53 protein-coding genes and 3 tRNA genes (1 of these 56 running past the window's edge) are annotated in these 56,345 nt (G+C 69.6%); 32 read left to right on the top strand and 24 right to left on the bottom strand.

Annotation, left to right across the window (positions count from 1 at the left end; genetic code table 11):
- Window positions 1-292, top strand: partial view of an acetyl-CoA C-acyltransferase gene (locus tag KBX08_RS10015; protein WP_210782674.1) — the 3' end only. 881 nt of this gene lie to the left of the window's left edge; 292 of the gene's 1,173 nt are visible here — the last part of the coding sequence; the start codon falls outside the window, past its left edge; the stop codon is at window positions 290-292.
- 19 nt (window positions 293-311) lie between these two features.
- On the opposite strand, the gene KBX08_RS10010 is transcribed toward KBX08_RS10015, so the two are convergent.
- Together KBX08_RS10010 and KBX08_RS10005 are read right to left on the bottom strand one after the other, a co-directional pair.
- Window positions 312-1,202 carry a maleylpyruvate isomerase family mycothiol-dependent enzyme gene (locus KBX08_RS10010; RefSeq protein WP_210782672.1) on the bottom strand — a complete coding sequence of 297 codons (891 nt, stop codon included), beginning with the start codon at window positions 1,200-1,202 and terminating at the stop codon, window positions 312-314.
- A gap of 86 nt (window positions 1,203-1,288) precedes the next feature.
- On the bottom strand, window positions 1,289-2,227 hold the full coding sequence (locus KBX08_RS10005; RefSeq protein ID WP_238687966.1) for a hypothetical protein: 939 nt from the start codon (window positions 2,225-2,227) through the stop codon (window positions 1,289-1,291).
- Between the two features lie 190 nt (window positions 2,228-2,417).
- On the opposite strand from KBX08_RS10005, the gene KBX08_RS10000 reads away from it, so the two are divergent.
- The 5 genes from KBX08_RS10000 to KBX08_RS09980 all read left to right on the top strand — a co-directional run bounded on the left by KBX08_RS10000 (window position 2,418) and on the right by KBX08_RS09980 (window position 6,940).
- Window positions 2,418-3,425, top strand: a complete 1,008-nt coding sequence (locus KBX08_RS10000) for a phosphotransferase (RefSeq protein ID WP_210782670.1) — start codon at window positions 2,418-2,420, stop codon at window positions 3,423-3,425.
- 111 nt (window positions 3,426-3,536) lie between these two features.
- Window positions 3,537-4,043, top strand: a complete 507-nt coding sequence (locus KBX08_RS09995) for a hypothetical protein (protein ID WP_210782667.1) — start codon at window positions 3,537-3,539, stop codon at window positions 4,041-4,043.
- An 89-nt stretch (window positions 4,044-4,132) separates the two neighbouring features.
- Window positions 4,133-4,825: a response regulator transcription factor gene (locus KBX08_RS09990; RefSeq protein WP_210782665.1), complete on the top strand. Its 693-nt coding sequence runs from the start codon at window positions 4,133-4,135 to the stop codon at window positions 4,823-4,825.
- Window positions 4,818-6,284 (top strand): HAMP domain-containing sensor histidine kinase, encoded by a 1,467-nt coding sequence (locus KBX08_RS09985; RefSeq protein WP_210782664.1) that lies wholly within the window; start codon window positions 4,818-4,820, stop codon window positions 6,282-6,284. The genes KBX08_RS09990 and KBX08_RS09985 overlap by 8 nt, the downstream gene beginning before the upstream one ends.
- 56 nt (window positions 6,285-6,340) lie before the next feature.
- A complete protein-coding gene (locus KBX08_RS09980) occupies window positions 6,341-6,940 on the top strand; it encodes a hypothetical protein (protein ID WP_210782663.1) in 600 nt (199 codons plus the stop codon).
- 39 nt (window positions 6,941-6,979) lie between these two features.
- Here KBX08_RS09980 and KBX08_RS09975 read toward each other — a convergent pair whose 3' ends face one another.
- Together KBX08_RS09975 and KBX08_RS09970 are read right to left on the bottom strand one after the other, a co-directional pair.
- Window positions 6,980-8,581 carry a ricin-type beta-trefoil lectin domain protein gene (locus KBX08_RS09975; RefSeq protein WP_210782662.1) on the bottom strand — a complete coding sequence of 534 codons (1,602 nt, stop codon included), beginning with the start codon at window positions 8,579-8,581 and terminating at the stop codon, window positions 6,980-6,982.
- Window positions 8,582-8,791: 210 nt separating this feature from the next.
- On the bottom strand, window positions 8,792-11,011 hold the full coding sequence (locus KBX08_RS09970) for a glycosyltransferase family 39 protein (RefSeq protein WP_247669171.1): 2,220 nt from the start codon (window positions 11,009-11,011) through the stop codon (window positions 8,792-8,794).
- Window positions 11,012-11,134: 123 nt separating this feature from the next.
- On the opposite strand from KBX08_RS09970, the gene KBX08_RS09965 reads away from it, so the two are divergent.
- Complete coding sequence (locus tag KBX08_RS09965) at window positions 11,135-11,842, top strand: glycosyltransferase family 2 protein (RefSeq protein WP_210782660.1); 708 nt, start codon at window positions 11,135-11,137, stop codon at window positions 11,840-11,842.
- On the opposite strand, the gene KBX08_RS09960 is transcribed toward KBX08_RS09965, so the two are convergent.
- Both KBX08_RS09960 and KBX08_RS09955 read right to left on the bottom strand, forming a co-directional pair.
- The gene (locus KBX08_RS09960) at window positions 11,828-12,721 is read right to left on the bottom strand and encodes a transketolase family protein (RefSeq protein ID WP_210782658.1); all 894 of its coding nucleotides are present in this window, start codon (window positions 12,719-12,721) and stop codon (window positions 11,828-11,830) included. The two genes, KBX08_RS09965 and KBX08_RS09960, sit on opposite strands and share 15 nt — an antisense overlap.
- A 5-nt stretch (window positions 12,722-12,726) precedes the next feature.
- Window positions 12,727-13,422, bottom strand: a complete 696-nt coding sequence (locus KBX08_RS09955) for a transketolase (RefSeq protein ID WP_210782656.1) — start codon at window positions 13,420-13,422, stop codon at window positions 12,727-12,729.
- Between the two features lie 47 nt (window positions 13,423-13,469).
- On the opposite strand from KBX08_RS09955, the gene soxR reads away from it, so the two are divergent.
- Window positions 13,470-13,943 carry a redox-sensitive transcriptional activator SoxR gene (soxR, locus tag KBX08_RS09950; protein ID WP_112637862.1) on the top strand — a complete coding sequence of 158 codons (474 nt, stop codon included), beginning with the start codon at window positions 13,470-13,472 and terminating at the stop codon, window positions 13,941-13,943.
- On the opposite strand, the gene KBX08_RS09945 is transcribed toward soxR, so the two are convergent.
- A complete protein-coding gene (locus KBX08_RS09945) occupies window positions 13,936-14,934 on the bottom strand; it encodes an NAD(P)H-quinone oxidoreductase (protein WP_210782653.1) in 999 nt (332 codons plus the stop codon). The genes soxR and KBX08_RS09945 overlap by 8 nt on opposite strands.
- 161 nt (window positions 14,935-15,095) lie before the next feature.
- On the opposite strand from KBX08_RS09945, the gene KBX08_RS09940 reads away from it, so the two are divergent.
- The 4 genes from KBX08_RS09940 (at window position 15,096) to KBX08_RS09925 (ending at window position 19,233) form a co-directional block, all read left to right on the top strand.
- Window positions 15,096-15,182, top strand: a tRNA-Ser gene (locus KBX08_RS09940).
- A gap of 243 nt (window positions 15,183-15,425) precedes the next feature.
- Window positions 15,426-16,397: a hypothetical protein gene (locus tag KBX08_RS09935; protein WP_210782651.1), complete on the top strand. Its 972-nt coding sequence runs from the start codon at window positions 15,426-15,428 to the stop codon at window positions 16,395-16,397.
- Window positions 16,398-16,813: 416 nt separating this feature from the next.
- Complete coding sequence (locus KBX08_RS09930; RefSeq protein ID WP_210782649.1) at window positions 16,814-17,455, top strand: hypothetical protein; 642 nt, start codon at window positions 16,814-16,816, stop codon at window positions 17,453-17,455.
- Between the two features lie 566 nt (window positions 17,456-18,021).
- Window positions 18,022-19,233 carry a helix-turn-helix domain-containing protein gene (locus tag KBX08_RS09925; protein ID WP_210782647.1) on the top strand — a complete coding sequence of 404 codons (1,212 nt, stop codon included), beginning with the start codon at window positions 18,022-18,024 and terminating at the stop codon, window positions 19,231-19,233.
- A 644-nt stretch (window positions 19,234-19,877) separates the two neighbouring features.
- Here KBX08_RS09925 and KBX08_RS09920 read toward each other — a convergent pair.
- Complete coding sequence (locus KBX08_RS09920; protein ID WP_210782645.1) at window positions 19,878-21,053, bottom strand: low temperature requirement protein A; 1,176 nt, start codon at window positions 21,051-21,053, stop codon at window positions 19,878-19,880.
- Window positions 21,054-21,131: 78 nt separating this feature from the next.
- Window positions 21,132-21,287 (bottom strand): hypothetical protein, encoded by a 156-nt coding sequence (locus KBX08_RS09915; protein WP_210782640.1) that lies wholly within the window; start codon window positions 21,285-21,287, stop codon window positions 21,132-21,134.
- A gap of 143 nt (window positions 21,288-21,430) precedes the next feature.
- Here KBX08_RS09915 and KBX08_RS09910 point away from each other — a divergent pair, with 143 nt between their 5' ends.
- Entirely contained in the window at window positions 21,431-21,973 is a 543-nt protein-coding gene (locus KBX08_RS09910; RefSeq protein WP_210782638.1) for a YbhB/YbcL family Raf kinase inhibitor-like protein, read from the top strand.
- A 147-nt stretch (window positions 21,974-22,120) separates the two neighbouring features.
- On the opposite strand, the gene KBX08_RS09905 is transcribed toward KBX08_RS09910, so the two are convergent.
- Entirely contained in the window at window positions 22,121-22,831 is a 711-nt protein-coding gene (locus tag KBX08_RS09905; protein WP_210782636.1) for a class I SAM-dependent methyltransferase, read from the bottom strand.
- A 314-nt stretch (window positions 22,832-23,145) separates the two neighbouring features.
- Between KBX08_RS09905 and KBX08_RS09900 the strand changes: the two genes are divergently transcribed.
- Complete coding sequence (locus tag KBX08_RS09900) at window positions 23,146-24,879, top strand: hypothetical protein (protein WP_247669180.1); 1,734 nt, start codon at window positions 23,146-23,148, stop codon at window positions 24,877-24,879.
- Window positions 24,880-24,915: 36 nt separating this feature from the next.
- On the opposite strand, the gene KBX08_RS09895 is transcribed toward KBX08_RS09900, so the two are convergent.
- Complete coding sequence (locus tag KBX08_RS09895; protein ID WP_210782632.1) at window positions 24,916-25,692, bottom strand: IucA/IucC family C-terminal-domain containing protein; 777 nt, start codon at window positions 25,690-25,692, stop codon at window positions 24,916-24,918.
- A 326-nt stretch (window positions 25,693-26,018) separates the two neighbouring features.
- On the opposite strand from KBX08_RS09895, the gene KBX08_RS09890 reads away from it, so the two are divergent.
- Complete coding sequence (locus KBX08_RS09890) at window positions 26,019-27,548, top strand: peptide deformylase (protein ID WP_210782630.1); 1,530 nt, start codon at window positions 26,019-26,021, stop codon at window positions 27,546-27,548.
- Between the two features lie 69 nt (window positions 27,549-27,617).
- On the opposite strand, the gene KBX08_RS09885 is transcribed toward KBX08_RS09890, so the two are convergent.
- Window positions 27,618-28,733 (bottom strand): globin domain-containing protein, encoded by a 1,116-nt coding sequence (locus tag KBX08_RS09885; RefSeq protein ID WP_210782628.1) that lies wholly within the window; start codon window positions 28,731-28,733, stop codon window positions 27,618-27,620.
- A gap of 144 nt (window positions 28,734-28,877) precedes the next feature.
- Between KBX08_RS09885 and KBX08_RS09880 the strand changes: the two genes are divergently transcribed.
- A complete protein-coding gene (locus KBX08_RS09880; protein WP_210782626.1) occupies window positions 28,878-29,648 on the top strand; it encodes a CPBP family intramembrane glutamic endopeptidase in 771 nt (256 codons plus the stop codon).
- A 4-nt stretch (window positions 29,649-29,652) separates the two neighbouring features.
- On the opposite strand, the gene KBX08_RS33720 is transcribed toward KBX08_RS09880, so the two are convergent.
- On the bottom strand, window positions 29,653-30,951 hold the full coding sequence (locus KBX08_RS33720) for a hypothetical protein (protein WP_247669169.1): 1,299 nt from the start codon (window positions 30,949-30,951) through the stop codon (window positions 29,653-29,655).
- 239 nt (window positions 30,952-31,190) lie between these two features.
- Between KBX08_RS33720 and KBX08_RS09870 the strand changes: the two genes are divergently transcribed.
- From KBX08_RS09870 to KBX08_RS09860, 3 genes are all read left to right on the top strand, one after another.
- Window positions 31,191-31,281, top strand: a tRNA-Ser gene (locus tag KBX08_RS09870).
- A gap of 35 nt (window positions 31,282-31,316) precedes the next feature.
- A tRNA-Arg gene (locus tag KBX08_RS09865) sits at window positions 31,317-31,392 on the top strand.
- A 187-nt stretch (window positions 31,393-31,579) separates the two neighbouring features.
- A complete protein-coding gene (locus KBX08_RS09860) occupies window positions 31,580-31,861 on the top strand; it encodes an SCO0607 family lipoprotein (RefSeq protein WP_247669168.1) in 282 nt (93 codons plus the stop codon).
- 179 nt (window positions 31,862-32,040) lie between these two features.
- On the opposite strand, the gene KBX08_RS09855 is transcribed toward KBX08_RS09860, so the two are convergent.
- Window positions 32,041-32,193 carry a hypothetical protein gene (locus KBX08_RS09855; protein ID WP_210782622.1) on the bottom strand — a complete coding sequence of 51 codons (153 nt, stop codon included), beginning with the start codon at window positions 32,191-32,193 and terminating at the stop codon, window positions 32,041-32,043.
- Here KBX08_RS09855 and KBX08_RS09850 point away from each other — a divergent pair, their 5' ends adjacent.
- From KBX08_RS09850 to KBX08_RS09835, 4 genes are all read left to right on the top strand, one after another.
- On the top strand, window positions 32,194-32,409 hold the full coding sequence (locus tag KBX08_RS09850; RefSeq protein ID WP_210782620.1) for a hypothetical protein: 216 nt from the start codon (window positions 32,194-32,196) through the stop codon (window positions 32,407-32,409).
- Window positions 32,410-32,679: 270 nt separating this feature from the next.
- Window positions 32,680-33,792, top strand: coding sequence for a ricin-type beta-trefoil lectin domain protein (locus KBX08_RS09845; RefSeq protein WP_210782618.1), 1,113 nt, complete (start codon window positions 32,680-32,682; stop codon window positions 33,790-33,792).
- Between the two features lie 276 nt (window positions 33,793-34,068).
- A complete protein-coding gene (locus KBX08_RS09840) occupies window positions 34,069-35,685 on the top strand; it encodes a serine/threonine-protein kinase (RefSeq protein WP_210782616.1) in 1,617 nt (538 codons plus the stop codon).
- Between the two features lie 418 nt (window positions 35,686-36,103).
- Complete coding sequence (locus tag KBX08_RS09835) at window positions 36,104-37,636, top strand: non-reducing end alpha-L-arabinofuranosidase family hydrolase (RefSeq protein ID WP_210782614.1); 1,533 nt, start codon at window positions 36,104-36,106, stop codon at window positions 37,634-37,636.
- Between the two features lie 94 nt (window positions 37,637-37,730).
- Here KBX08_RS09835 and KBX08_RS09830 read toward each other — a convergent pair whose 3' ends face one another.
- Together KBX08_RS09830 and KBX08_RS09825 are read right to left on the bottom strand one after the other, a co-directional pair.
- The gene (locus tag KBX08_RS09830) at window positions 37,731-38,213 is read right to left on the bottom strand and encodes a trans-aconitate 2-methyltransferase (protein ID WP_210782612.1); all 483 of its coding nucleotides are present in this window, start codon (window positions 38,211-38,213) and stop codon (window positions 37,731-37,733) included.
- A 227-nt stretch (window positions 38,214-38,440) separates the two neighbouring features.
- Window positions 38,441-39,928, bottom strand: a complete 1,488-nt coding sequence (locus tag KBX08_RS09825) for an MFS transporter (RefSeq protein WP_210782610.1) — start codon at window positions 39,926-39,928, stop codon at window positions 38,441-38,443.
- A 332-nt stretch (window positions 39,929-40,260) separates the two neighbouring features.
- Here KBX08_RS09825 and KBX08_RS09820 point away from each other — a divergent pair, with 332 nt between their 5' ends.
- Window positions 40,261-40,983, top strand: coding sequence for an SDR family NAD(P)-dependent oxidoreductase (locus KBX08_RS09820; RefSeq protein ID WP_307850498.1), 723 nt, complete (start codon window positions 40,261-40,263; stop codon window positions 40,981-40,983).
- A gap of 376 nt (window positions 40,984-41,359) precedes the next feature.
- Window positions 41,360-43,036, top strand: coding sequence for a cellulose binding domain-containing protein (locus KBX08_RS09815; RefSeq protein ID WP_307850497.1), 1,677 nt, complete (start codon window positions 41,360-41,362; stop codon window positions 43,034-43,036).
- A gap of 69 nt (window positions 43,037-43,105) precedes the next feature.
- Here the strand turns inward: KBX08_RS09815 and KBX08_RS09810 are convergent, their stop codons facing one another.
- Window positions 43,106-43,768, bottom strand: coding sequence for a hypothetical protein (locus KBX08_RS09810; protein ID WP_210782604.1), 663 nt, complete (start codon window positions 43,766-43,768; stop codon window positions 43,106-43,108).
- A 181-nt stretch (window positions 43,769-43,949) separates the two neighbouring features.
- Between KBX08_RS09810 and KBX08_RS09805 the strand changes: the two genes are divergently transcribed.
- From KBX08_RS09805 to KBX08_RS09790, 4 genes are all read left to right on the top strand, one after another.
- Window positions 43,950-45,167, top strand: coding sequence for a HupE/UreJ family protein (locus tag KBX08_RS09805; RefSeq protein ID WP_210782602.1), 1,218 nt, complete (start codon window positions 43,950-43,952; stop codon window positions 45,165-45,167).
- A gap of 143 nt (window positions 45,168-45,310) precedes the next feature.
- The gene (locus tag KBX08_RS09800) at window positions 45,311-47,284 is read left to right on the top strand and encodes a metallophosphoesterase family protein (protein WP_210782599.1); all 1,974 of its coding nucleotides are present in this window, start codon (window positions 45,311-45,313) and stop codon (window positions 47,282-47,284) included.
- A gap of 89 nt (window positions 47,285-47,373) precedes the next feature.
- Window positions 47,374-48,453, top strand: coding sequence for a WxL protein peptidoglycan domain-containing protein (locus KBX08_RS09795; protein WP_210782597.1), 1,080 nt, complete (start codon window positions 47,374-47,376; stop codon window positions 48,451-48,453).
- 133 nt (window positions 48,454-48,586) lie between these two features.
- Window positions 48,587-49,558 (top strand): NADP-dependent oxidoreductase, encoded by a 972-nt coding sequence (locus KBX08_RS09790; protein WP_210782595.1) that lies wholly within the window; start codon window positions 48,587-48,589, stop codon window positions 49,556-49,558.
- Between the two features lie 4 nt (window positions 49,559-49,562).
- Here KBX08_RS09790 and KBX08_RS09785 read toward each other — a convergent pair whose 3' ends face one another.
- From KBX08_RS09785 to KBX08_RS09775, 3 genes are read right to left on the bottom strand one after another with little or no spacing between them, the layout of a single operon-like run.
- Entirely contained in the window at window positions 49,563-50,153 is a 591-nt protein-coding gene (locus tag KBX08_RS09785; protein ID WP_210782593.1) for an HAD family phosphatase, read from the bottom strand.
- A gap of 16 nt (window positions 50,154-50,169) precedes the next feature.
- A complete protein-coding gene (locus KBX08_RS09780) occupies window positions 50,170-51,426 on the bottom strand; it encodes a sigma-70 family RNA polymerase sigma factor (RefSeq protein ID WP_307850503.1) in 1,257 nt (418 codons plus the stop codon).
- Window positions 51,427-51,428: 2 nt separating this feature from the next.
- A complete protein-coding gene (locus tag KBX08_RS09775) occupies window positions 51,429-51,764 on the bottom strand; it encodes a YciI family protein (protein ID WP_238687996.1) in 336 nt (111 codons plus the stop codon).
- Between KBX08_RS09775 and KBX08_RS09770 the strand changes: the two genes are divergently transcribed.
- Window positions 51,763-51,912 (top strand): hypothetical protein, encoded by a 150-nt coding sequence (locus KBX08_RS09770; protein ID WP_210782591.1) that lies wholly within the window; start codon window positions 51,763-51,765, stop codon window positions 51,910-51,912. The two genes, KBX08_RS09775 and KBX08_RS09770, sit on opposite strands and share 2 nt — an antisense overlap.
- Window positions 51,913-51,924: 12 nt before the next feature.
- Here the strand turns inward: KBX08_RS09770 and KBX08_RS09765 are convergent, their stop codons facing one another.
- Window positions 51,925-52,575 carry a winged helix-turn-helix transcriptional regulator gene (locus KBX08_RS09765; protein ID WP_210782589.1) on the bottom strand — a complete coding sequence of 217 codons (651 nt, stop codon included), beginning with the start codon at window positions 52,573-52,575 and terminating at the stop codon, window positions 51,925-51,927.
- A gap of 72 nt (window positions 52,576-52,647) precedes the next feature.
- Here KBX08_RS09765 and KBX08_RS09760 point away from each other — a divergent pair, with 72 nt between their 5' ends.
- The gene (locus KBX08_RS09760) at window positions 52,648-53,370 is read left to right on the top strand and encodes a hypothetical protein (protein WP_210782587.1); all 723 of its coding nucleotides are present in this window, start codon (window positions 52,648-52,650) and stop codon (window positions 53,368-53,370) included.
- A gap of 57 nt (window positions 53,371-53,427) precedes the next feature.
- Here KBX08_RS09760 and trpS read toward each other — a convergent pair whose 3' ends face one another.
- The 3 genes from trpS to KBX08_RS09745 form a co-directional block, all read right to left on the bottom strand.
- Window positions 53,428-54,486, bottom strand: a complete 1,059-nt coding sequence (gene trpS / locus KBX08_RS09755) for a tryptophan--tRNA ligase (protein WP_210782585.1) — start codon at window positions 54,484-54,486, stop codon at window positions 53,428-53,430.
- An 89-nt stretch (window positions 54,487-54,575) separates the two neighbouring features.
- Complete coding sequence (locus tag KBX08_RS09750) at window positions 54,576-54,752, bottom strand: hypothetical protein (protein WP_210782583.1); 177 nt, start codon at window positions 54,750-54,752, stop codon at window positions 54,576-54,578.
- 4 nt (window positions 54,753-54,756) lie between these two features.
- On the bottom strand, window positions 54,757-55,227 hold the full coding sequence (locus KBX08_RS09745) for a PRC-barrel domain-containing protein (protein WP_210782581.1): 471 nt from the start codon (window positions 55,225-55,227) through the stop codon (window positions 54,757-54,759).
- Between the two features lie 192 nt (window positions 55,228-55,419).
- Between KBX08_RS09745 and KBX08_RS09740 the strand changes: the two genes are divergently transcribed.
- The gene (locus KBX08_RS09740; RefSeq protein WP_210782579.1) at window positions 55,420-55,674 is read left to right on the top strand and encodes an SCO4848 family membrane protein; all 255 of its coding nucleotides are present in this window, start codon (window positions 55,420-55,422) and stop codon (window positions 55,672-55,674) included.
- The last annotated feature ends 671 nt before the right edge of the window (window positions 55,675-56,345 follow it).

The raw sequence follows: 56,345 nt of genomic DNA, 5'->3' as shown, positions 1-56,345 counted from the left end.
CGCGAAGGCGCTGCGCCGCGCGGGGCTGGGCATCGAGGAGATCGGGGTGTACGAGGTGAACGAGGCGTTCGCCCCGGTGCCGCTGGCCTGGTTGGCGGAGACCGAGGCGGACCCGGAGCGGCTCAACCCGCGCGGCGGGGCGATCGCCCTCGGCCACCCGCTCGGCGGCTCCGGTGCCCGGATCATGACCACCATGCTTCAGCACATGCGGGACAACGGCATCCGCTACGGCCTGCAGACCATGTGCGAGGGCGGCGGGATGGCCAACGCCACCATCGTCGAGCTGATCTGAGGACACCGTCGCCCGCCGGTCACCTCCGTTGGGGCCCGGATGCTGGTGGGGGCGCGAGCCGGGCGTTGGGCATGTGCACGACCCTGAGGAACGCGGGCAGCCGCCACGGCCTCGGCCCGCCGATGACGACGTCGCGCCGCAGCACCGCCTGCGCGATGCTGATCCGGCCGAACATCATCAGGTTGAACCGGGCGGGGCGGAACGTCACGCTCGCGTCGAACGGGGCGTCGGGTGGCGCGATCCACACCCGGCGGTCGCCCAGGGTCAGCGTCGTCGTCGGCGCGTACCGCGAGCGGAACTGCACCGACACGTGGTGCCGGGGCATCGGCAGCTCGGTGTTGAGCAGCACCCCGTACGTGTCGCGCAGCATGTCGAACATGAACAGGTCCCAGTAGAGCGCGGCGTGCTCGTCCGGCATCGGCCACGGCCGGCGGAGCGCCCGCGCGATGTCCCAGCCGTGCACGAGCAGCTCGTTGGTCAGGTGGGCGAACAGTCCGCCGACCGTCACCCTCGCGTTGCCCAGCCAACTCACCGTCGAGCGCGGATCGGCCGACGTCGTCAGGAGGCGGCCGACCAGGTTGTTCAGCTGCGTCAGCAGCACCTCCGGGTCGCGCTCGGTGAAGTGGGCGAGCACCTGTGTGTTGACGTCGGCCACCGTGTCCACATTCGTGCTGGCCAGCATGTCCTCCAGCCCCGGCACCCGGATGGGGACCTCGGTGCCGTCCAGCCTCGACACGTACAGCATCGCGATCGACACCACGTGCGCGAGGGTGTCGGCCACTGTCCAGTCGGCAGTCGCCATGACGTCGGGTGAGGGCGCGGCGGCCACCAAATCGGTGAACCGGTCGGTGGCCGTTCGCAGTGCCGTGTTGGCCACACTCCACCGGTCCTGATCCGCCCCGCCAGTCACACGAACAGCATCGAGCATCCAGCGCGCCGAAACATCTTCGAATGTGCCATTCTTCGGCAGCGGCAGCGGCAGCGGCAGGACCGGCGTCAGTGGTTGTAGAACATGGTGGGGAACCAGCCGAAGCCGAAGATCGAGGGCACCCGGACGTCCCAGTACACGACCGTGAAGACGCCCAGGGCGATGAGCAGCGCGCCGCTGATCACCATGCTGCGTCGTACGTCGGCGGCGAGCCAGCTGATGAACCGGCCGCGGGTGAGCATGATCAGCAACGCGAACAGCGCGGTGACCACGACGATGTTGCCGAGGGACTGCAGCACGAACGCGGCCGAACCGTACAGTGGGTTGCCGCTGTCGACCGCCCAGTGGAACAGCTTGTTGAACAACGGGTACGGCCGGCCGATGAGGAAGCCGCCGATGAGCGCGCCGAGGGTGATCACCCGTGCGACCGGCCGGTCGGCGAACACGTCCGGCACCGCCCGGATCGCGGCCAGCCCGAGATAGATGAGGGCCAGCCCGATGACGCCGAACACCACCGACGACTGGATGATGCGTACCGGCACCCCACCGGCGGTGTCGGTGGACAGCTGGGGGAGCCGGTCACCCAGCAGGACCCCGACGAACCCGTACACCGCGGCGACGGCGACCATGCCCAGGGTGAGGTAGCCGACCGGCCGCAGCAGCAGCCGGAGCCGGTCACCGTTGGCGGAGCTTGCCGCGCCGAGCGGCCCGATGGACGCGAGCATCGCGATGTTGCACGCGGTGAACGTGCCGGCGAGGCCGGACACGAATGCGAACACCAGGCCGGCGGCGGTACCGGAGATCGCCGTCGCCTTCGCATCGTGACCGAGGATCCCGCTGGCGACGCTGTCACCGATGACCGAGTCGACGAACTCGTAAGACCAGAGCACCGCCAGTAGGACCCCGGCCGCCACGCTGACCGCGATGATGACGCCGTTGCGTGGTGGACGATCGGCGACGGAGGGGCGCGCGACGTTTCGAGGGGCTGTGGTTGGCGTTCCCGTCATAGCTCTACTCCCCGAGCCGATTCGAGCACTAATTACTGTGCGCAGCGATGATTTCGCTCGGAGCTTCCTCGGCGCATCTCCCAGGGTGCGCAGTCGGCAGATGTCACGGCCTCCGGTGGGACGTCGTGCCGTGCCGGCGGCGGTGGAATAAGCGGTCCCCAACTTCGGGAAGACGGCCTAGGGTGCCAGCGTGACGACGATCGAGCGTGCTCCGGACTGGTCCGACGAGCAGTGGCAGACGCAGGCCCGGTCCTGGGTCGACGAGCAGTTGACTCGCGCGGGTCGGCGAGTGACCGGGCCGGTGGAGCCGCGGATCCGCCCGTGGTCGTTGGTGTGGCGGGTGCCGACCGACGATGGTCCGGTCTGGTTCAAGGCCAACAATCCGGGCACGATGCACGAGGCCGCCCTGATCGCGACGCTGGCCCGGCTCGCGCCCGAGCGGGTGCTGACCCCGATCGCGGTGGACCCTGAACGGGGCTGGTCGTTGCTGCCCGACGGCGGCGAGTCACTGCGCGACCTGCTGGCCCGCGACCCGGACCTGACGCACTGGGAGCGGGCGCTGCCCGGGTACGCCGCCCTCCAGTTGGCCACCGCGGCGCAGGCCGACGAACTGGTCACCTCCGGCGTACCGGACCATCGGCCCGAGGTGCTCGCCGACCTGTTCGTCGAGCTGCTCGACGACCGCGCGTCGCTGTTGATCGGCGCGGAGGAGGGGCTCAACCCCGAGGTGTACGACCGGCTGCGGGCGGAGGTGCCGTCGTACGCCGAGCGGTGCCGTCGGCTCGCCGACCTCGGCATTCCGGCGACCGTGCAACACGACGACCTGCACGACGGCAACGTCTTCGCCGGCGCGGACGGGTACCGGTACTTCGACTGGGGCGACGCCTCGGTGGCGCACCCGTTCGGCACGCTGCTGGTGACCCTGCGCTCCATCGGGCACGCCGGGAAGCTCGCCGCCGCCGACGCCCGACTGGTGCGGTTGCGTGACGCGTACCTGGAGGCGTGGACCGACCGGTACGACCGGCGGACGCTCGTGGAGGCCGCCGACCTCGCGATCGCCCTGGGGCCGGTGAGCCGGTCACTCTCCTGGCGTCGGGCACTGGACACTCCCGAGGAGTCCCGCGCCGAGTACGCCGACGCGGTCCCGGGCTGGCTGGAGGAGCTGTTCGCCGCCAGTCCACTTCAGCCGAACTCCTGACCATGATCCGTCCGAGTCGGAAGTCGGACAGGCAGTGCGACAGGCAGCGTGGAACTTCCAAAAATCCCGCGTGACCCACATCACCCTGCTGGGGACGTCGTTGGGCAGGTCATGGACGTCTTCTCCCGAACGTTCCTCCCGGCCGCCGCCGAGGCTGGCCTGGCCGTGCAGACGGTGAGCCGGCACATGCCGGTCTTCCGGCGCTGCGTCGGCTCCGGTGACGCCACCATCCTGATCACCCGTTGCAGCCGCCCCGACCGCCCGGTCACCGGCGACTACCTGTTGCTACTCACCCACCGTCGGCTGGTGGTGACCCAGCAGACCCGCCTCCTGCACCGACTGCGCCTGCATCTCAACACCGAGTTGCGCGAGCTGAGCAACGTCACCTGGAGCCCGGACCCGCGGCTGCAGTCGGTGGAGATGGCGGCCACCGCGATCGACGGGATCCGTGAGCGGTTCCTGATCCGGACCAGTCACCCGAAGCAGGTCTGGCAGCTCGACGCGTTGCTCAACCAGGCGTTCCGGACCCGCCTGCGGCCGCCCGGCGCCCGGGTCGTCGCCAGCATCGGTGACGCACCGGCCGCCGCCCGGCCCGGGATGTTCGCTCCGTCCTGGTGAGCTGACCCCGACCGGGCGTCGCCCGGCCTTTACCGAACTCGAACACACACAGATCGCGCCGAGCCTTCGCAGTCGGCAATCATGGGCCGGTGACAGTCGAACCACCGCATCGCGGGCTCGTCCTCGTCGTGGAGGACGAGCCGGCCATCGCCGACCTGGTCCGGCTCTACCTGACCCGGGACGGGTTCGGCGTCCACCTGGAGCGTGACGGCGCGGCTGGTCTGAGCGCGGCCCGCCGGTTGCGTCCGGTGGCCTGCGTCCTGGACATCGCGCTGCCGGGTCTGCCCGGCACCGAGATCTGCCGCCGGCTGCGCGAGGCCGGCGACTGGACCCCGGTCATCTTCCTCACCGCCCGCGACGACGAGGTGGACCGGATCGTCGGCCTGGAGTTGGGCGCCGACGACTACGTCACCAAGCCGTTCAGCCCCCGGGAGCTGGTTGCCCGGGTCCGCGCGGTGCTGCGCCGATCCGCGGGCGGCCCGGAGGGCGCGGACCGGCCACGTGTCGTCGGCCCGGTGATGCTCGACCCGGCCCGCCGCACGGTCACCGCCGCCGGTGCCCCGGTGCAGCTCACCTCCACCGAGTTCGACCTGCTGGCTCACCTGATGGCCCGGCCCGGCCGGGTCTTCACCCGGGAGGAGTTGCTGGCCGGAGTCTGGGGCTACGCGGCGCACGCCGGCACCCGGACGGTGGACGTGCACGTCGCCCAGGTGCGGGCGAAGCTCGGCCGGGCGAGTGTGATCCGGACCCATCGTGGCGTCGGGTACGCGGTCGATGCCTGACCACCCCGGGCACGTCGAGTCGCCGACCATGGCCCTGCCGGTGGTCGGCGCCACCCCACCCACCGCACCCCGACGAGGCCGACTCGGCCGTACGCTGACCGCCCGCGCGGTGCTCGTCACCTGCGCGGTGGCGCTGGTGTCGGTGCTGGTCACCGCCATCGTCGCGGTGCCGTTGGCGATCCGTGGCGCGGAGCGGAGCGAGCAGGAGGCGCTCGCCGCCCAGGCCCGACTCGCCGCCGAGGTGCTGCGGACCCGCCTCGACCGGGGTCGCGGAGCCGACGAGGAACGGCTCATCCAGCAACTGCGCGCCCAGGGCATCGACGCGTACCTCATCCGCCGCGGGGCGGTGGACCGGGCGGGCCTGCCACCGCGGGTGGTGCAGCGGATCGGGCAGGGCCGCAACGTGTCGGCCCGCCGCTCGGTCAACGGTGAGCGGGCCCTGGTCGAGGGTCGGGCCCTGCCCGGCGGCAACGGGGTGGTGCTCTCCCGTCCGCTGGCCAACGGGCTGTGGGCACGGGTGCTGCTCAGTCTGTGGTTGCCGCTGCTGGCCGGGTTGACCGCCGGCGTGGTGGCCGGGCTGCTGCTGGCCCGTCGGTTGGCCCGGCCGATCCGTGTCGCGGCCACCGCCGCCGCCCGGCTGCGCGCCGGTGACCGTGCCGTCCGGGTGCCGGTCGAGTCGCCGGACGAGGTCGCCGACCTGGCCGAGGCGTTGAACGGTCTGGCTGCCGCGCTGGCCACCAGCGAGGGCCGACAGCGGGAGTTCCTGCTCTCCGTCTCGCACGAGCTGCGTACCCCGCTGACAGCGATCCGGGGGTACGCCGAGGCGCTCGCCGACGGGGTGCTCGGTGCCGACGACACCGTGGACACCGGTCGGACGATGCTGGCCGAGGCCCAACACCTGGACCGGCTGATCGGCGACCTGTTGGCACTGGCCCGGCTGGAGGCCGCCGACTTTCCCCTCGAACCGGTGCCGGTGGACCTGACCCAACTGGCAGTGGACGCGGAGCCGACCTGGTCCGGTCGGTGCGCGGCGGTGGGCGTGTCGTTCCGGGTGGAGACGCCCGGTCAGCCGGTGCCCGCGTACACCGATCCGGGGCGGATCCGGCAGGTGCTGGACGGGCTGCTGGAGAACGCGCTGCGGGTCGTACCCCCGGGGGCGCCGGTGGTGCTCGCGGTCCGGCCGGCCGGCGCGGACCCGGCGCACGGCGGCGTGTTGGAGGTTCGCGACGGCGGGCCCGGCTTCACCGACGACGACCTGGCGGTGGCCTTCGAACGCGGTGCGCTGCACGAGCGTTACCGGGGGGTGCGCAAGGTGGGCAGCGGCCTGGGGTTGGCGCTGGCCGCCGGGCTGGTCCGCCGGTTGGGCGGGGAGATCGCCGCGGGGCACGCGCCGGAGGGCGGCGCCGCCTTCGCCGTCCGGTTGCCCGGTGATCCTTACCTGACCCGAACATCGGCCTGACGCTCCGCTCGTCGTTCCCGGGAAGGCTGAGGGCTCCACGGACGAGAGGGAGAGTCATGCCACGTTGGGGTATCGCCACCGGCACCACGGCACTGCTCGCGGCGGTCGCGCTCGGCGTCAGCGGCTGCGGCGCGGCCGAGGTGGCCAGCCAACCCGCCCGGGATGTCGCCGTCGACGTCGCCGCCGCCATGGGGGTCGAGGGTCAGGCGCTGGCCGCGATGGGCTTCGACGCCGACGACCTGGATGTGCTGACCGTCGCCGCACCGGCCACGGCGACGCCGGGTGCGTCCCCCAGCGCGCAGGAGAAGGCCCGGGAGAAGCGCGGTGAGGAGTGGCGCAAGCGCCGCCAGGCCCGCGTGCTGCTGCGCAAGAACACCCTGCACGGTGAGGCGGTGGTGAAGACGAAGGACGGCGGTACGCAGACCGTCGCCGTGCAGCGCGGCGAGGTGACAGCGATCGACGGGGACTCGATGACCGTCAAGTCCACCGACGGCTTCACCATGACCTGGACCTTCGGCGACGACCTGCGGGTGGTCGAGCGGCGGGCCACAGTGCAGCCGAGCGAGATAACTGTCGGCGCGACGCTCGGCGTCGCCGGCGCGAAGAACGGCGAGAAGGGCGTGGCCCGGCTCGTCCTCGTTCCCCGCGCCAAGTGAGCGAAGGGGCCCTGGCCGAGGCCAGGGCCCCTTCCCTCGTCAGTAGACGCGGGAGCCGATGAAGTCGTCGTGACCGTAGCCGACCGGGTTGGCGGCGGTACGGGCCTCGAACGACCACTGCTGCCGGGTGCTGCTGGAGCAGTTCGCCAACCGCAGGCGAGAGCTGCCCAGCAGCGGGTTGTCGAACGCCACGCAGAGGTTGTTGGCGCTCGCCGGCCTGATCTGGTTACCCACGAAGACGAACTTCTGCGCGCCGGTGCCGTTGCAGTCGTAGATGTTGACAGCGGTGCCGGCGGTCATCGAGCTGTTGGCGACGTCCAGGCAACGGTCGTGGGACAGCTCCGAGTGCAGCGACCGCCGGGCCGAGTCGTACCAGAAGCCCTGGTTGCGCCCACCGTGGCAGGAGTACGGCTGCTGCGCGGTGCCGTTGCGGGAGTCGTACCCCTTGCCGTCGACACAGGTGCCGGTGGCCAGGTTGCGCAGTTGCTTGAAGTCCAGCAGACCCGGGTAGAGCACGCCACCGCCGGTGCTGGCCGGGTCGACGCAGCTGGCCCGCGTCTGCCCGGAGTTCCAGAACTGGGTGATGCACTGGGCGAACATGCCGTGCCCACGGGCGTTGGGGTGGAACGACTGTCGGGCGGCGTTCTCGTTCCAGATGCCGACCTCGATGTAGAGGCCACGGACCGAGGTGTTGTCGGTGCACACCTCGTGCCCGTGGAAGAGCCGGCTGGCGTCCAGGTAGCGGGTGCCGGTGTTCGCCGCGGCCGAGCGCAGCGCCGACTCGAACATCGGCACCGCCTTGTTGCGGGCGAACGCCGCGTCGGCCAGGTAGAGCAGGCAACCGCCGGAGTACCAGCCGGGGAAGTTGGGGTTGTCCTCCACGTCCGGGCTGCCGGGGCTCGGGTACGACATCAGCACCAGTTCGTAGTCCGACCGCAGGTAGCCGGCGTTGGTCATGGTCTGCCGGATGTCGGTCAGCGCCGACTCCACTGCCTGCCGGCTGCCGTCGGTGCGGATCGTCCACTGGTCGGTGTAGGTGGGGTAGCAGGCGCCCTGGAAGAAGACCCGGCGGACGGCGCAGTCGGTGGCGACCGGACCGAACTGGATGGTGCCGTCACCGTTCGCGCCGACCACCACCCAGATCAGCTTCACGTGCGTGTTGCGCGCCTTGATGCCCAGGTAGTCGCCCTGGTTCAGCTCGTTGTGCTGGGTCGGGCCGCCGGCGATCAGGTTCCAGGGGGTGGCACCGGAGCAGGCGATGTTGTACTGCGCGTCCGACGTGATGCCGGTGCGGAAGACCGCCTGGTCGTACGAGCGGTCGCACCAGTTGCCGTCCTGGTGGGTGCCGGGGACGTAGTTGCCGACCCCCTCACCGGAGATCTCGCTGTCACCCATGGTGATCAACGCGGTACGCCGTTGCTCGATCGGGCGGATCGCCGGGCTGCCGTAGAGGGCGGTCGCCTCGGCGGCCCGGATGGCTTCGAGGTTGGCGGGCAGTGGTTGGACGGTTGGTCGGTCGGCGGCGGTGGCGGGGGTGGCCGGTCCGGCGAGCATCGGTAGGACGAGAGCGGCGACGGCGACGGCGACGGTGATGGCCCGTCGTCGGGTCGCGCGTTCGGGCCTGGCGGGGATTGCAGGCATCGACGCACTCCTTTCGGCTCAATCGCGGGACGTCGATTGAGTTACCAGACGGTAACGTGCGGATCAACAGATGTGAATGCGCCTCAGATCCTTGCGCGCGGGATGCAGAACCGCCCGGATCGGACTATCCGGGCCCGCGCGCCAGCGCCACGGCGGCGCCGAGCCGACTTCTGGTGCAGCGGCCGGGCGGCGGTGCGGCCGACTTCTGGTTCAGCGGCCCGGCGGCAGGGCGTAGCCGACGTAGCCGCGGAACTCCAGCCGCCAGCCGGCCGGGACGAGTTTGGCGCAGGCCGCCTCGGTGCCGGTGCAGACGATCGCGTCGACCGAGGAGGGGTCGGCCGGCGGTCGTTCCGGCAACACGGACTGCAACGCCACCAGGTCCGGTGAGCCGCCGTCGGGCTGCCGCAGCAGCAGCCACCACGGGTACTCCCAGTTGTCGTTCTGCTGCACCAGACCGATCCGTCGCGCACCGCTGTCCTGGACCGCGGCCGCCGCCCAGCGGAACTCGTCGGCCCACTGGGGGCGGCGCAGGAACCGGGTGTCCCAGTCCGAGGTGGTGAAGACCGAGCCGGCGCCGACCAGCCGGCGCGGGAAGCCGTACGACAGCGCGAGCACTCCGGCCAGCGCCGAGGTGGCCAGCACGGTGAGGGCCGCCACTGTGGCAACCGAACGACGCCCACCCGCGCGGTTGCGCAGGAGAGCGTCCAGCCAGAGGCCGGCGAGGGGCACGGCGAGCACCACGGCGTAGAGCAGCAGCCGGTTGCCCCACGGCTGCCACTTGATCATCGCGGTGTGCAGCAGCACGGCGGTCAGCACCACCACGGCGTACGCCCGCAGCGACCCGGCCCGCTCGGGGGCGATCCGCCGTGGTCGGGCGAGCGCGATCACCGCACCGATCACCGCCAACGCCCCGGCCAGCGGAAACGCCACCCGGTCCTCGTCCGGATACCAGGCCGGCTCCGGGAACAGCTCCCGCCCGAAGGTGATCGCGCGGTCCTGCGGGTCGACCCCGACCGCCTCGGCGCCGCTGATGATCACCTCGGCCCCGGCCCGACGCAGTGGCGCCAGCGGCGTGTCGAACGCGGTGTGCCCGATCCGCAGCGCGTTGACCACTATCGACGCCGGGTCGTGCCGCTCCATCGGGATGGACTCGCGCAGCCGGGGCGGCCCCAGCGGGTGCCCGAACTCGGCGGTCACCCGGGCCAGGAACGGGCCGACCACCACGGCAGCGACCACCAGGATCAGCACCGAACCGCCGACGGTGCGGGCCAGCCCGCCGACCGGCCAGGAACGCCGACCCCCACCGGGTGTCGCCGGGCCAGCCGGTGCCGATCGATCGGTCCGGGCCAGCCTCAACTGGGCCAGTCCCCAGAGCACCAGCAGCGGGCCGACCGCGATCAGGCCGCTGGTCTTGGTCACCGCGGTCAGCCCGGTCGCCGCCCCCAGCCCGAGCAACGTGCCCCAGCCGGTCCGTCGACTCAGCCCGTCCAGCGCCAGGGTCGCCGCGCAGGCCACCCACGCCGCGCAGATCAGGTCGGTCTGCGTGCTGGTCGCCTGGAGCACCACCATCGGCGTGGTCGCCAGCACGAACGCGGTGAGCAACTGGGCCCGCCGGCCGCCGCCGAGCTGTGCGGTGATCCGTGCGGCCACCAGGAGGCAGACCACCCCGGCCGCCCACTGCACCAGGTTGTGCAGGTGGTCCCCGCCGGTGAGCAGGCGCAGGTGCAGCAGCAGGTACTCGGCTCCGGGCGGGATGGTCACCTGCCGGTGGATGGCGGTCGGCCAGAAGTCCAGGTCGCCCTGGGCCACCCAGTGCTCCACCTTCGGCAGGTGGTACGTCTGCGAGTCGAAGTTGTTCGGCTCGGCCAGCAGCGCGACCAGCAGCTCCACCAGGACCAGCCCGCCGACAGTGCCGGCGAGGAGCCGCTCACCCGGTCGGGCCGCCCGCCACGCGTCGACCGCTACGGCACGAAGGTCAGCGAACCCCCGACCAGCCTGTGTCGGCGCGGGGCCGGGCTCACCGCGCTCGGCGGCCGGGGCGGACACGTCAGGTCCGCCACCGGACACCACCGCGCCGACCGGCACCGGCTGCGGTGCGGTGCTGACTGCCGGCGCAGCGCTGACCGGCACCGGTGCGGCGGCGGCCGGCCGCCCGAGGCGGGTCGCCCGTCGCCAGCGCAGACCGGCCGCCGCCGCGGCCGCGACCAGGAAGAGCAGCCAGGCGACTGTGAACGCGCCTCGGGTCAGCGCGTGCGACGCGCCGAGCACCTCGACGACGAGCACCGCGTACGCCCCGCTGAGCAGGACGGCGCGGACCACGGCGAGCCGCAGCGGTGCCACCGCGCCAGCCTCGCGTGGCATCGCCGCGACGATGAGCAGGAGCACCGCAGCGACAGGAATCACCGCGAGCAGGGAGCCGGCAGCCGACATGGCGGAAGTAAACACCATTGATCTGAGGCCGCCGCGCGGACTGCCCAGCGGTAGCGGTACGCGGTAAACAAACCAACCAGGCTAGGCTATGGCCGACGTGTTGCCGCCACCGTGGAGATCCCCGTGAAGCTCTCGATCCTCATGCCGGTCTACAACGAGGAAGAACGCATCGCGGATGCCCTCAAGCAGGCATTGGCGGTGGACTATCCCTGTGAGATCGAATTGGTAGTCGTCGACGACGGCAGCCGCGACGGCACCGGCGAGGTCCTCGGTCGCGCCGACGACGCGCGCCTGCGGGTCATCACCCACCAGCGCAACGCCGGCAAGGGTGCCGCCATCAAGACGGCGGTCGACAGCGCCGAGGGTGACTACATGGTCATCCTCGACGCCGACCTGGAGTACGACCCGCAGGACATCCCCAAGCTGCTCGACCCGGTGCTCGACGGTCGGGCCAAGGTGGTCTACGGCAATCGCACCTTCGGCAGCCACAGCGCCTACAGCTTCTGGTACGTGATGGGCAACAAGGGCGTCACGATGGCGGCCAACGTGCTGTTCAACTCGTACATCGGCGACCTGGAGACCTGCTTCAAGCTGATGCCGGTGGCGCTCTACCGGTCGCTCGAGGTGCGCTCGCGCGGCTTCGGCATGGAGGCCGAGGTGACCGGCAAGCTGCTGCGTCGCCGGATCCGGCCGTACGAGGTGCCGATCAGCTACCGGGCACGCGGCCGGGAAGAGGGCAAGAAGATCACCTGGAAGGACGGCGTCGAGGCGATCTGGATCCTCGGGCGCGAGCGCGCTCGCCGCCGCCCCGCCGTCTCAGCCGCCAACTGACCCCAGGAACGCGCTGATCGACCGCCGCAGGCCGTCGGCGTCCAGACCATGCCACCGGGCGTGGTCGGCCGGATCGCCGTACCGTCGCAGGTCGGTCTGACCCACCCCGAGGGCGAGCAGCCGGTGCGGTACGTCCGCCAGGGCCCGGCTGACGAGCGCGCTCGACGTCCCCGCCAGGTACGGCTCGACCAGCACCACGTCGGTGTTGGCGAGCGCCCGCAGCCCGGGCGTGTCGAGCGGCCGGGGCGTGTGGGTGTACGCCACTGTCACGTCCATTCCCTCGGTCGCCGCCAGAGTGGGGTCGAGCATCGGTCCGACCGCCACCACGAGCGGCGCGTTCGTCAGGCCCCGCCGAAGCACCCGTAGCCGTGTGGCGTCCGGGTACGCCTCGGCGTTGCGCTGCTCGGAGAGCCGCAGGTAGACCGGATCGTCGCTGGTCGCGGCGTTGCGCAGCAGCGGCGCCACCTCGTCCGGGTGGCCGGGCACCCGAACCGTCCAGCCGTCACCGAGCGAGTCGAAGAGCGCCACGTCCCCGGGTGACTGGTGGGTGCGGCCCTCAGCCGACCCGTCGTACGACGCGCCGATGCTGACCAGGACGGCGCCCACGCCCTGGTGGTCCAGATCCAACTTGATCTGCTCGTACGCCCGGTCCACCAGGAACGTCGCGTACGAGTGCGCGATCGGACGCAGCCCGGTCAGGGCGAGCCCGCCGGCCACACCGATCATCAGTTGCTCCCGGATCCCGACGTTGAGCACCCGGTCCGGGTGGCGGTGGCCGGCTGCGGCGAACTGGCTCGCCGAGATGTCGGCCAGCACCAGTGCGGTGCGCGGATCCTCGTCGAGAAGCGCTGTGGTGGTGTCGATGAAGGCGGTACGCATGTCCGTCATCCCTTGCTCTCGATGCGGGCGACCACCAGGTGCGGGTGTCGTGGTCGGTGCCCGGTCAGCGCCGCGTACAGGGCTTCGTGGTTGCGGCCGTCGACGGTGTCGGCGGTCCAACCGTTGACGGTGAACCGGCTGGCGATGCCACCGGCCCATCCGTGGCTGGCCGACGAGTTGTCGACCACGACCGCGGTGAGGCTGTCCAGGCCGGTCGCTCCCGCGTACGCGATCGCCTCGTGGTTGGATCCCTCGTCCAGTTCGGCGTCGCCGAGCAGCACGTACACCCGGGGGTTGAGCAGCCCCTGGGCGCGCAGGCCGAGCGCGGTCCCGACGGCCAGCCCGAGCCCGTGCCCGAGGGAGCCGGAGCCGATCTCGACCCCCGGCACCAGGAGTCGGTCCGGGTGGTGGCCGAGCCGGCTCTCCGAGCCGGCCAGGTCGTCGAGCCAGGCGTCCGGAATGAAGCCGTAGGCGGCGAGCACCGCGTAGTAGGCGGCCGGCCCGTGGCCCTTGGAGAGCAGGAACCGGTCCCGCTCCGGGTCGTCGGCGGTGTCGGGGGTGACCCGCAGCACCCGGTCGTAGAGCACCTGGAGCACGTCGACGGTGGAGTGCGCGCTCGGCGCGTGCTTCTCGTCGCCGGTCAGTCGTCGGATCAGCCCGGGCAGGCGGGCACTGCTGGTGGTGGGCAGTGTGGTGGTCATGCCACTACTGTGTGAGTTGAAGTGCACTTCAACTCAAGGACCTGGTGATGCCGGATCTATTGACGATCGGTGAGCTGTCCGCCCGCTCCGGGGTGGCACCGTCGGCGTTGCGCTACTACGAGCGACTCGGGCTGATTCGCGCCGACCGCACCGGCGGCAACCAGCGCCGCTACGCCCGTGCCGAGCTGCGGCGGGTCGCCTTCATCCGGATCTCCCAGCAGGTCGGCGTCTCGCTCGACGAGATCCGGGAGGCGCTCGACTCGCTCCCCGAGGCCCGCACCCCGAGCCCGCAGGACTGGGCGCGGCTGTCGGCGAGCTGGCGCAGCCGCCTGGACGAGCGGATCCGGCTGCTCACCAAGCTCCGCGACGACCTGGACGGCTGCATCGGCTGCGGCTGCCTGTCCCTGCAGCGCTGCACGCTCAACAACCCCGAGGACACCCTGGCCGGCGAGGGCCCGGGCGCCCGGCTGGTGCTGCCCCGACCGACCGACGACCCGACCCTGGCAGGCTCGCTCAGCTGACGGCCGACCCTCCGCCCGGCGGGCGGGTGAGCAGCACCTTGCCGAAGTGGTCATTGGACTCGACGAGCCGGTGCGCCTGCGCCGCCTCGGTCATCGGCAGCCGCCGGTCCACGATCGGCCGGATCCGGCCCGCCTCGACCAACGGCCACACCTCGTCCCGTACGCCCTGGACGATCTCCGCCTTCTCGGCGAGCGGACGGGACCGTAGCGACGTCGCGGTGACGCTGGCCCGCTTGGCCAGCAGCGCGCCGAGATCCAACTCGGCCTTGCGCCCACCCTGCATCCCGATCACCACGAGCCGACCGCCGGTGGCCAGCGCGGACACGTTCCGCCCCAGGTAGGACCCACCCATGATGTCGAGGATGACGTCCACGCCGCGCCCGTCGGTGACCCGCCGGACCTCCTCGACGAAGTCCTGCTCCCGGTAGTCGATGATGTGTGCCGCGCCCAGCTCACGCAGCCGGTCGTGCTTGGCCTCCCGCGCGGTGGTGAGCACTGTCACGCCGAGGGCCGCCCCGAGCTGAATGGCGAAGGTGCCGATCCCGCTGCCGCCGCCGTGCACCAGCAGCGTGTCGCCCGCGCCGAGCCGCGCCACCTGGACCAGGTTCGACCACACCGTGCAGGCCACCTCGGGCAGCGCCGCGGCGTCGACCGGGTCGCAGGCGGGCACCGGCAGCAACTGCCCGGCGGGAACGGCGACCCGCTCCGCGTACCCGCCGCCGGCCAGCAGCGCGCAGACCTGCTGCCCGACCGCCCACCCGGCGACCTGCGCGCCAACCTCCGTGATCACCCCAGAGCATTCCAACCCGGGGTACGCGGGCGCACCCGGCGGCGGCGGGTAGTGCCCCTGCCGTTGCAGCAGGTCAGCGCGGTTGACCCCACTGGCCCGCACATCCACGATGACCTCGTCCGGGCCCGGCTCCGGGTCGGGCACCTCGGCCCAGACCAGCGCGTCAGGTCCACCGGGCTGGGGAATCGTGATGGCTCGCATGGGCCCAGTCTTCCCGATCTTCCCGGGTGTCGCAGGCGCACCGTCCAGCCCACAGTGGACGCAGCAGACCGGCTGGCCGGCGCACCGGGGAGGGACGCCGGGCCGCCCGGAGCGAGCCGTGGCAGACTATGCGTGGCCGTACGCCCACGGGTGGCGGCCCAGGAGGGTTCGCCTAGTGGCCGATGGCGCTGGTCTTGAAAACCGGTAAGGCAGCGATGTCTTCGTGGGTTCGAATCCCACACCCTCCGCCCCTCTACACAGCAAAGCGTCCCATGACCAGCGCGAACACCGATCATGGGACGTGCCAATCGATAGTGAATCATTATCACTTCGTCTCGTCCGGGGCGGTCGCGTTTCACTGGTCGCGGCAAATCAGCGGCAAAGTTGCCGGGAGCGACGTCCAACCGGCCCATTAGAACTAGACGTGGCGGAAGCAGCCCTAGCTCGCGTCCGGCGATATGGTCGGCGGAGCGGCGAGAGGGGGTTTCAGCGTGGAGGCACGGCTCCAACCGGTCAACGCGCTCCTGGGGCTGGTCACCGCGGGCGACGTCAACCCTTCGCTCTTGGCAGGAGCCGGTTTCAGGGTGGTCGGTCTAGAGGTGCCGGCGGTTGGTCCTGCCGGAAAAGCCGTGATTGACGTGTTGCTCTTCCACGAGGCGACGAACCATCTGGTGCAGTGCGAGTCGAAGTCCGGTGCAAACGTTGAGGAAGACCAGGCGCGGGCCTACGCTGCGATGCCAGCTGCCAATGCCGTGCAGGCCGCCTACGTGGACCTTCGTCACAGGACTACGCCGACGATTGAGACCCTGTACCTGTGCCTTGATGAGAACGCCGAGCGGATCCGTCTTGGCCTGAAGACCATCGGCTTTCTGTTCCCGGTGCTCGGGGTCGGTGATCGTCGTATCGAGCTCCACGACGCTGACTACGCGTCGGAGCGCCTTCGAGCCGCGCTTCAGGAGGGCGTAACACTGAAAGCCCCGCCGCCGAGGATCATCGCCTTCGACCCAGAGTCCCCTTCTGACGCCGTGGAACGGCACGTGCGGCCTGCGATGGTGGCCGCCTTGGCGAACCGGACTCCCTTTCTCACCCTGACGGGGCTGACGGAGCGAGTCGCGCCTCATTACGGACTTTATGGTCATGCTGCTCAGAACAGGCTAAAATCGGCAGTCAAAGCTGCGATCGTGAAGATCGTCGAAGCTGCTCCCGATAGGTTCGCGTTCGATCCCCCGGCGAACGTTCGCCCCGAGGGCTTGATCCGGTTCTTGAGGACTCCTGAAGATCACGATCCCCGTGGCCGAACCCAGGCATATCAGGCGCTAGCTAGGACGGGCCAGGGCGCATCAAGGCGGCGGAGGGTCGTTCCAAATCCTGACCAAATGGACCTGCTCAGCGAGTTGGTCACTATGGATAATGACGCTGAGGACATCGACACGGTGTCTGACGAGGAGGGGGGTCGGTCGTGAGCGTACGGGCTGACATGGCTAACGCATTGACTCTCAACCCTGGCTCGCCGACCAAGACGTTCGTGCTTGAAGCTCACACGGATGAGCCGAGCGCTTACCTGGAAGATCTTGCTGGTTCACGCGACGTCGAAGCTACCGATGATGCTTACATCTTTCGCGTAAGTACCGAACACGGGACCTTTTGGGTAGACCAGTTGAATCCTCGTTTCTGGAGCTTTCACACAGATATGAGGACGGATCGGGCTTCTTCCACATTGAATTCTTGGGTCGGAAGCCGACGCGATTTGGACTGGATGTGGCTACCCTCCGAACATCTTCGGCATATCTGGCCGGGAGCTCGGGCGCGGCGGGTTCGGACCGACTTCCGAGGCAGGGCGCTACTCGGGGGCGTCGGTGCCGATACCGAAGACCTTAGAGTGCAGCTTTCCGGGCGCAATGCCGAAGCTCTTCTTGATTTCATATCAAGTAGCAGTGAATTTAGGTCCGCCGTGTCGTTTGATGGCGTCGAGACGAGCGTGGCTGATGCAGACTTCGGAGTGGTGCGAGAGGCTGTTAACCGGATGGGTAAGTTCGCTGTATCCGGCGACTCCTTCGAACTGCATTCATTGTTTGTAAGTACAGTAGTTGACCGGTACAGCCGACTGGTCGAAATGTGCGAGCAAAAGGCGCTATCTTGGCAGTCATCGGGCGCTGAAGAGGGTGGCGGGAACGTGGCCGGTGGCCCGGTGGTAATTCACTTCAGTAAACCGATCCCGGATCTTCCAAGCTTTCTTGAAACCCTTTTCTCGTCACGCGCACCCTTTCGGCTATGGGGTATGCCTGAGATCACCTCTCAAGGCGTGGCCGAGGTGGAGGCGGTAGATCTTCACGTAGGGCATCGGCTGCGGTTCGATATTGGTGATGTCTGGATGCGCATCTACTTGGAGCAGGGCGGTTGTGGCAACACAATCGCTCGGCTCGTGAGCAACCTTCAGCATCGATTCGACGGGGCATTGCGTCTGGCCGACCCTGAACTCAATGAGGCGGTGGGTCGCCATCTCGCACCGATAGCCGCCTGAATGCTGACTTGCTAAGAAAGACGCAGAGTATTGAGGCGACGCGAAGGGTCGACCTTGGGTCGGCCGTTCGCATCACCCGTTCGCAGTCACCCGCCTTCTCTGCGACCGTCAGGCACCTCTATGCGTTTCCGCGCTGGTCGTCCTGGCCGTCGATGCGGGACGCGTCGACCTTGAGCAGCAATCCGGATCATCGGCTGCGGTAAGTGCTGGGCAATGGGCTGCCTGCGGGTCCGCGTTTAAGCAGGTCGCGGGGTTGCGACGGTCGGCCTTAAGAACCGGTAAGGCAGCGATGCCTCCGTGGGTTCGAATCTCATACCCTCCGCTTGCTAGACCCATTCGACCTCCTGAAAGTCAGGGTGTCTCAGGCTTGGTATGCCTCGACATTACTGAACCCACATGATCATCTAAGTCGAGGCTCGGTCGCTGTGAGGCGCCGGGTTCGCCGGCAGAGGAGTTGCATCGGAAGCCGAGGCGCTCGGCAAGCGGCGCGTCGATCAGCATCGACGGGCGCCTCATCGGGGCGTACGGTCGGGATACGCGATGTACCCAATACGGCGAGGTGCCTCATGGCGGATCAGCAACCCACCCCTGGCCAGCGCGTCGAGCGGCTTCGTCGAGCCGCCGGCCTGTCTCGCGAACAACTCGCCGGCCTTGCCGGACTGTCACCGACCACCATCAAGTTCGTGGAGAACGGGCGCCGGAGCCTGACATTGCGAGCCGCCCAGCAGGTCGCGCCGCACCTCGGCGTACGCGATCTCGGTGATCTGTTCGGGCCGCAGGTGACCCTGTCCCTGGACGGCCGACCCAGTCACCCTGCCATTGGCGACGTCCGCCGCGCGCTGACCGCTTGGCACATCACCGTCTCCGGTGAGCCGGAATCCCCCGACTACCTGCGCGGCGCTGTCGACTCCGCGTGGCAGACCTGGCACACCTCCCGGCACCAACGCACTGAGGTGAGCGTCATTCTCCCCGGGCTGCTCTCAGCCACTCAGCGAGCTACCCGGCTGCACACCGGCGACGAACGGCGTGCCTGCCTCGCCCTGCTCGCCCAGGCCCATCACCTCGCGCAGGCTTACCTTGCCTGGCACGGTGACCGCGAGCTGTGTTGGCTGACCGTCGACCGCGGTATGGCTGCGGCCCTCGATGCCGACGACCCCCTAGCCATCGCCCAGTCCACCTGGTACGCGGCGCACCTGCTGCGGGCGGTCGGGCGTGGCGATGAGGCGTTGGAACGGTTACAGGAGGCTCGCGGTCTGATCGAGCCCCAAGTCGCCGATGGTGGCAATGAGTGGGCCGAGATGCTGGCCGACCTGCATCTGTGTACTGCGTTGACGCGGGCTCGTACCGGTGATCAGGGCGCCTGGTCCGACTGGGATGCGGCTCGCCGGGTGGTCGAGCAGGCCCTGCCGGGCGGCTTCGTCGGCCTTCGCACCCGAGTGTCGCGGCCCCTGGTCGACGTGTACGCGGTGATGTGCGCAGTCGACCTGGGCGATCCTGACGAGGCGCAACGGCGAGCACATTCGCTGGACCCGGCGTCGATCCCGTCGACCGAACGGCGGGGCCGGCACTACGTCGAGCTTGCCCGCTCTGCCGACCTGGAAGGGGCGCGGGAGGCGACGCTTCACCTGTTGGGCCTGGCGGAGTCCACCTCTCCCGAGACGGTCCGATACTCACCAGCGGCTCAGGAATTGGCAGGCCGGTTGGCCCGGGAGGCACCGGCGGTCATCCGCGCCGAGGCGATCCAGTTGGAGAGCCGGATCGCGGTGCCAGACCTGTAGGGAGGTACCTCCTGTCGCTGGGTACGCTGCGTACCCTTTGCGCCTGTCGTTGCTGCCTAGCGTGTTCTCACGATTGCAGTGGGTGTGCGGCGTCGCCCGGTTAGAGGCGATGGCCGCCGCCCCCTGAGACGGGAGGGCAGCGCAATGATGTGGCCGTTCAACCTGCTTCGCCAGCGAGCCAGGCGACTGGCGATTCCTGCACCGCAGGGTGCTACCGGTCCTGCGATTCAACAGGCAGAGCAGGAAGCCGCCCGAGCCCGGTTGCTGGCTCAAGCCCGCCGCCGATCCACCGACTATCGCAACGGCGGCGTTGGCCGGTGATGCGTGAGGTGCCCACCACCGCCAGGGCGGCCGTGCAAGCCCGAGCGGCGCAGGGTCAACGGGCAGCCGCTGTCTTGCCGAGCCGCCTCGCCGACCAGCACATCCCGCGACGGCCCGAGTGGACCTGCCGTACCTGCGAGCAGGACACCCCATGGCCCTGCCCTCCGGCCCGAGTACGCCTGTCCGAGGCGTATGGCCGGGACCGGATCGGGCTGTCCATGTATCTGGGCAGCCTGCACGCGGTCGTGCTCACGGAGCTGCCTGCCGTCCCCGCTGGCGAGTTGTTCGAGCGGTTCGTTGGATGGGCGCGTTGATCAGCCCGGTCACTCCGGTGAACTCTGTGGCCGGTCGTTCGTCGCCGATCGCCTGGTCCACGCCTCGTAGCTGAGCAGCACGGCGAGGAACGCGGTGAGCAGGCCGAGCGCGGCCAGGCCGGGCAGGTGACGGCCGACGGGGAGTAACAGCAGCGCCACGACGGGAGCGACGAGCTGCCCCGGTCGCACGCACCGGACGCTGAGACTCAGGAACGTCGCCCGGCCCGCGAGGAACAGGGCGGTCCCGCCGAACAACGCGACGGTCGGCATCCAGTCCGAGATGCCGTGGGACTCCTCATGTGCCAGGCCGGCCAGCACCTGCTCGACTCCCAGTGCCACGTAGATGGTCCCGGCGAGTACCGGGAAGTGGGCAACGCTGTAGGCATTCGCACCGACGTGGGCGCGCCGTAGCCCGGACTCCGTCGTCAGCGCGTGCCTGGACGTTGCCGCGCTCGCGGAGTAGAGCCAGTACAGGCACACGGTGACGGAGAGGGTGAGGAGCGCGGCCAGCAGGATGGGTCCACGGATCCGCTGAGTCCCGATGCCGGCGGCGACCGAGATCAGGGACTCCCCGAGCGCAATGATCACCACGAGGCTGTGCCGCTCGGCGAAGTGGCCGGGGCTGCGTACGGGCCAACCGCTCAGCATCGAGGAGACCACCCCGCCGCCCATGTCGATGGTGAGGGCCAGCGCCCAGAGCAGGATCTGTGCGGTGCCGCCGAACACGGCGCCGAGGACGAGCGGAATCCAGGACAGCGCGGTGGAGAGGGTGTAGAGGCGAATGGTCCTGCGCACCTGCCGGTTGCCCGCTGCCACCCAGCGGAAGAGAACCAGATCGACAACTCGAAGCACGATGTACGCCAGCACCAGGATCAGCCGGGACCCCGTCGTACCTGGTCCGGTCCCCCAGGCGTCGGGGATGACGAGAGCGACGAGGAAGACGGCCGCCATCGCGACGGTGACACCGGCACGGATCAGCCCGACGTCGATCCGGACGTGGTTGCCCAGCCAGGAGTAGACCAGCCAGGAGATCCAGAGCAGCAGGAGTACGAGGAATCCCTGCATCAAGGTCACCGGCGCGGGCCGCTGGCTCATGAACGTGGTGACCCGGATCAGGCCGAAGACGAAGACCAGGTCAAAGAAGACCTCGAACAGAATGGGTCGATGAGTCTCCGGGGTCGCCATCGGTCGTGCCCCAAAAGTCCGCCCCATCAGGTCATCTTCACCGGTTGCACCGAGGCGGTCCGGCACCCCGCTTCGCGGTCACTCCGGCGGGTCGGTGGCCCGCCGCTCCCGGCGGATCGTCTCCTCGGCCAGTCGCTCGACACCGCGTCGGCGTTCGTCGGCGATGGCTCGCTCGTCCCGGCGGCGGAACGCGGTGAAGACGGCCACCACGAAGTCCCGCCAGATGCCGGCCACGATGTCCCCCTGCGGAACGCTGCCCGAACTCAAACGTAGCTCTGCGAAACCACACTGGGTCAGCGCGTGCTTCCGGTCGTCGGGAGGGCCGCGGCGGGGTAAGAAGGGGCTGGTATCTCCGCACATCGGAAGGACGCGTCCCCATGACCCTGGAACGACCGATCGCCCCGGACCCGTACGAGCTGCTGCCGACGGTGCCCTCGTTCACGCTGATGAGCGACGACGTGCAGAACGGCGAGCCGATGGACGCCCGGCACGCGCATGGCAGCACCGGGGGTGACAACGTCTCGCCGCAGCTGACCTGGTCGGATTTCCCCGCCGAGACGAAGAGCTTCACGGTGACCTGCTACGACCCGGACGCGCCGACGGGCAGCGGCTTCTGGCACTGGGTGCTGGTGAACGTGCCGGTCAACGTCACCCAGTTGCCCACCGGGGCTGGTGGTGCGGCGGGCACCGACCTCGGCGGGGCGTTCTCGGTCCGCAACGACTACGGCGAGCAGGGCTACGGCGGGGCGGCTCCGCCGCCCGGCGACCGCCCGCACCGGTACGTCTTCGCGGTGCACGCCTTGGACGTCGACCGCCTGGACCTGACTCCGGACGCCAGCCCCGCCTACGTCGGCTTCAACCTGACGTTCCACACCCTCGCGAGAGCGGTAATCCGCCCCACGTACCAGATCAAGGACTAACCCCGCCCCCAGCTCCCGCGATCTTGCATTTTCTGTCCCGACATCCCTGACATAAAGGGCGTAAGGACGACAGAAAGTGCAAGATCGCCGGGGCCGGGGCCGGGGCCGGGGCCGGGGCCGGGGCCGGGGCCGGGGCCGGGGCCGGGGTCAGGCTGGGACGCGGGCTACGGCGAAGACGGACTGGCCGAACGGCGGCAGGACGAGCTGCTCGGCGGCCTTGGTGGCGGGCAGGACGAGGGTGTCGTACACCTTGACCATCGGGCCTTCCTTCGGCATCAGCCGGAAGACCTTGGTGGCCATGAAGTAGCCGATCAGCCCGAGCGCGTTGGCGTAGTGCATCTTCTCGATGGTCAGACCTGCGTCCGTCATCGCCGCCCCGAGCGTCTTCTTCGTGTAGCGGCGGACGTGCCCGGTGGCGATGTCGGCCGGGCCCATCGCGAACTGGAACGCGGGCACGATGATGATCACGGCGCCGCCGGGGCGGACCAGGTCGCGCATGCTCTCCAGCGCGCCCACGTGGTCCTCGATGTGCTCCAGGACGTTGTACGAGACGGCCGCGCTGTAGTCGCCCCGGTCGTTGTGCGGCAGCAGCATCTGCCGGACGTCGACGTTCGGACGGTCGGCGAGGCGCTCCTTGAGCTGCACCAGCCGGGCCGGGTCGGCCTCGGTGGCGGTGAACCGCGGCAGCCGCTCGGACCATTCCAGCGCGTAGTCACCGAGACCGCTGCCGATCTCGATCGGGTCGTCGCCGAGGTACGGCACGGCCAGTTCGATGAACCAGCGACGGTGGTTGACAGCGGTTGCCAGGCCTTCCAGCACCTCGGACTGCACGCGCTGATCCCCAGTGATTTCTGCCATGCGTCGATTCCTCACGATATGAACTCGACCCGTGCCTGGACCGACAGAGTGAATCATCCGCTGGGACGGCGAAAGAATCGGGGCATCGGGGTGGCCGAATTGTGGTCGGGGGGTGGGTTCGTGATCGGCGGTCGGCGAACCCGGCACATAGTACGGCAGTACCCCGAAACATGTCACGGCGGCGCCATGCGCTGACTACCCTATGAATTGTCATGACTACTCCTGAACCGGACGTGCCCAGCGACGGCGGCGGCCCGGCCGCCGTGCCGTCGGCGGAGGGGGCCTCCGCCGCCGTTCGGCCTTCCCGCAGGGGGATGTGGGCCGATCTGGCCGCCGTGCTGAGCTTCGTGGTGCTCGGCTTCTGGGTCACCTGTCGACTCTGGCTGGACCCGCGCAGCGATGTGCGGGACAACCAGTCCGATCAGTCGCAGTTCGAATGGATGATGGCCCACGGTGCGCGAGTAGTCACGCACTTTGCGTATCCGTTCCATTCCAATCAGATGAACGTCCCCGACGGCGTCAATCTGATGGCCAATACGTCCGTATTATCCATTTCATTGCCAATGACGCCGTTCACCCTGCTGTTCGGGCCGCGGGCGTCATTTCTGATCTTTCTCACCGCCGGCATGATTGCCACCGCCACCGCCTGGTATTTCCTGCTCTCCCGGGTCCTGATCGGCAGCCGAGGGCCGGCGTGGCTGGGCGCCGGCTTCTGCGCGTTCGCGCCGGCCATGGTGTCGCACGCCAATGGGCACCCGAACATCGTGTCGCAGTTCGTCGTCCCGTTGATCATCTGGCGCACGCTACGACTCGGTGAACCCGGCCGCTGGCTGCGCAACGGGGTCCTCCTCGCGCTGGTCATCGTCTGGCAGGCGTTCCTCAACCTGGAGATCCTGCTGATGACCGCGATCGGGCTCGGCGTGATCGTCGGCGTGCTCGCCCTCGGCCGCGCGGAGCTACGGTCGCGGGCCCGATCCTTCCTCGCCGGGCTGGCCGTCGCCGCCGGGGTCGCCCTGCTCCTGCTCGCGTACCCCCTGTACGTCCAGTTCTTCGGACCGGACGCGTACTCCGGGCTGTCCCGCCTGATCCGCGGCTACTCCAGCGACGTGGCCTCGTTCGTCGCGTACTCCCGGGAATCACTGGCCGGCAGCGCGCGTACCGCCGCGGGCCTGGCCAAGAACCCGACCGAGGAGAACAGCTTCTTCGGTTGGGCGCTGGTGGTGTTGGTGATCGCCCTGGTCTGGTGGCTGCGCCGCTCGATCGTGGTGCTCGCGCTGGCCGCGCTCGGGTTGCTCTTCGCGGTGCTGTCGCTGGGTCGGGAGGTCCGCTTCGACAACCGGGGTACGGGTGTGCCGGGCCCCTGGGCGGCGCTGGAGAACCTGCCCATCCTGCACTCGGTGGTGCCGACACGCTGGGCGTTGGCGATCACCCCGATCATCGGGCTGCTGCTCGCCTACGGCGCCGAACGTGCCCGCGAGTTGGCCGACGCGCACCCGGCCGCTCGCGGGCAGGTCCGCTTCGTCACCGCCACCGTGCTCACGATGGCCCTGTTGCCGATCGTCCCCACCCCGCTGCCCGTGGCCCGCCTCGACCCGGTCCCCAGCTTCGTGACGAGTGGGGCCTGGCGGCCGTACGTGACCGGTGGGCGCAGTGTGGTGACCCTGCCGTTGCCGGACACCACCTACGCCGAGCCGCTGCGCTGGTCCGCCGCGACCCGGCTGGACATGCCGCTGGCCCGTGGCTACTTCCTCGGCCCGGACACCCGCCCGAACGCCGATCCGCCGAAGGTTGCGTTGTTCGGTGCGACTCCCCGCCCCACCGGCAGCTTCTTCGGCACCATCCGGCGCACCGGGGCGGTGCCGCCGATCACCCCGCAGACCCGGGTCCGAGCGGTCGACGACCTGCGCTACTGGCGGGCCGGGGTGGTCATCCTCGGGCCACACGAGCACGAGGCCGCGCTGCGCCGGGGCATGACCGAGCTGACCGGGATCCAACCGGTCTTCACCGGCGGCGTGTGGGTGTGGGATGTCCGGTCGTTGACCGACTGAGCAGTGCGGCCCAGCCTGACCTAGGCGAAACAGGCCCTACCGGACGCAGCAGCCCTGGCAGACCTTCGGGCGGGGCAGGGTGAAGGCGAGACAGCAGGTGCGGCGCTGCACTGTCGGCTCACCGGTCGGCCCCGGCACCAGTTCGATCAGGTCGGCCAGGTCGAGTGCGCCGAGCAGTGTGTCGATGCTCTGCACCGTGGAGCCGGGCAGGGCGTCCGCGGCCCGCAGGATGCCGTGCGCGATGCCGGAGGCAACCGAGCCGAGCAGCGTCCGGGTGCCCACCCGGACCTCGGACTGGATCGCCGTGATGAGCGGTGCCAGGTGCGCGTCGAGCAGGGACGCGCGCAGCGCGGCCAGCAGCTCCGCCTCGTCGGCGACGACCCGCACCTCCGGCAGGCCGGCGAGCGCCAGCGGGTCGTTCGGCAGCACCGCCACTGTGGTACCCCGGCGCATGCCCATGGTGAGCAGTTGCCGATGGTCCTCGAAGTGGATCAGCAGGTCGGCCGGATCGAGCAGTGGCACCCGTCGGGCGGAGGCCCAGCCGAGCACGACCGGCAGCGCTGCCCAGTAGCTGTAGGACTTCCAGGCCAACGCCGCGCAGGCGTGCGGGGTGCCGCCCCAGCGGACGGCGGCGCCGTTCAACAGCTCCGGCAGCCGGCTGCCGTCGATCAGGGTGGTGGCGGGCGCCCAGCCGAGCTCGTCGTCGACCAGCAGGCCCCGGGCGAGGCCGGGGAGGTCGTCGGTGCCGAACATGGCCCGGAGCGCCGCGGTGACGGGGGCGAGCGGCGTGGTGGCGGTATCCCGCCGTGGCATCACCGCTGTCACCTGAGTCGTCCCCTGTCTGTGTGACCGAGGAGTGCGCCCCGGCGGACGAACCAGTGCCGTCCTGAGCTAAGGCTAGCCTAACCAACCCCCTGACCGTAAGGGAAGCCTCACCTTGGTCACATCCCGGACGCCCAGGTCACCCCGTATCCGACGGGAGTAGTGCTTCGCGTACTACCCGGAGTCAGTGCTGGGAAACGCCGCCGCACAATCGACGGCCATCGGTTAATTGTCAAGCGGTGTGTCGAAAACATGCCACTTGCGTGTGTGGTCGCGTACGGAACGTGAAACTTATAGCCCCGGCCACGAGGAAGCTCATGACGACCTCACCCCTCGAACGGGCTGCCGACTCCTTCGCGGCCGAACTCGCCCGGCAACGGACCGGGCGCGGGCTGTCCAAGAAGCAACTGGCCGTCCTGATGGGGTTCGACCCGTCCTACGTGAGCCACGTCGAGGGGCGGCGGCACCGGCCGACCGAGGACTTCGCCCGCCGCGCGGAGGCCGTCCTGGAGGCAAGCGGCGCGATCTGGCAGCGCTTCCGGGAGTACGACGACCTACGGCACGCCCGGGCCGGTCAGCCGAACCGCGAGCCGTACCTGCCAGGCCAGTGGCTGCCACCCGGCACCGGCCTGGTCGTGGAACGGGAGCTGGCCACCCTCACCCACGTCGACGAGGGCTACCGGTGCGTCATCCACCGTGAGCTGTACAACGCCGGCACCGAACCGGTCACCCGCTACCTGGTCCGGGTCGCCGTCGACCGCTACCCGAACGACCCCGGCCGCTCCAACCGGCACCACCGGGAGCACCCCCTCACCTTCGCCGAACTGCAGATACAGGCCCGCCGAGACGACGGCGGCGGAGACCCGGAGCCGATGCACTGGCGCGCCAAGCACGATCGCGACGCGTTCAAGGAGATCTGGCTGCTCTTCGAGAACGGGGAGCGACGCTTCCCCCTCTACCCGGGCGACCGGGCCACCATCGAGTACGCGTACAGCGTCGGGCACGAGAAGTGGGGCCCCTGGTTCCAGCGAGCCGTCCGACTGCCCACCCGGCAGCTCGCCGTACGCCTGGACCTGCCCGCGGCCCTCGACCCGCAGGTCTGGGGCGTGGAGACCTCGCTCAGCGCGGAGGAGGGCCCGCTGCGGACGGCGCCGCAGCGTCACGACGAGGGCGATCGGGTGATCTACGACTGGCAGACCGACGACCCCCCGTTGAATGCCCGCTACCGGATGCAGTGGCGGTTCCGTGCCCGTCCGGACACCGAACCGGACGTCGGCCCCGGCGGCGCCCGGGTCCGACCCAGCGACCGGATGCGCGGCCTCGGGATCGTGCAACGCGGGGACGACCTGCTCCGCCAGCGGGCCCGCCCCTTCGACCTGCCCGGCGAGGAACACGTCGCCCGGGACCTGGTCGACCGGCTCACCATGGCCCTGGCCCGGCTCGACGAGCTGCACCCGTTCAGCAAGGGAGTGGGCGTCGCGGCACCGCAGTTCGGCATCGGCCGCGCCGCGGCCGTGGTGCGGCCCCCCGACCGGTCGGCGGAGCCGGTCGTGCTGCTCAACCCCCGGGTGGTCGACGCCGACCCGGAGACCGACGAGCAGTACGAGGGCTGCCTCTCCTTCTTCGACCACCGAGGTCTGGTGCCCCGGCCGCTGCGACTGGACGTGGAACACGCCCAGTGGGACGGCAGCCGGATCATCACGTCGTTCGAATTCGGCATGGCCCGGCTGGTCGCACATGAGATCGACCACCTGGAGGGCCGGCTCTACGTCGACCGGATGGCACCCGGTGTGCCGTTGGTGCCGGTGGAGGAGTACCGCGAGAGCGGGCACCCCTGGCGCTACTGACCAAGAAAGGGACCGGGGCGCGTGCCCCAGGGGGCAGGGGCACGCGCCCCGGTGTGGGGGGAGGAACGTCTAGAGGTCACCGAAGGTGTCGTAGCGGATGTGCGGCGGCGGCACGTTGTCCGCGGCGAGCACCCGCAGGGTGGACCGGACCATCCGGGCGGCACCGGAGACGAAGCAGTCGTGCGTGGTCCACGGGCCGTACCGGGCCACGACCTCCGGGATCTCGCCCTGCTCACCGTCGAAGTCCGGGTCCTCACTGCACGCCGCGGTGACCGACAACCACGGGTGTACGGCCACCAACTCCTGCAACCCGTCCAGGCCGTACAGGTCGCCCGCCTGCCGTGCGCCGTAGAAGACGTGCACCCACCGGGTCCGGTTGAAGGTGGCCAACTCCTCCACCAGCGCCTTGATCGGCGCCAGCCCGACGCCGCCGGCCACGCAGAGGATGTCCCGTTCCGAGGCGCGGTCCAGGGTCATCGACCCCATCGGCGCCGCCAGGCGGAGCAGGTCACCCGGCCGCACCCGCCGCACCAGGGCGCCGGACACCCAGCCGGCCCCCGGAGACCGCACGTGGAACTCCAGCACGTTGTCGTCGTTCGGGGCGTTCGCCACCGAGTAGTTACGCCACACCCGGGGGTGGTAGCGGGGCACCTCCAGGCTCACGTACTGCCCCGCCTGCCAGCGCAGCGGATGCTGCAACGCCCGGCAGGTCAGCACGGCGGTGTCCGGGCCGTACCGCTCGTGGGTCAGCACCTCGGCGTGCCAGAACGGCGGGTCGTCGTCGGAGGCGGCGCCGGCCACCATCAGGGCGGCGATCGCCGCGTACGCCTCCCGCCACGCCTGGTCGTACTCCAGGTTCCAGCCGTCGCCGGCGGTGCTGCGCAGCGCGTCCAGAAGTGCGACGCCCATCGTGGCGTAGTGCCGCTCGTCGACGTGGTACTTGCGGTGGTCGCGGCCCAGCGCCCGGAGGAACTCGTCGAAGCTCTCCGGGTCGTCCACAGTGTGGATCGCCGTGATGATCGCTTCGAGTAGACGGTCGCCCTGGCCGGTCATCTGCACCGGGAACAGTTGCCGCAGGGCGGGGTCGAGCAGGAACAGCCGAGCGTAGAAGTGACCGCTCAACCGGACCCGGTCGTCCTCGACCAGGGTCCAGCTCTCCTTCAGCAACCGCGCGAGGTTGTCCACGGACGCTCCTTCTCCAGACGGCAACGGATCGGGCGCCCATAGAATCTCCACGGAGCGTGTCGACTGGTCGCACAGAATGTGCGATCGGCTCATGGTGGCCGGTCGGCCATGTCACGGGTGCCGCACGTCGGGCAGAGTGGTGCGGTGACCGTTGAGCTGACCCGCCCGGTGTCCCGCCGACTGCTGGGCACCGAGACGCTGCTGGTCCTCGGCCTCTCCCTCGGCCAGTCCGCGATCTACGCGGTGGTCTCGATCATCGCGAAGTTGACCGCCGACGGTCCGCTCTCCAAGCAGACCGCCTCGCTGAACACCTCGGCGTCGGCCCGCCCCTGGCTGGATCTCACGTACCAGCTGCTCGGCATCGTGTTCGCGCTGCTGCCGGTGCTGCTCGCCGTACACCTGCTCAGTCGTGACTCCGGCGACCCGGCGCGGACCCTCGGCCTGGACGCCCAGCGGCCCGGTCAGGACGTGGCGCGCGGCGCCGGCCTGGCAGCGCTCATCGGCCTACCCGGGCTGGCGCTGTTCTGGGTGGCGGCCCATCTGGGCCTCAACGCCACGCTGGTGCCGGCCGCGCTGCCGGACGTCTGGTGGACGGTTCCGGTGCTGATTCTCGCCGCCGTGCAGAACGCCGTGCTGGAAGAGGTGATCGTGGTCGGTTACCTGGTCACCCGGCTGCGTCAGCTCCAGTGGCGGCTGGCCGCGATCATCGCGGCCAGCGCGCTGCTGCGCGGCTCGTACCACCTCTACCAAGGCTTCGGCGCGTTCGTCGGCAACGCGATCATGGGCGTCGTGTTCAGCCTCTTCTACCTGCGCACCCGGCGGGTGATGCCGCTGATCATCGCGCACACCCTGCTCGACGTGTTCGCCTTCGTCGGCTACGCGCTGCTGCCCCGGGAATGGTTCGACTGGCTCTGACCCGTCAGCGCCGGTCGGGTCGGTAGGCGGCCACCGTTCGGGCCGCGAGCCGGTCGGCCGCCGCCGCGTCGCCCAACGCCGCCGCGAGCACCGCCGCGCCCGGCAGCAACCGGGCCACCAGCCGCAACGCGACCCAACCACCGGCCTGCGCCGTGAGCGGCGCGGCCAACCGCCAAGCCGCCTCCGCCGCCCGCGGCCACGCCCCCTCGACCGGGTCACCCGGCGACTCGGCGGCGGCCAGGGCCGCCGCCGCGCTCGCCCGATCCGGGTGCACCTGGGTCAGCACCAACAGGTCGACGGCCCGGTCAGGATGCGTCGGATCCTTGCCGTACGCCGCGGCCAGGTGCAGCACCAGCTCCGAGTGCGTCCACAGCACCGCCGCCAACTCGGCCAGCGGCGCGAAGAAGCCGGCCAGCGCGGCGGTCGCCCCACCCGCACCCGCCGAGCGGACGAACCGCCGGGCCGCCAACCGGGCCAGGCCGTCCGCCGAGGCGTCCGGATACCGGTCGCGCAACCCAGCGGCCCACCCCGCCGCGCCGGGCCCGAACGTCCGCACCGCAGCCAGAGCCAACAGCTCCGGTGCGAAGCCAGGGTGGTCGAGCACGCGCACGGCGACCGCGCGCAGCTCCGATTCCGGGGTACGCCCCAGAGCCGGCTCAACCTGCCGCGCGGCGGGGGCTGCCGAGGCCAACTGCTCGGTGCGCGCCGTCTGCGGCCCGACCACGGGTTCGGGGGCGGGCTTTGTCGGCGGGGTGCTCTTTGTCGGCGTGGTGCTCTTTCGTGGGGTGGCCGCGCGCTTGGTGGTCTTTGCGGCTTTGGCCGGGGCCGTTGGCGTGATGGTGCTCGCCTCGCCGGTGTTGCTCGCGGCTGTGGTGGTCTGCGGTTCGGTAGTGCTTGCGGCTTCGGTGCTGCTCGCGGCCTTGGTGGGTTGTGCGGCGCGCTTGCGGGGTGCCGGCGTGGCGGGGGTCACCTCGGCCGGCGTGTCGGCTGCCTGCCGAGGGGCAGCCCTGCGAACAGGGGCGGTCCGAGCCTTCGGCGGTGTCGATGCGAGGCCGGTTGCTGGGCTCGGTTGGTCGCCGGTCGGCTGCTCCGCGTGCTCCGGCTGCTCCGCGATCGCCTCGGCGGTCAGCTCGGTCGGTGCGCGTCGAGGCTGTCGAGGCAGGGGGCGGTCCGGCTCCGGTGGCTGGAAGAGCACCGCCGGGGCAGCCTTGGCCCGTCGAGGGGGACGCTGGCTCGCCGAGTCGGCTGCCGGCGGTGCCGGTGTCTCAGCCGGCTCCACCGTCTCGGTGGGCTCCTCGGCCACGATCGGCGGCCTGAAGGTGGCCCGTGGGGAGCGCCGACGCGCTCGTTCAGCAGGCTCTCGACGGGTCGACTCGCTGGGCGGCTGCTCCTGCATATCGATGGAGCGTAGTCCCGATCACGCCGACGCACAGCGTGGAAACACGGACGGCGGCGGGTCGCGGTGGGCGTACCCCGGAAGTCGTTTTGCTCCCGGTGGGTGGTGACCTGTATCCTCGGGCGCGGTGGTCTGAGGATCACCGGGGAGACTTCGCCTAGTCTGGTCTATGGCGCCGCACTGCTAATGCGGTTGGGGTCTTAAAGCCCCTCCCGGGTTCGAATCCCGGAGTCTCCGCGCGAAAGCCGGGTGTGTACACTGGCTGAGCACAAGCGCCCGTAGCTCAATGGATAGAGCATCTGACTACGGATCAGAAGGTTAGGGGTTCGAGTCCCTTCGGGCGCACCACCTGAACAGGGAACATAGCCAATCGGCTATGTTCCCTGTTTTGTATGGGGTCACGTGTCGGACGCTGTTGTGCTGTTCTGCTCGCCCCATCGGCCTGGTCGACCCTGGGCGAGGAATCGTGACGCCCGGCTCGAGATGAGTACGCGTACGGATGGCAGGCGCGGTCGCGGCGACCAGAATTCCCTCCATGCGAACGCGAATCATGATCGCCCTGGCCGCGGTCGGCCTGGGTGGGCTGATGGTCACCACCGGTTGTTCGTTCCGGGAGGACATCTGCGCTGGCGGTGAGTATCCGGCGATCGCGGTGGGCGGGCAGGGCGGCAGCGCCTGCTTCCCGGATGGGCAGGAGCCGACCCCGCCGTACGTCCGCTACCCGGAGGGCAAGGTCCCGCAGCACGTCGACGACGAGTGGGACGTCTACTGGCGCAGCCACGGCATCGACGCGAACAACAACATCATCGATACCTGAGCCGCCCACCCGGAGGATCGTCGCCCGGCAGAAAAGTGACGGTTCGAGTCCCTGCGGTCGTTCCGCGGACGGCATCCGGTCCCGCCGCAGGTTCGGTCTTCGTGACCGAACCTGTGCGGGACCGGATGTTGCTCCGATACCTCCGTGCCAGCTACCCGAGTGTCGTACCGATCGGATGATCAGCCGAAGCAGTTGGGCACCGGCGGTGAGCTGGGTGTGCAGTTCGTGGGCCGGTTGCCGCTGATCACCGTCTTCTGGTCCACGGTGACCTGGCCGCCGTCGTTGAAGATCCCGCCGGGTGCCAGGATGGAGATGTTGTGGTTGTAGACCACGTGGGTGTTCTCGATGACAGCCCTGCCGCCGACGTCGATCCGGATGCCGCCGCCGCCGGCGCCGACCCCACCCTCGGCTTGGCCGCCCTTGATGGTGGCGTCTCGCAGCGTCAGGTCGCCGCCGGCTCCGACCTCCAGGATCCGGAACGGGATGGCGTTGGCCGCGCGGACGATTGTGGATCCGTTCGCGTCGATCGCTTCGGCGGACTGGTCTGACCTACCGCGACTTCGCTCATGTCGGCGTACGTGTCACGGGCACCCCAGCAGCACCACCATGCCCTTCCGCCTTTCCGGCGGCCGTCGCGCCGGCAGGACGCCCGGGTTGCTGGCGCTTGACGTGGGCCAGATCAGCGACAAGAATTTACAGAAATCGCTGTTAGCGTTAACAATCCGTCCCAGTGCTGCGACGGCATCGTCATGCCGATGTCGCGGCGGTCGCGACGGCCTGACTCCTCGGTCAGCACTACCACTGCAGGGGAGAAACCTATGCGAACGAGGGCAAGATGGCTCGCGGCGACTGCCGCACTCGGTGTTGTCCTCGCCGGGGTGCTGATCTCGACCGGCCCGGCAAACGCGGAATCCAACGGCGGGGTGCGGGTGATGCCTCTCGGTGACTCCATCACCGAGGGCACCCAGGTGCCGGGCGGGTACCGTATCGGGCTCTGGCAGCGGCTCGTCAACGGTCGATACACGGTGGACTTCGTCGGGTCGCAGTTCAACGGGCCTGCCAGCCTGGGTGACCACGACCACCAGGGACATCCCGGGTGGCGCATCGACCAGATCGACGCGAACATCGTCGGTTGGCTGAACACCCAGCGGCCGCAGACCGTTCTGCTGCACATCGGCACCAACGACATCCTGCAGAACTACAACGTGAGCACCGCGCCGAACCGGCTCTCCACCCTGATCGACCGGATCACCACCACGGCTCCCACAGCGGAAGTGTTCGTCGCGCAGATCATCCCGCTCTCCAACAGCAACCAGGAGGCGGCCGCACGCACGTTCAACGCGGCGATCCCCGGCATCGTGCAGAGCAAGGTGAACGCCGGCAAGCGCGTACGCCTGGTCGACATGCACAGCGCACTCACCACCGCCGACCTGATCGACGGCGTCCACCCCACGTCCGGCGGGTACGACAAGATGGCTGCCCGCTGGTACAGCGCGCTGCAGTCGGTGCCCGGCAGCATCGGCAACCCGGGCAGCGGCACCGGGCAGACCACCGCGATCGTGGGTGCCCTGTCCGGTCGCTGCGTCGACGTCCCCGGCTCCTCCACCACCAACGGCACCCAGGTGCAGGTGTGGGACTGTCACGGCCGCACCAACCAGCAGTGGACCTACACGAGCAACAAGACGTTGACCGTGTACGGCAACAAGTGCCTCGACGCCGCCGGCTATGGCACCTCGCCGGGCACCCTGGTCACCATCTACGACTGCCACGGCGGAACGAACCAGCAGTGGAACGTCAACGCCAACGGCACCATCACCGGGGTGCAGTCCGGCCTCTGCCTGGACCCGTACAACGTGGGTACGGGCAACGGCACGAAGCTCGTCCTCTGGACCTGCACCGGCCAGACCAACCAGCAGTGGAGCCGCCGATAGCTCGTACGGTCGCGCCGGATGGTCGGATCGCAGGTGGACACCCATGCCGGCACCGGCACTCCCAGCAACGTCGGAAGCCGCCCCTGCCCGGCCAGACGGACAGGGGCGGCTTCAGCCGCGACGAGGCGATAGTTCCCGGTCGTGGCCGGCTGGTGGACGGCATCGACGGGATTCGGTGGGCGGACGATAGGCTGCGGCCGGCGTCGGAGTGACCTGAGGGGAACGGGTGATGGGCGGAACGGTTCGCGCGGTGGTCGGAGTCTGCGGGCATCTGGCGTGAGCGACGGGTTGCGTCCCGGTGACCCGGCACGCCTCGGTGGCTACGAGGTGCTCGACCGGCTCGGCGACGGGGGCATGGGCAGTGTCTTCCTGGCCCGTTCGCCGCAGGGACGGCTGGTGGCGGTCAAGGTCGTCCGTGCGGACCTCTCGCACGACGAGGAGTTCCGGGGCCGGTTCCGTAGTGAGGTGAACCGCGCCCGCCAGGTTCCACCGTTCTGCACCGCCGAGGTCCTGGACGCCGACCCGGACCATGACCCGCCCTACCTGGTGGTGGAGTACGTCGAGGGCCCCAGTCTGGCCGAGGTGGTCCGAACACAGGGCCCACTGGGGGCGGCGCGGCTGCACAGCATCGCGGTCGGGGTGGCCACCGCGCTCACCGCCATCCACGGGGCTGGGGTGATCCATCGCGACCTGAAGCCGGCGAACGTCCTGGTCGCACCGGGTGGGATCAAGGTCATCGACTTCGGCATCGCCCGAGCGTTCGAGGCGACGAGCCAGCACACCCGGACCAACCAGATGGTCGGGACCGTCTCGTACATGGCTCCGGAGCGGTTCGACACGGCTTCCGGCCGTCCGGCGGGCCCGGCCGCTGACATCTTCGCCTGGGGCGCCCTGGTCGCCTACGCCGCGACCGGCCGCAGCCCGTTCGGGGGCGACTCGCCTACCGCCACCGCGATGCGGATCCTCACTCAGCCGCCGGACCTGACCGGGCTCGGTGGGCCGTTGCGGGAATTGGTCTCCCGCGCGTTGGAGAAGGACCCCGCTGCCCGGCCCACCGCCCGGGAGTTGCTCGACGGGTTGTTGACCGCAGCGTCTCCGGTGGGTGCCGGCGGGCCGGCTCAACTTCCGGGCGCGACGCCGCCGAGTGTGTCGCCCGCCGCCGGTGGTGATGGTCGGGGCGCGCTGTCGACGCCGTCGGGTCTGGCCACGGCCGGTCGCGGGGGTTCACGCCGGCGTGGCTGGCTCACCGCGCTGGGGGCGACTGCTGCGGTGATCGCCGTGCTGGTGCCCGCTTTCCTGTTCGGCCCGCAACTGTTGGATGGGATGTCCGAACCGGACCGGGCCGGCTCGACGCCGAGCGGTAGCCCGACGACGAGCGGGCCGGCGGCCACGACGTCCACGCCCGCGTCGGGCAAGCCGTCCGCCTCACCGTCGGCCACCGCGGACCCGACCCAGGCCATGCTGGCCGGTCAGCGGCGATTCCTGCTGCACGTGGTGGAGATCGACCGTGACCTGTCGCTGCCGTCCCACGGCGAGGTCGAGGTCGGCAATGGAACCGGCAAGGATGCGCTCTTCGTGCTCGAACCGGTCGGTGTCGACTACATGATCAAGTCGGTGAACCCGGAGATCGCCCACCGACCGTGCCTCGGGGTCAAGCTCGATTCCGAGGGGTACAAGTCGCTGGTGGGAGCAGACTGTCGGCCCACCAAGGCAACCCTGTTCACGATCTTCCGTGAGGGCACGGACGACAAGGGGCGCACCTCCTACTCCATCATCAACGAGGAGTACGGCCCGGTGCAGTGGAGCCCGACCAAGAAGGAGATCTTCGTCGAGTTTCTCGGTGACGCTCCGCTGATCACCACGTTCAGCCTGGTCGACCGAGGCGCGGTCTGAGTCGGGAGTTCACCGGCGCCATCAGCAAGCCGTCGGCAATGGGCAGTCGTCGATGTTAACGCGCTCGCGGGGCCTCCTCAAGGGCTCGGCGGTGGTCCGCGCGGGGGATCTGGGGCGATGCCTGCGGGAACGCGGCGCAAGACGTCCTGCCCCAAGATCCGCAGCCCGGCAGCGGCAGATGTTCCCAGCGCATTACGTCTTGACGAACGGCATGTTATCGCTCACAGTCGATGCCTAAGGACGACGACACCTTGGCTTTCCGGGCAAGCCCTGCTTCGTCGATCTCGAATCAGGCGTGCGCTACTGCTCGCCGGCGTCTTGTTAACGCTAACTCTCTGACGCCTGCGCGCTCGGCCACGCGTCGCGGTACGCCCACCCTCGGGCAGGCCGTTCGGCTCTTGGTCACTGGAGGAGGATCATGTCTGCCCTCGATAGGTCTCCATCGATCGCAACGCCGCCGCGGCGGCGTTGGTGGTTGCCCCGCCTTCTCGCCGCCAGCGCGGCGGCGCTGATGGTCGGTGGCGCCGCCGTAGCGGTGGTGTCGTCTCCCGCCGCTGCGGCGTCGGTCGACACGAACGCGTGGTACGTGTTGGTCAACCGCAACAGCGGCAAGGCCCTGGACGTCTACAACCTGGCCACTAATGACGGTGCCCGGATCACCCAGTGGGCCCGCAACAACGGCAACCAGCAGCAGTGGCAGTTCGTCGACTCCGGTGGTGGCTACTACCGGGTGAAGTCGCGGCTGTCCGGCAAGGTGCTGGACGTCTCGGGCCGCTCGACCGCCAACGGTGGCAGCATCGTGCAGTGGAGTGACCTCAACGGCACCAACCAGCAGTTCCGGCTCGCCGACTCGGACAGCGGCTACGTCCGGTTGATCAACCGGAACAGCAACAAGGTGATGGAGGTGCAGGGCGCCTCGACCGCCGACGGCGGAAACATCGTGCAGTACGACGACTGGAACGGCGCCAACCAGCAGTGGCAGTTCGTCCGCGTCGACGGAACCACGCCGCCGCCGACGACGACTCCGCCGCCGGGCGGCACGTGCGACCTTCCCTCGACGTACCGGTGGTCCTCCAGCGGAGTGTTGGCGAACCCGAGGTCGGGTTGGGTGTCGCTGAAGGACTTCACCGTCGCCCCGTACAACGGCCAGCAACTGGTCTACGCCACCACGCACGACTTCGGTAGCAGTTGGGGCTCGATGAACTTCAGCCTCTTCTCGAACTACTCGCAGATGGGCTCGGCCAGCCAGAACGCGATGAACTCCGGCACTGTCGCGCCGTCGCTGTTCTACTTCGCGCCGAAGAACATCTGGGTGCTCGCCTACCAGTGGGGTGGACCGGCGTTCTCCTACCGGACCTCGTCCGACCCGACCAACCCGAACGGATGGTCGTCGCCGCAGACGCTGTTCACCGGAAGCATCACCGGCTCCGGTACCGGTCCGATCGATCAGGCTCTCATCGGTGACGGTACGAACATGTACCTGTTCTTCGCCGGAGACAACGGCAAGATCTACCGGGCCAGCATGCCGATCGGGAACTTCCCGGGCAACTTCGGCAGCAGCTACACGACCATCATGAGCGACACCACGAACAACCTGTTCGAGGCCGTTCAGGTCTACAAGCTGCAGGGTCTGAACAAGTACCTCATGATCGTCGAGGCGATCGGCTCGACGGGCCGCTACTTCCGTTCGTTCACGGCGACCAGCCTGAACGGTTCGTGGACCCCGCAGGCCGCGTCCCAGAGCAACCCGTTCGCGGGCAAGGTCAACAGCGGCGCGACCTGGACCAACGACATCAGCCACGGTGAGCTGCTGCGCACCAACGCCGACCAGACGATGACCGTCGACGCCTGCAACCTGCAACTGCTCTACCAGGGGCGTTCCCCCAGCTCCGACGGCGTCGACTACGGCCTGCTGCCGTACCGGCCGGGTCTGCTGACCCTGCAGCGCTGACCCTGTTTGATCAAGCTCGACTGACCCGGAACGGGCGGGCTCGGCGTCATGCCGAGCCCGCCCGGCTCATGTCAACGCTGCGACCGGCCCATGCTCACCGGATCGGCGTGCCGGTGACACAGGTCAGCACCCGGCCCTGACCACGGGTGGCGCTTGATGTGGTCGTGGCGAAACCGTGGGTCTCGAGCAGTGTTTCGGTCGCTGTGAGGTTCGCGGTGGCGTGCGCTTCGGTGGGTCGCTCGCCGAAGACGTAGAGCCGTCCTCCCGGCGCCAGCAGGCTGCGTATCCGAGCGATCTGCTGCGCCGCGTCGCCCAACCAGAAGAGGCTGACGTTCACCGCGAAGATCTTGGTGAAGTGACCGGTCGGAAGGTCGGCCGACTCGAACCCTGCTCGCCGAATCTCGGCTCTGCCGGCGTCGATGTGGCTCAGGTTCCGTTCGGTCGCGAGCCGCACCATCGTCGCGGCGCGGTCGATGGCGACGATCCGACCGGTGGTGAGTTGGCCGGCGACCAGGGAGACGGCAGCTCCCCGACCGCAGCCGATCTCCAGCACCTGGTCGTCAGGCGCGACAGCCATCGCCTGCACCGCCCAGCGCTGCCGCTGGGCGGGCGTCGCCGGAATCGGTTCGATCGCCGCGGGCGTCGTGCCAGCGCTGGACGAACCCGGATCGCGGGTCGAAAGAGTGGACCTCACGACGTCACTCGCCGGTGCCTTCTCTGCTCACACCTCTGATTCCACCCCCTCGGCGGAATCGGTGCACCGTGTCCTCGGTCACCGCGCCGGATCGACAGGCGCGACAGCGATCAGTGCACGGGCACCGGAGTGACGTCTCCGAGGGTGTCCGTCGGGGCCGGGACGTGCTTCGGGGCGCCGGCGTTCACCATGGCCACCGAGACCAGTGCCGCCGCGACCACAAATCCGACGGCAACCCAGTACGCGACCGAGTAGCCGTGCATCAGCGCCTCGTTCCGCTCCTGGGCCTGCGCCGCCGAGCCACCGTGCGAGACCAGGTAGGTGGCGGCCGAGCTGGTCGCGATGGTGTTGAGCAGCGCGGTGCCGATCGACCCGCCGACCTGCTGCGACGAGCTGATCATCGCGGAGGCGACACCGGCGTCCTTGGGTTCGACGCCGTGGGTGGAGATGCTCATCGCGGGCATGAACGCGGTCCCGATGCCGAGCCCGATCACCGCTTCGGCGAACGCGATCTCCAGGAAGCCGCTGCCCGCGTCGAGCGAAGCCAGCAGCACCAGACCGACCGCTGTGACGAGGTACCCGCCGACCATGATCGGCCGGGGTGCGATCCGGTGCGCGAGTCGGGCGCCGATCTGCGTGGCACCGATGGCCTGCGGCACTGCCATCGGCATGAAAGCCAATCCGGCCAGCACCGGCGACCATCCCTTCACCTGCTGGAAGTAGTAACTGAGCAGGAGGAACATCCCGAACATGCTGACGATCGCAAGGCCCACCGAGAGGTACGCGGCGGCCCGGTTGCGTTCGGTCAGGACGCGCAGTGGCAACAGCGGGGACGTGACCCGCGCCTGCACCACGACGAAGGTCGCCAGCAGCAGCACCCCTGCGGTGAACGACCCGATGGTCACCCCCGCCGACCATCCGCGGCTCTCGGCGACACCGAACCCGTAGACGAGGCCGACGAGTCCGGAGCTGGCCAGCAGTACGCCGGGCAGGTCGAGTCGCGCGCGGTGCCGCTCGCCGTCGTCGTGGACTGTGCGACTGGCGCCCAGGATCCCGATGACCGCGATCGGCACGAGGACGAACATCGCGAAGCGCCAGTTCAGGTACTGGGTGAGCAGCCCTCCCACGATCAGCCCCACAGCGCCGCCGGCGATCGAGACCGCGCTGAACACACCGAACGCCTTCGCGCGTTCCCTCGGCTGGGTGAAGGACAGGGAGAGCAACGAGAGCGCGGCCGGCGCGAGCAGGGCCGCGAACACACCCTGGAGTGCCCGGGCGAGCAGCAGCATCGCGGCGTTGACGGCCAGGCCGCCGATGGCCGAGGCGATCGCGAAGCCGGCCAGCGCGATCAGGAAGGTGCGCTTGCGCCCGACCATGTCACCGATCCGGCCACCGACAAGCAGCAGACCGCCGAAGGCCAGACCGTACGCGGTCACCACCCACTGCCTGCTCCCGTCGGTGAAGTGCAGCGCCTGTTGCGCCGAGGGGAGCGCGATGTTCATGACCGCCCCGTCGAGCACCACCATCAGTTGAGCGATGGAGATGAACAACAGGGCCTTCCACCGCTGGGACTCGGGGGCGGTGCGACCTGTGGGCATGACTGTTCCTTAAGAGTGGTTTAGGCGGATTCGAGCGACTCGCCCAACGCTAACTACTTTATGGAACGACCACCAAAGAATGTGCCTGCGGTTACAGCGGCGTCCGAGGTGTTTCGGACGGCCAAATCAGCTCCTTTGCCGGATTGTGTCGAGCAATCAAGAGGAAGTCGCGCCTGTGGAGGGGTCGACTGTGAGTGTCGTTACTTTGTCGAACGTTCCAGAAAAAGCTAGCGTTCCGTCTCACGAAGAGCCCTGCGGGCCCCGTGGCGGCTCACCAGTCGAAGTGGATGTGAGACGAGATGTCTGGACGGTTGGAAGCAAAGGTGCTGGTCGTGACCGGCGGCACGCAGGGCATGGGCCTGGCGTTCGCCCAGCGGGCGGCCACGGAAGGAGCCCGCGTCGTCATCGGCGCCCGAGACAAGGACCGGGGCGAGGAAGTCGTCGCGCAGATCAGGAACGCGGGCGGCAGTGCCCTGTTCTTGCCGACCGACGTGACGGTCGAGGAGGACATGGCGCGGCTCGTGGACGCCGCGGTGACTGAGTACGGGCGGCTGGACGGCGCGTTCAACAACGCCGGCGGTGGCCCGATGGCCAGCGTGCGCGAGACCGACAGCGACAACTGGCACCGGTCGCTCGCCCTCAACCTGACGAGCGTCTTCTACGGCCTCAAGTACGAGCTGCCGGCGATCATCGCCTCCGGCGGTGGCGCGATCGTCAACAACGCCTCGGTCTCCGGCGTGAAGGGCGACGGGACCCAGGCCGCCTACAACGCGGCGAAGCACGGGGTCATCGGTCTGACGCGCTCGGCGGCCCTGGACGTGGCGCGCTCCGGTGTACGGGTCAACGCCCTGGTCACCGGCCTGATCGACACCCCGCTCTGGCAGGGCGTGGTCAGCCAGGCCCCGGAGATCGCGGAGCGCTACCTGTCGGCGCAGCCGACCGGACGAGCCGGAACCTCCGACGAGGTCGCCGCGCTCACCGCGTTCCTGCTCAGCGACGAGGCCACCTTCATCAGCGGCGCGTCCATCGCCATCGACGGCGCCCTGACCGCCTGAGGCACTGAGGTCCGGTCCGGGGCGGCGGCTCCAGCGGCAGCCACCCCGGACCGGGCAACGCGCCAGACGATCCGGTAGGCCCGCTGGATCGTCTGCGTGACCGCGAACTCGGCCCACGGGCTGTCCGAGTTGCCGATCTCCTTACCGTCGCGTCGACAGCGGGCCACGATCGTGCCGTCGGTGCTCGGCGCGGACCTGATGCCGGCCGTCGGTCCGGGCGTTGGCGTCGAAAGGTTTCGACAAGATGGGGTCGAAACTTTCGGAAAAACATTGACACTCTGCAATGAGTCGGCCCAGGCTTGACGTGGCTGGCAATCGTGATCATCGATCTCGCTTCGTCCCTTCCTGTAACCACCACCTCGGAAGGAGACCTCTAGTGACCATCCCCTCGGGCCGTTCCAGGACCCGGTTCCTGGTCGTCGTGCTGGCGCTGGCGGCGCTCACTGTCGCCGGATCGGTATCGGTAGTGACACGAACGACGAATGCGCAAGCCGCCATGGGCACGCTGGCTGCGGCAGTGGAGGACGAGGGCGTCGACTGCGCCGTGTCCGGTCTGCCGGACCTGGGCTCGCTGCCCACCAACGCCAAGCTTCCCGATCCCTTCAAGAAGCTGAACGGAACGACCATCACCGCCAGGTCCGACTGGCGCTGCCGGCGGGCGGAGATCAAGGAACTTGCCGAGAAGTTCGTCTTTGGCGAGAAGCCCGCCAAGCCCGCGACGGTCACGGGGACGGTGTCCAACAGCACCGTCACCGTCAACGTGGCACACAACGGCAGGAGCTCCACCTTCTCGGCGCGGGTCGAGCTGCCGAGCGGCACCGGTCCCTTTCCCGCCGTCGTGGTCGTCGGCGGGTTCGGCGCCGACACGGCCACCATCAAAGCCGCCGGCGCTGCCGTGATCAGTTACGACCCGCTGGCAGTCGGCCGCGAGGGCACTCCCCGGACCAACAAGCAGGGCGCGTTCTACAGCATCTACGGCTCATCGAGCAGCACCGGACTGCTCGCCGCCTGGGGGTGGGGCGTCAGCCGGATCATCGACGTCATCGAGCAGTCCGACGGCAGGATCCTCAAGGCCGACGCGATGGGCGTCACCGGTTGCTCCCGTTACGGCAAGGGCGCCTTCGCGATCGGCGTGTTCGACCAGCGCATCGCCCTGACCATGCCGATCGAGTCGGGCAGCGCGGGCGTCCCCATCTTCCGGGGGATCCCGGGTGAGGGCGCGCAGAGCCTGAGCAGCGCGTACGGGGAGCAACCCTGGCTGGGTGACGCGTTCGGCTCCTTCACCGGCAGCCCGAACCGGCTCCCGGTGGACACCCACGAGATGGTCGCGATGGTGGCACCGCGCGGCTTGTTCATCATGGACAACCCACACATCGCCAACCTCGGCCCCCGGTCGGCGAGCGTCGCGGCCCTGGGCGGCGCCGAGGTCTACCAGGCGCTCGGCGCCGGCGACAACATCACCTACTGGTCCGACGTGCAGGACGGCAGCCACTGCGCCAACCGCCCCGAGTGGCGTACCCCTCTGCAGAACAACATCCGCAAGTTTTTGCTGAAGACGGGCAACGAGCCGGGCGTGATCCGGATTTCCAGCAGGGCGCTCGGCCGGTTGGCCGACTGGCGGGACTGGCCGACGCCGGTCCTGGCTGACGGCCCGACCACGCCGCCGCCGACCACGCCGCCGCCGACCACGCCGCCGCCGACCACGCCGCCGCCGACCACGCCGCCGCCGACCACGCCGCCCCCGACCACGCCGCCCCCGACCGGTGGCTGTGCGGCGACGGTGTCGGTCAACCAGTGGACGGGCGGTTTCGTCGCCACGGTGCGGGTGAGCGCCGGCACCGCGCCGGTAAACGGTTGGACGGTAACCATGACTCTGCCGTCGGGTGCCAGCATCACCAGCATCTGGAGCGCCAATCGGAGCGGCAGCACCGGGACCGTCCAGTTCACCAATGTCGCCTACAACGGCGCCATCGCAGCCGGGCAGTCGACCGAGTTCGGTTACCAGGGCAGCGGCACCGGTGCGGGGATGACTCCCACCTGTTCCACCGGGTGACCCGCAGGCCCGGTGCGGAGGCACACAGCCTCCGCACCGGGTCGCGCGGCTGCGCGGCGGAGCCGAGCGTCAGAGCCAGACCACGAGCCCGGTCAGGTCGTTGAGGACCGCGGCCACGCCCGCCCGGATGGCCGCCGCGCACCGGTCCGCGGTGAACGAGTTCGGGTCGTACGTCGAGGACATGCCGAGCCCCTCGCCACGGAACGACGCGCCGTCCCAGTCGACAGCTGTGACGTTGTAGGTGGGCTCGGCGAGTTCCGCGCCGACCACGAGGAACTTCTCGTCCAGGTGGTTCGGGGTGACCAGCGCGAGGCCGTCGATGAGGTCGTTGCCCGCGCTGACGATGAGGTCCGGGCCCATCTCCATCGCCTTGGCGATGCTGGGAACGGTGTCGTGCGCACTGCCGACGACGATGGTCCTCAGGTCGACGTGCTCGTCGTCGGCCCACTCCTTCACCGCCGTCACGAGGGCCTTGGTCGGGTTGTCCGTACCGCTGGTCAGCAGGACGACCCGGTAGTCCTTCGGCGGGTGGACGTCGGCCCACGAACCGGGCCGCGGGGTGATGGTCGCCTCCGGCGCGGGCTTCGTGGAGGGGTCGACGAACCCCGGGCCGAGAGTGCCGATGGCGCTGGGCGCCGGACGTGGCTCGGACCAGTCGTCGCTGGAGTTGCAGGCGGTGACCAGCGCGGCGGTCACGGCCAGCATGGCAACGGCCCGAAGCGGGGGGCGCAAGGTGATCGTCCTCCGGGTGGTGGCGGAAAGTGCGCGTACTTCTTCGTATTCCTATCTCAATTCCGGTCACCGGTAATCGGTGGGCGGCCGTTCGGGGAAGTTGTTCCCCGGCGGTTCGTCGGTGCGCGGGTTGGTGTTCACCAACGGCATGCAACGTGCACTGGCCAACCGAGGGAGTCGAATGTCAGGCCGCATCCGCCGCACCGTTATCGTCGCCGCTGTCGGGTTCGCCGCAGCGGTGGTTCCGTTTCTGGGCGCCGAACCGGCGTCCGCGCACGGCTTCTCGTCGACCGTGTACGCGAAAATTGCAGCGGGAGATGAGGGTCACATTCGGACCGGGGTGGAGCTCGAATACGACCTCCTCGTCGTTTCCGCCGCGGATGCCGGCGACGACGACCCGCTCTTCCAGGCGGGGACCGCCGCGTTCGAGGCGGGCGACACCGCCGCCCAGGCCGCCGCACTGAAGGGTCACGCGTCGGCGGTTCTCGGGTACGTCTCCGACCGGTTCTCGGTGAGTTCCCGGGGTGCGGCCTGCCGGCCGACCCAGGTGGGTGACGCGACGGTCGGCGAGCGCGAGGGTGTGCCGTACGCGGACCTGCTGCTCGACTGGACCTGCCCGGAGCGGGCCGACGAGCACGTGGTGCGCAGCGGCCTCTTCCCTGATGGTGAGGGCTACGTCAAGGGCACGAAGACGATAGTCACCTACGAGATCGACGGCCGTTCGGGCAGTGCGGCGCTCGACGCCGCCAACCCGTCCTTCTCGACCGCGCAGGCCTGGTACGAGCGGTTCGGCGAGTTCTTCCTCCTGGGCGCCGAGCATCTGCTGACCGGGGTCGACCACATCCTGTTCCTGCTGGCGCTCATCGCCGGGTCTCGGCGGCTTCGGGAGATCGTGCTCGCGGCCACCAGCTTCACCCTGGCGCACTCGGTGACGTTCATGCTCGCCGCGCTCGGCCTGGTCGAGGTGCCGGGGGTGATCGTGGAGCCGATCATCGCGCTCTCGATCGCCGTCGTCGCCGGTTGGCACCTGTGGGGGATCTGGCGGCGTGGTGAGCACGCGGCCGACCTGGAGACGGCCGGGCGCGGCCATTTCAGCCTGGATCGGGCCGGCTGGATCCGCCTCAGTGTGGTGTTCTGCTTCGGCCTCGTGCACGGCCTCGGCTTCGCGGGCGCGCTGGGTATCGACGAGGCGTGGTCGTGGACCCTGCTGTGGTCGCTGCTGGTGTTCAACGTCGGCATCGAGGTCGTTCAGTTGACGATTATCGCTGTCGTCTTCCCGCTGCTGTTCGTGCTGCGCCGTCGTGCGCCGAAAGCCGGCCTCTGGGCGACCGGAGCTGTTTCCGCAGGCGTGTCCATTATGGGGTTGATCTGGTTTGTGCAGCGCATTTCCGGATCATGAGTAGAGCTAAGTAGTTCGTGAGTGCAGTCTTTCGCAAGATCACGTTCATGGCCGGTTCATCGGGCGGCGAAAGCGTGGAATTGCTTCCCCAGCGTCGGGTGAAGGCACAATCCATTTCTCTATTTGAAAAGGGAACAATGTCGATGACATTGAGCACCTCGACACGGGCCTCCGCGCTCGTGCGGCGGCGCCTGGTCGCCGGGGTCGCAGCCGGGTTCCTCGGCCTGGGCGCGGCCCTCGGCAGTGGCCTGACGGCCACCGCGAGCGCGGCCGAGTCCACCACGATCACCGGTGTGGTCCTCGGCGTCGGCGCCAACGAGACCCAGCGCATCGTGAGCTGGTACTCCTCCGCCGACACCGCGCAGAAGATCCAGCTCGCCCCGACCGCCGAGATCGTCAACGGCGAGTTCCCGGCCGGCGCGGTCAGCTTCGACGCCGTCGGCGCGGCGAACACCTCCACCACCGGCTTCAACCGGCACGCCACGATCAGCAACCTGCGTGAGAACACGGCGTACTCGTACCGGGTCGGCGCCGAGGGCAGCTGGTCCCCGGCGTACGCCTTCAAGACGCAGGACTTCGAGGGCGACTACGACTTCCTGTTCTTCGGCGACCCCCAGATCGGCGCCTCCGGCGACGTCGCGAAGGACCAGGCCGGTTGGGCGGAAACCCTGAAGGTCGCCACCGCGGCGAACCCGAACGCCGAGCTGCTGGTCTCCGGCGGCGACCACGTCGAGTCCGCGAACAACGAGGCACAGTGGGACGCGTACCTCTCCCCGGAGCAGCTTCGGCAGTACCCGACGGCCGCGACCATCGGTAACCACGACGTCGGCGGCAAGTCCTGGGAGCAGCACCACTTCACCCCGAACACCGACCGTTCGGCCCAGTACTACAACGGTGACCAGTCGACCCGCTCCGGCGGCGACTACTGGTACATCTACAAGGACGTGCTGTTCATCGACATCAACAGCAACAGCTACGTCAACCCCGCCGACGGCTCGCCCGGTGGCGACGCGGCGCACGTCTCGTACGTCACCGACGTCGTCAACAAGCACGGCTCCGAGGCCAAGTGGAAGGTGCTCGTCTACCACCACGCGATCTACTCGGCCGCGAGCCACTCCACCGACGCGGACAACAAGAACCGCCGGAAGGACTTCACGACGGCGTTCTCCGATCTCGGCATCGACATGGTGCTGCAGGGTCACGACCACGTCTACACCCGTAGCTACTCCATCAAGAACGGCCAGAAGGAGAACCCGGCCGAGAAGCCGGGTGCTGCCGACGTGTTCCCCGGCCCGGGCGGTGTCATCTACGTGACGGCGAACTCGGCCTCCGGCTCGAAGTACTACGACATCAAGAAGCCCGACAACTCCGGCACTGGTGTCGAGGGCCTCGGCCCGGACCCGCTGAACCCGAGCAACTACTGGTTCAACTCGGCGCAGAACCAGGAGCACGTTCGCAGCTACGTCAAGGTGCAGGTCAAGGCGGACAAGCTGGTCCTGCAGAACATTCGCAGCGGCACCTGCGCGGCACCGAACGCGGCGGTCGAGAAGGGCGTCTCCTGCGTCAACACCCCGGACGGCCAGCCGGTCGGCTCGATCGTCGACAACACCACGATTCACCCGTACAGCGGTGACGGTCAGGCCATTCAGGTCAACGTGCCGAACCCGGCTCCGGGCGAGTTCGGCTGGACGATCGACGGCTACAACGGTCTGGTCGACCTGGGCACCGCGCAGGAGCGCAACGGCACCTACTTCCAGGCCAACGGCAAGATCAACCCGATCCTCGTGTCGGACAGCCGCCGGTCGCTCGCCCCGTGGTCGATCTCGGCCAACGTCGGCGACTTCCAGGACGCCGACAAGAAGTTCTCCGGCTCCTACCTCGGTTGGAACCCGTACGTGCTCGACGCCGGCGCGGGCGCCGAGGCCGGTGCCCCGGTCCTGTCGTCGCTCGACGACCAGGGCAAGGGCCTCTCGGTCTCCAGCGCGCTCGCCGCGGCCGCGCAGGGTCACCCGCGTGGTGGCGCCAAGCTCGGCGCTGACCTGGATCTGAAGATCCCGGACAGCATCGCGAAGGGCAGCTACCGCACCACCCTCACGATCACTGCCCTGAGCAGCTGACCGGACTGTTCCACTCGGCGGGGTAGGCACCTTCGGGGCCTACCCCGCCACCGGTTCACCCACTACCAAGATCACCACAAGGACTTGAGATGCAACCGTCCGTAACTCGCTGGAAGACCACGACCACCGCACGCCTCCGTACGACCGCACTGTCCCTGCTCGCCGTCGTCGCGGCCGTCGGTGTCGGCGCCGGTCCCGCCCTGGCGGCGGACGGCAACGTCGCCTGGACGGTCCGGACGGCCTCCAACGGCTACGGCGAGGCCCGGTCCAGCTACAGCTACAACGTCAACCCGGGCGGTGCCGTCGAGGACGCCATGGTCGTGGCCAACCGCGGCCCGGCGCCGCTGACCCTCTCCGTGTACGCGGCCGACGGCTTCACCACCGACGCCGGCCAGCTCGACCTGCTCACCAAGGACAAGAAGTCGATCGCGATCGGCGCCTGGGTGAAGCCGAACGCCGGCAGCGTCGTGATCCAGCCCGGAAAGACCGCCCAGGTCCCCTTCAAGGTCAACGTTCCGGAGAACGCCACGCCCGGCGACTACGTCGGTGGCATCCTCACCACGCTGACCCAGGCCGACCAGGCTGAGGGGATCAACGTCGACCGGCGCCTCGGTATCCGGATCAAGTTGCGGGTGGGCGGCGAGCTGAAGCCGAACCTCGCGATCGAGAACCTCCACGTCACGTACGCCGGGCCGACCAACCCGTTCAGCAAGGGTGACGCCACCATCACCTACAAGGTCCACAACGTCGGCAACGCGGCCCTGTCCGGTAGGCAGGCGGTGACCGTCTCGGGCCCGTTCGGCCTGCTGCGGGTGCGGGCCGAGGATGTCGCCGCGCCGCCGGAGCTGCTTCCGGGTGAGAGCTGGGACGTGACGGTGCCCGTACACGGGGTGGCTCCCGCCGTCTTGCTGGCCGCGACCGCGACGGTGACACCCCTGCTCACCGACGCCTCGGGTTCCACCACCTCGCTCAAGCCGGTCCAGGTCACCGCGCACGGCTGGGCCCTGCCCTGGATGCTGGTGCTGGTGCTCGTCGTGCTGATCGCCCTGCTCGTCGGGGCGTACCTGTACCGACGCCGCAACCGGGCGCAGAGCAAGGCGCGCGAGGACGCCCGCGTACGCGACGCCGTCGAGCAGGCGCTTCGTGGCCCGGAGCCGCAGACCTCCTGACCCGGCTACGCCCGGCGAGGCCCACCCAGCGCTGGCGTTCGTCCTTGTGGGTGAACGACGCTCGGCCCCGGGCCACGCCTGTTCCCGAGCCGGCATGCTGCGACGGTGACGCCGGCACGGAGAGGGAAGCCACATGGTTGACGGGGATGTGCCAGAGCGGATGCAGGCCGCGGCCTTCGACGAGTTCGGCGGGCCGGAGGTGATCACCCTGCGGAAGCTGCCGATCCCGCAGGTCGCCGACGACGAGGTGCTGATCAAGGTCCTGAGCGCAGGTGTCGGGGTGTGGGACGCGTACGAGCGCGAGGGTGTGCTGGTGCCGGAGGGCTCGGCGCTCCCGATCGTGCCCGGCTCCGACGGCGCCGGAACCGTGATCGCGGCCGGCAGCAAGGTGACCGGCCTGGCGGTGGGCGACCTGGTCTACGTCTCCGCCACCGCTCGCCCGAAGGGCGGCTTCTACGCCGAGTACGCGTCGGTCAAGGCGGAGTACGCGGCGAAGGTGCCCGACGGCGTGCCTGCCGAACACGCCGGTGCCATGCCCACCGACGCGCTGACCGCGCTGGCCGGGCTCGACGCGATCAGCCTGTCGGCCGGCGCCTGGCTGCTGATCTTCGGTGCGAGCGGCGGTCAGGGCCACCTGGCCGTGCAGTTGGCGAAGCGGCAGGAGCTGAACGTGATCGCCGTGGCGTCCGGGGCGGACGGCGTCGCGCTGGTGACCCGACTCGGCGCCGACGTGTCCCTCGACGGCCACGGCGACATGACCGACGTGCTGGCCCGGATCCGGGACGCGGCGCCGGGCGGGGTGAACGCCATCCTGGCGATGGCCGGCGGCGCGACGCTGGACCGGCTGACCGAGGCGCTGGCCGACGGCGGGGTCGTCGCGTTCGCCCACGGGGTGCGGCCGGAGCCGCAGGAGCGGTCGGGCGTCATGGTCCGCGCGTACGACGGCGAATCGAGTCCTCGACAGTTGCAGCGCCTCAACGAACTCATCGAGGCGGGGCCGTTCGTGGTGCACGTCGCGGAGAAGTTCCCGCTGGGCAAGGTGCGGGACGCACACCAGCGCCTACAGACGTCCTACGCCGGCAAGCTCCTGCTGACGGTCGCCTGAGACGTCAGGGCGTGCGCTGTTGCGGCACGCGTACCGAAGCCATGCCGGCCGCCGTCGCTGCCTGGATGCCCAGGTCGGTGTCCTCGAAGACCAGGCAGGACTCCGGGGGTACGCCGAGCTGCTCCGCCGCGAGCAGGAACGCCTCCGGGTCGGGCTTGGCCCGGGTGTAGTCGTCGGCGCAGACCAGCACGTCGAACCGGTCCAGCAGACCGAGCGCGTCCAGGGAGGCGGTGACCGATGCGCGGGTGCTGCCGGAGACGACGGCGAACGGGACCCGCCGGTGCGCGTCGTGGATGTGCGCCAGCACGTCGGGCACGGCGGCGAGTTGCGGTAGCAACTCCTGGTAGTAGCTCTCCCGGCGTTCGACGACGGCCGCCACCGGCATGGCCAGACCCTGCTGCTCGTTCAGCGTGACGATGATGTCGGCGGTGGGCCGCCCACCCCAGGCGTAGAAGAGGTCCTCGGGGAACTCGCAGCCCCACTCCTCAAGGGCCCGCTGCCAGGCCAGGTAATGCAGCGGCATCGAGTCGACGATGGTGCCGTCGCAGTCGAACAGGTACGCGGCGAACGGCCCGGGAGGCAGAGGCAGACTCACCCGGGAAGGGTACAGCTCACTCGGTCGTGACGGCTCTCAGCTGACTGAGCAGGTACGCGCGCTCCGGTTCGGTGCCGACCAGCGTCAACGCGCTGCGGTACGCGGCGGCGGCCTCGTCGTACCGGCCGAGCCGACGCAGCAGGTCGGCCCGTGCCGCCGGATAGGGGTGGTGGCCGCGCAGCCGAGGCTCGTCGGCCAACTCGTCGAGCAGCGCGAGCCCCGCCGCCGGCCCGTCCCGCATGGCGACCGCGGCGGCCCGGTTGAGCGCCACGATCGGTGAGGGCACCAGGCCGAGCAGCACGTCGTAGAGGGCCACCACCTGCGGCCAGTCGGTGCTGGCCACGTCGGCGGCCTCGTCGTGCAGCGCGGCGATGGCGGCCTGCACGCCGTACGGGCCGGGCGCTCGGCCGGTCAGCGCGACCACCACCAGGCCGCGCCCCTCCTCGATCATTTGACGGTCCCAGCGTCCCCGGTCCTGGTCGTCGAGAAGGATCATGGCGCCGTCCGGCCCGGTACGCGCGTCCCGTCGGGCGTGGACCAGCAGCATCAGGCCGAGCAGCCCGGAGACCTCCCGCTCGGCCGGCAGCAGCCGCCGCAGGATCCGGCCCAGCCGGATGGCTTCCTCGGCCAGGTCGATCCGTTGCAGATCCGGGCCGGAGCTGGCCGCGTACCCCTCGGTGAAGACCGAGTAGACGGCCTGGAGAACCGTGGGCAGCCGACCGGGCAGCTCGTCGGGCCCCGGCACCCGGAACGGGATGCGTGCGTCGCGGATCTTTCGCTTGGCGCGGACGAGTCGTTGGGCCATGGTGGCGGGCGGCACCAGGAAGGCCCGCGCGACCTCGGTGGTGGTGAGGCCGGCCAGGAACCGCAGGGTGAGCGCGCCGCGATCCTGCGCGGCCAGCGCCGGGTGCGCGCAGGTGAAGAAGAGCGCCAACCGGTCGTCGGGCAGGTCGCGGTCCGCGTCGGCGGGCGGCGCGTGATCGGCCCGCTCGGCCTCCGCCTGCAGTACGGCGAGCCGGGTCGCCAGCACCCGGTCCCGACGCAGCCGGTCCACGGCCCGACGACGAGCAGTGGTGAGCAGCCAGGCCCCCGGCCGGCTCGGGACGCCGTCGGTCGGCCAGTGCGTCAGCGCCGCCTCGATGGCCTCGGAGGTGACCTCCTCGGCCAGGTCGAGGTCGCCGAAGCGGCGCACGAGCGAGGCGAGCAGTCGGCCGCGTTCCTCCCGGAACACCGCCTCCACCGACGACCCGACGGCTGCCCCCTCAGCCGGCACTGTCACCCCTGCATGTCGATCTCGAAGATGGGACGGACCTGGACCGATCCGGTGCCGATGGCCCCGGGGCTGCGGGCCGCCCAGTCCAGCGCGGCGTCGAGGTCCGGCACGTCGATGACGTCGTACCCGCCGAGCAGCTCTCGGGTCTCGGCGAACGGCCCGTCGGTGATCGTGCGCTCGCCGTCCGGGCCGACCTGCACCGTGGTGCAGGTGGTCAGGTCCTGCAAGGGGTGCCCGGAGACCCAGACCCCGGCGTCCTTCATCTCCCGGTCGTAGCGGATCCAGTCCTCGAAGCTGCACCCGTTGTCGACGACCTCCCCGTCAACCATGGGGCTCATGAACAGCAGCATGTACTTCACGTTTCGGCTCCTCTCGGTGCGGCGGGTCGCCGTACAGCATGACGACGAACACGGGCCGGTGATATCGACACGGCGCGGGCAGATCTTTTTCGGCCTTGGCCACACCGAAGCCGCGAAGCTGCTGTGAGCTTCATCCGGTCTACTCGTCGGGCGTCGCTCCGAAGAGCAGGAAGAACCGCTCGGCCGCTCGGATGTCGCCGTGCACGTCGATTTCGCCCGCCGATACCGCCGATCGCAGCGGCGTGCCGCCGAACATCAGGTCCCGCAGTGCTCTGACAGTGCCGGTGACAGTGACGTCGACAGGGCCCGACCGGCCACGGGCGACGTCGATCCCACTCGGAGACACCCCCACCTCGAAGGCGTCGGTGCCCACCTGCAACCGGAGTCGAGCCGTCACCGGCGCGTCGGTCGGTGGTCGATAGAGAGCCTTGAGCAACAGCATGAACGCGTCAGTGCTCATCTCGACGTCCGGCTCCGCGGGCAGGCCGGCGCCCCACCGCGACAGCTCGATCAGTGTCGGTTCCAGTTGCTGGCCGCGTTCGGTCAGCTCGTACGCGTGCACGCTTGCCGGCGGCCCGAGCTGCACCCGCCGGACGATGCCGGACTGCTCCAGCTCCCGCAGTCGCTGGCTGAGCACGTTCTGGCTGGCCTTCGGCAGCCCGGCCCGCAGATCGCCGAAACGCTTCGGGCCGAACACCAACTCTCGGACGATCAACAGAGCCCAGCGCTCGCCGACGATGTCCATCGTGCGCGCCGCCCCGCAGGCGTCCTGGTAAGTCCGCTGAGTCACACCGCCATCGTAGTGGGCGTCCACCGAACAGTGCTAACGTCGGACTGTCTAGTCCTAACTTAGGAGCGCGTAATGGATGCACTGCTCGCCAAGGTGATCGAGCGTCACGGCGGCCTTGATCGCTGGAACACCGCGTCGACCCTCACCACCCGGCTCACCTACGGCGGCCCGTTCTGGGCGTTCAAGGGCCGCCCCGACTTCGACAGCACCGAACTTGTCGAGGCCGACCTGCACCGGGAACGGATCCGCCACGTCCAGGAGGGCACCGGCCAGGTCACCGAGTACGACAGCGACACCGACCGGGTCACCGTCACCGCGGCGGACGGCAGCCTGATCGACGAGTTGACGAACCCTCGGGCCAGCTTTGCCGGCTACACCGGGGAGAGCCAGTGGACGCTCGCCCAGGCGGCCTACTTCCGTGGCTACGCCACCTGGCACTACCTCGTCGAGCCGTTCCTGTTCACCTGGCCAGGCGTGGAGGCGCACGAGGTCGAGCCGTGGAAGGAGGACGGCGAGTCCTGGCGCGTCCTGCGCGTCACGTACCCCGAGAGCGTGCACACCCACAGCGACACCCAGCTGTACTACTTCGACGACGGCGGGCTGCTGCGGCGCATGGACTACCAGCCGGTGGTCAACGGCTCCTCCCCGGTCGCGCACCACGTCAGCGGGGCGACCGAGGTCGACGGGCTGGTCGTGCCGACGCGACGCCGGATCCACATCCGCCAGGAGGACCGCACCCCGGACCTCTCCTGGACGCCGATCACCCTGGACCTGGCTGACGTCCGGATCCGCTGAGACCCCGATGGTGTCGCAGCGGACCCGGCGCCCTGCCGCCGACCGGACGCCCCGGCCTCAGGTCGAGGCGTCCGTCCGGCGCCGGCTTCGCTCAGCCCGCCGTCGCATCTGCTGGTACGCGCCGGTCAGCCCCATCGCCCGGCGTACCTCGAGCACCGTCTGGCGTACCTCCTGGCGGGTCCGTTCCGTACCCTCGACGATCAGTCGGTCGACCAGGCCCCGGTCGGCTTCGATCTCGGCCCGGCGCTGCCGGATCGGCGCCAGGAACCCCTCCAGCGCGACGATCAGCCGTTCCTTGACCTCCACGTCACCCACCCGCCCGGCCCGGTACCGCCGGGCCAGGTCGGTCACCTCGTCGCGGTCCGGATTGAAAACCTCGTGGTACGCGAACACCGGGTTGCCTTCCACAGTCCCCGGCACGTCGGCCCGCACCCGGTTCGGGTCGGTGTACATGCCGAGCACCTTGCGACGCACAGTCGCCGCGTCGTCGGAGAGCGCGATCGAGTTGCCCCGGCTCTTGCTCATCTTGGCGGTGCCGTCGGTCCCCACCAGGCTCGGCGTGTCCGCCGGGATCAACTCGGGCACCGGGAAGACGGGGCCGTACAGGTGGTTGAACCGCCGGGCGATCTCCCTGGTCACCTCGACGTGTGCGGCGTTGTCCCGGCCGACCGGAACCACCTCCCCCTTCACGCAGAGGATGTCGGCGGCCTGGAGCACCGGATAACCCAACAGCCCGTACGGCATCTCCTCCTTGCCGGCGTCGCGGGCCATGTCCTTGAGCGAGGGCACCCGTTCCAGCCGGGGGACGGTCACCAGGTTCTGCAGGAGGGTGTTGAGGTCGCCGACCTCGGGGATGGCCGACTGGAGATAGAACGTGGCCCGGTCCGGGTCGACGCCGGCGGCGAGGATGTCGGTCACCATCTCGCGGGCGTTGCCGGAGACCCGGTCGATGTCCTCCCGGCGGTTGCGGGTGGTGAGCATGTGCAGGTCGGCGATGATGAAGAAGCTCTCGTAGCGCCGGTGCAGCCGTACCCGGTTGGCGATGCTGCCGACGTAGTGGCCGAGGTGCAGGCGGCCGGTAGGCCGGTCGCCGGTGAGCATTCGTGCGACGGACATGGTGGTGCCTCTCGTATCCGAAGGTGGGTCACGCATGGGCGCGCGCCGAAGCAGGGCTGGCTCAGCCCTGCTCGGTCAGCGGGATCGACTCAGCGAGTCGCCCGCCATCGCGCGCCGGCGCGAAACCGCAGACCACCGGCACGGAGGACGTTCAGAAGTTGCTCACGGCCGTCGCCGGAGCTGGTCGGGATCTCGGGCACGGCACCGACGAAGCGGCCGTCGAACAGGTCGACCGCCTCGGATGCGCAGTTGCCCGTCCGGACCACGGCTTCAGATTACCCGCGGGATGCCGCCGGGAGGCGGAAGGTAGCTGTCGGCGTAGTAGGCGCCGACGCGTTCCCGGTACTCCTGGTCGGCCGAAACCGGATCGAACGGTGGCGCGTCCTTGATCTGCTGGCGGGTCCGGTCGACGTGCACGACGCGTTCCTGGTGATCCACCCGGTCGACCGTCCCGGCCGGTAGCAACACCTTCTGGCCGAAGATCCATGGCCCGGTGTCGACCACCAGGTGTCCGGCGTCCGCCTCGTCGCTCGTCTCGTCGATGGTGCCGATACGCCCGTCGCTCGCCTGCACCTGATAACCCACCAGGTCGACGGGCGTACCCGGGCCGGGGGCGTCCGGGCCGTCGTGCCCACCCTCCTGATCCTCCGGAGGGGTGACCGAGGGGGTGGTCTCGGTATACCCGCCGGCCAAGGCGGACGGATCACGCCAGGCCCAGGGGTTGAATATCGAGGGTTGCATGGGGCACCTCCAGGGGACGGTCCTCAGCTGTCCCCCTTCGCAGTGCCCATCCCGCTGACGCCGGAAACAGCCTGGGCTCCACGCGGCAGCGCTCCTGCCGAGGTGTGGGGCGGTCCGCCCGGCGTTCGCGCCGCCGCCGGTTCCGCGCCGGCGCGGGCACGGTGACCAGGCGCGCTGGCATACTCGGCTGCCATGGTGCTGTCGCGAGGGTGGAGCCTCTTCCTGGTCGGAGTCGGCGTCTGGACCTGGGTGATCTGGCCGAGGTTCGCGGTCGCCATCTGGCAGGACCCGCGGTCCTGGGCGTCCGGCACGGTGGCCGACGGCCCGGCCACCAGCTTCCTGTGGGTGCACGCCTTGCTGATCGCCGCGTCCCTGGCCATCGGCACCACCGCCGGTGTTCTCGGCGTCCGGGCCTGGCTCGCCGCCCGGCGGCGGCAGCCGTCCTGATCACCGCCGCTCCTGAGGACCAGGACGGCCTGCCGTGATGGTCGCCGAGCGCCTGCTGCTGACGGAACGGCTCTGACCTGGGAAAACCGGTCGGACGTGCGAATGTGACGCGCGCCGCTACCCGTGGATTTGACGATCAAACCCGCAGACGCGTAACTTTCTCTCTGCCAGCGCGGAACGGGGCAAACGGGACGAAGGTCCTAGAGCACCGAAACGGGATGGCAACCGGGTCAAGCAGGGGTTCACTTCTGGGAGACGCGGTCCGGGCGGGGCTCGCCGGATCGGCCGCGAGGCGGATTTGGTGCGGCGAAGCCGACCGGGTAAGGTTCACGACCGGCAGGGAACCGGGCGAGACTGCGGGAAACCGCAGCGGCCGGTCTGCTGAATCCGACGACCTGACGCAGCGGTTCGCTGCTGCGTGAGTGCGCCGGCGCTGACCCGTACGAAGCATGACAGACCGGGACACACGGTTTGACACGGCGAAGACGGTGAGGTAACGTAGTAAAAGTGCCCGGCGCGAGAGCGGCGGGGACGCGGTACGAAAAGCCCCGGTTGGGGTTCCACTGTGGTGGGGCTTCTGGTCGGTGTGTGGTTGTTCTTTGAGAACTCAACAGGGTGCTTGTAAAGCCAGTGCCAATTATGATTTATACCCCGGACTGGTCAGTTTTTGC

Origin of the sequence: Micromonospora sp. H61 (assembly GCF_018070325.1) — a bacterium.
Taxonomy (GTDB): domain Bacteria; phylum Actinomycetota; class Actinomycetes; order Mycobacteriales; family Micromonosporaceae; genus Micromonospora; species Micromonospora salmantinae.
This window is presented reverse-complemented; position numbering and strand designations above follow the sequence as displayed.

Excerpts from the sequence above, each read along its gene's own strand:
- KBX08_RS10005 (WP_238687966.1), bottom strand. The coding sequence starts at position 2,227 with ATGACGGGAACGCCAACCACAGCCCCTCGAAACGTCGCGCGCCCCTCC.
- KBX08_RS09995 (WP_210782667.1), top strand. The coding sequence starts at position 3,537 with ATGGACGTCTTCTCCCGAACGTTCCTCCCGGCCGCCGCCGAGGCTGGC.
- KBX08_RS09985 (WP_210782664.1), top strand. The coding sequence starts at position 4,818 with ATGCCTGACCACCCCGGGCACGTCGAGTCGCCGACCATGGCCCTGCCG.
- KBX08_RS09980 (WP_210782663.1), top strand. The coding sequence starts at position 6,341 with ATGCCACGTTGGGGTATCGCCACCGGCACCACGGCACTGCTCGCGGCG.
- KBX08_RS09975 (WP_210782662.1), bottom strand. The coding sequence starts at position 8,581 with ATGCCTGCAATCCCCGCCAGGCCCGAACGCGCGACCCGACGACGGGCC.
- KBX08_RS09970 (WP_247669171.1), bottom strand. The coding sequence starts at position 11,011 with ATGTCGGCTGCCGGCTCCCTGCTCGCGGTGATTCCTGTCGCTGCGGTG.
- KBX08_RS09960 (WP_210782658.1), bottom strand. The coding sequence starts at position 12,721 with ATGCGTACCGCCTTCATCGACACCACCACAGCGCTTCTCGACGAGGAT.
- KBX08_RS09955 (WP_210782656.1), bottom strand. The coding sequence starts at position 13,422 with ATGACCACCACACTGCCCACCACCAGCAGTGCCCGCCTGCCCGGGCTG.
- soxR (WP_112637862.1), top strand. The coding sequence starts at position 13,470 with ATGCCGGATCTATTGACGATCGGTGAGCTGTCCGCCCGCTCCGGGGTG.
- KBX08_RS09945 (WP_210782653.1), bottom strand. The coding sequence starts at position 14,934 with ATGCGAGCCATCACGATTCCCCAGCCCGGTGGACCTGACGCGCTGGTC.
- KBX08_RS09925 (WP_210782647.1), top strand. The coding sequence starts at position 18,022 with ATGGCGGATCAGCAACCCACCCCTGGCCAGCGCGTCGAGCGGCTTCGT.
- KBX08_RS09920 (WP_210782645.1), bottom strand. The coding sequence starts at position 21,053 with ATGGCGACCCCGGAGACTCATCGACCCATTCTGTTCGAGGTCTTCTTT.
- KBX08_RS09910 (WP_210782638.1), top strand. The coding sequence starts at position 21,431 with ATGACCCTGGAACGACCGATCGCCCCGGACCCGTACGAGCTGCTGCCG.
- KBX08_RS09905 (WP_210782636.1), bottom strand. The coding sequence starts at position 22,831 with ATGGCAGAAATCACTGGGGATCAGCGCGTGCAGTCCGAGGTGCTGGAA.
- KBX08_RS09900 (WP_247669180.1), top strand. The coding sequence starts at position 23,146 with ATGTGGGCCGATCTGGCCGCCGTGCTGAGCTTCGTGGTGCTCGGCTTC.
- KBX08_RS09895 (WP_210782632.1), bottom strand. The coding sequence starts at position 25,692 with ATGCCACGGCGGGATACCGCCACCACGCCGCTCGCCCCCGTCACCGCG.
- KBX08_RS09890 (WP_210782630.1), top strand. The coding sequence starts at position 26,019 with ATGACGACCTCACCCCTCGAACGGGCTGCCGACTCCTTCGCGGCCGAA.
- KBX08_RS09860 (WP_247669168.1), top strand. The coding sequence starts at position 31,580 with ATGCGAACGCGAATCATGATCGCCCTGGCCGCGGTCGGCCTGGGTGGG.
- KBX08_RS09845 (WP_210782618.1), top strand. The coding sequence starts at position 32,680 with ATGCGAACGAGGGCAAGATGGCTCGCGGCGACTGCCGCACTCGGTGTT.
- KBX08_RS09835 (WP_210782614.1), top strand. The coding sequence starts at position 36,104 with ATGTCTGCCCTCGATAGGTCTCCATCGATCGCAACGCCGCCGCGGCGG.
- KBX08_RS09830 (WP_210782612.1), bottom strand. The coding sequence starts at position 38,213 with ATGGCTGTCGCGCCTGACGACCAGGTGCTGGAGATCGGCTGCGGTCGG.
- KBX08_RS09825 (WP_210782610.1), bottom strand. The coding sequence starts at position 39,928 with ATGCCCACAGGTCGCACCGCCCCCGAGTCCCAGCGGTGGAAGGCCCTG.
- KBX08_RS09805 (WP_210782602.1), top strand. The coding sequence starts at position 43,950 with ATGTCAGGCCGCATCCGCCGCACCGTTATCGTCGCCGCTGTCGGGTTC.
- KBX08_RS09800 (WP_210782599.1), top strand. The coding sequence starts at position 45,311 with ATGACATTGAGCACCTCGACACGGGCCTCCGCGCTCGTGCGGCGGCGC.
- KBX08_RS09795 (WP_210782597.1), top strand. The coding sequence starts at position 47,374 with ATGCAACCGTCCGTAACTCGCTGGAAGACCACGACCACCGCACGCCTC.
- KBX08_RS09790 (WP_210782595.1), top strand. The coding sequence starts at position 48,587 with ATGGTTGACGGGGATGTGCCAGAGCGGATGCAGGCCGCGGCCTTCGAC.
- KBX08_RS09770 (WP_210782591.1), top strand. The coding sequence starts at position 51,763 with ATGAACAGCAGCATGTACTTCACGTTTCGGCTCCTCTCGGTGCGGCGG.
- KBX08_RS09775 (WP_238687996.1), bottom strand. The coding sequence starts at position 51,764 with ATGAGCCCCATGGTTGACGGGGAGGTCGTCGACAACGGGTGCAGCTTC.
- KBX08_RS09760 (WP_210782587.1), top strand. The coding sequence starts at position 52,648 with ATGGATGCACTGCTCGCCAAGGTGATCGAGCGTCACGGCGGCCTTGAT.
- trpS (WP_210782585.1), bottom strand. The coding sequence starts at position 54,486 with ATGTCCGTCGCACGAATGCTCACCGGCGACCGGCCTACCGGCCGCCTG.
- KBX08_RS09745 (WP_210782581.1), bottom strand. The coding sequence starts at position 55,227 with ATGCAACCCTCGATATTCAACCCCTGGGCCTGGCGTGATCCGTCCGCC.
- KBX08_RS09740 (WP_210782579.1), top strand. The coding sequence starts at position 55,420 with ATGGTGCTGTCGCGAGGGTGGAGCCTCTTCCTGGTCGGAGTCGGCGTC.